This is a genomic window from Vreelandella sp. EE27 (genome assembly GCF_968206495.1).
On the sequence record NZ_OZ309109.1, the window covers coordinates 2,312,369 to 2,368,043 of the forward strand.

Annotated in this window: 52 protein-coding genes and 2 pseudogenes (1 of these 54 only partly in view); 23 read left to right on the plus strand and 31 right to left on the minus strand. The window is 58.7% G+C overall.

The features are described from left to right. Positions 1-175, minus strand: the start of a protein-coding gene (locus tag ACWHVV_RS11080) for a DUF4123 domain-containing protein (protein ID WP_447926289.1). 749 nt of this gene lie to the left of the window's left edge; the window shows 175 of its 924 coding nt (coding positions 1-175); the start codon lies at positions 173-175; its stop codon lies beyond the left edge, outside the window. Further along, positions 168-2,274 (minus strand): annotated as a pseudogene (locus ACWHVV_RS11085) (type VI secretion system Vgr family protein). The gene ACWHVV_RS11080 and the pseudogene ACWHVV_RS11085 overlap by 8 nt, the downstream one beginning before the upstream one ends. Before the next feature lie 221 nt (positions 2,275-2,495). Between ACWHVV_RS11085 and ACWHVV_RS11090 the strand changes: the two are divergent. After that, positions 2,496-2,858: pseudogene (locus tag ACWHVV_RS11090) on the plus strand (DUF1698 domain-containing protein); the annotation flags it as partial. A 165-nt stretch (positions 2,859-3,023) separates the two neighbouring features. Here the strand turns inward: ACWHVV_RS11090 and ACWHVV_RS11095 are convergent. The 10 genes from ACWHVV_RS11095 to ACWHVV_RS11140 all read right to left on the minus strand — a co-directional run bounded on the left by ACWHVV_RS11095 (position 3,024) and on the right by ACWHVV_RS11140 (position 12,048). Next, on the minus strand, positions 3,024-4,055 hold the full coding sequence (locus ACWHVV_RS11095; protein WP_447926290.1) for a hypothetical protein: 1,032 nt from the start codon (positions 4,053-4,055) through the stop codon (positions 3,024-3,026). A gap of 134 nt (positions 4,056-4,189) precedes the next feature. Next, the gene (locus tag ACWHVV_RS11100) at positions 4,190-4,864 is read right to left on the minus strand and encodes a zinc metallopeptidase (protein ID WP_447926291.1); all 675 of its coding nucleotides are present in this window, start codon (positions 4,862-4,864) and stop codon (positions 4,190-4,192) included. Positions 4,865-4,938: 74 nt separating this feature from the next. Further along, on the minus strand, positions 4,939-6,072 hold the full coding sequence (locus ACWHVV_RS11105; protein ID WP_447926292.1) for an App1 family protein: 1,134 nt from the start codon (positions 6,070-6,072) through the stop codon (positions 4,939-4,941). Beyond that, on the minus strand, positions 6,072-6,635 hold the full coding sequence (locus tag ACWHVV_RS11110) for a type 1 glutamine amidotransferase domain-containing protein (protein WP_447893629.1): 564 nt from the start codon (positions 6,633-6,635) through the stop codon (positions 6,072-6,074). Before ACWHVV_RS11110 ends, ACWHVV_RS11105 begins: the two co-directional genes overlap by 1 nt. Before the next feature lie 272 nt (positions 6,636-6,907). Then, positions 6,908-8,341 carry a sulfate adenylyltransferase subunit CysN gene (gene cysN, locus ACWHVV_RS11115; RefSeq protein WP_447926293.1) on the minus strand — a complete coding sequence of 478 codons (1,434 nt, stop codon included), beginning with the start codon at positions 8,339-8,341 and terminating at the stop codon, positions 6,908-6,910. Next, on the minus strand, positions 8,341-9,303 hold the full coding sequence (cysD, locus tag ACWHVV_RS11120; protein ID WP_447926294.1) for a sulfate adenylyltransferase subunit CysD: 963 nt from the start codon (positions 9,301-9,303) through the stop codon (positions 8,341-8,343). Before cysD ends, cysN begins: the two co-directional genes overlap by 1 nt. A 164-nt stretch (positions 9,304-9,467) precedes the next feature. Further along, positions 9,468-10,205: a metallophosphoesterase gene (locus ACWHVV_RS11125; RefSeq protein ID WP_447926295.1), complete on the minus strand. Its 738-nt coding sequence runs from the start codon at positions 10,203-10,205 to the stop codon at positions 9,468-9,470. After that, the gene (locus ACWHVV_RS11130; protein ID WP_447893632.1) at positions 10,205-10,651 is read right to left on the minus strand and encodes a DUF1249 domain-containing protein; all 447 of its coding nucleotides are present in this window, start codon (positions 10,649-10,651) and stop codon (positions 10,205-10,207) included. Before ACWHVV_RS11130 ends, ACWHVV_RS11125 begins: the two co-directional genes overlap by 1 nt. After that, the gene (locus ACWHVV_RS11135; RefSeq protein ID WP_447926296.1) at positions 10,644-11,336 is read right to left on the minus strand and encodes an NUDIX domain-containing protein; all 693 of its coding nucleotides are present in this window, start codon (positions 11,334-11,336) and stop codon (positions 10,644-10,646) included. The genes ACWHVV_RS11130 and ACWHVV_RS11135 overlap by 8 nt, the downstream gene beginning before the upstream one ends. Positions 11,337-11,406: 70 nt before the next feature. Beyond that, entirely contained in the window at positions 11,407-12,048 is a 642-nt protein-coding gene (locus ACWHVV_RS11140; RefSeq protein WP_447926297.1) for a tetratricopeptide repeat protein, read from the minus strand. 192 nt (positions 12,049-12,240) lie between these two features. Here ACWHVV_RS11140 and greB point away from each other — a divergent pair, with 192 nt between their 5' ends. Then, positions 12,241-12,771, plus strand: coding sequence for a transcription elongation factor GreB (gene greB / locus ACWHVV_RS11145; protein ID WP_447926298.1), 531 nt, complete (start codon positions 12,241-12,243; stop codon positions 12,769-12,771). Between the two features lie 30 nt (positions 12,772-12,801). Here greB and ACWHVV_RS11150 read toward each other — a convergent pair whose 3' ends face one another. Genes ACWHVV_RS11150 through ACWHVV_RS11160 form a run of 3 tightly spaced genes read right to left on the minus strand, consistent with a single transcriptional unit; the run spans position 12,802 to position 16,157 of the window. Then, a complete protein-coding gene (locus ACWHVV_RS11150; protein ID WP_447926299.1) occupies positions 12,802-13,800 on the minus strand; it encodes a methyltransferase in 999 nt (332 codons plus the stop codon). Then, complete coding sequence (locus tag ACWHVV_RS11155; protein ID WP_447926300.1) at positions 13,797-14,606, minus strand: methyltransferase domain-containing protein; 810 nt, start codon at positions 14,604-14,606, stop codon at positions 13,797-13,799. The genes ACWHVV_RS11150 and ACWHVV_RS11155 overlap by 4 nt, the downstream gene beginning before the upstream one ends. Positions 14,607-14,639: 33 nt before the next feature. Further along, complete coding sequence (locus ACWHVV_RS11160) at positions 14,640-16,157, minus strand: amidase (RefSeq protein ID WP_447926301.1); 1,518 nt, start codon at positions 16,155-16,157, stop codon at positions 14,640-14,642. A 164-nt stretch (positions 16,158-16,321) separates the two neighbouring features. On the opposite strand from ACWHVV_RS11160, the gene ACWHVV_RS11165 reads away from it, so the two are divergent. From ACWHVV_RS11165 to ACWHVV_RS11205, 9 genes are all read left to right on the plus strand, one after another. Next, positions 16,322-17,347, plus strand: a complete 1,026-nt coding sequence (locus ACWHVV_RS11165; RefSeq protein WP_447926302.1) for a substrate-binding domain-containing protein — start codon at positions 16,322-16,324, stop codon at positions 17,345-17,347. Further along, positions 17,340-18,314 carry a sugar kinase gene (locus ACWHVV_RS11170; RefSeq protein ID WP_447926303.1) on the plus strand — a complete coding sequence of 325 codons (975 nt, stop codon included), beginning with the start codon at positions 17,340-17,342 and terminating at the stop codon, positions 18,312-18,314. The genes ACWHVV_RS11165 and ACWHVV_RS11170 overlap by 8 nt, the downstream gene beginning before the upstream one ends. A 29-nt stretch (positions 18,315-18,343) precedes the next feature. Further along, on the plus strand, positions 18,344-19,324 hold the full coding sequence (locus ACWHVV_RS11175) for a 2-hydroxyacid dehydrogenase (RefSeq protein ID WP_447926304.1): 981 nt from the start codon (positions 18,344-18,346) through the stop codon (positions 19,322-19,324). 223 nt (positions 19,325-19,547) lie between these two features. After that, positions 19,548-20,546 carry a TRAP transporter substrate-binding protein gene (locus ACWHVV_RS11180; protein WP_447926305.1) on the plus strand — a complete coding sequence of 333 codons (999 nt, stop codon included), beginning with the start codon at positions 19,548-19,550 and terminating at the stop codon, positions 20,544-20,546. Continuing rightward, positions 20,546-21,088: a TRAP transporter small permease gene (locus ACWHVV_RS11185; protein ID WP_447926306.1), complete on the plus strand. Its 543-nt coding sequence runs from the start codon at positions 20,546-20,548 to the stop codon at positions 21,086-21,088. The genes ACWHVV_RS11180 and ACWHVV_RS11185 overlap by 1 nt, the downstream gene beginning before the upstream one ends. Continuing rightward, positions 21,085-22,359: a TRAP transporter large permease gene (locus ACWHVV_RS11190; RefSeq protein ID WP_447893644.1), complete on the plus strand. Its 1,275-nt coding sequence runs from the start codon at positions 21,085-21,087 to the stop codon at positions 22,357-22,359. Before ACWHVV_RS11185 ends, ACWHVV_RS11190 begins: the two co-directional genes overlap by 4 nt. Positions 22,360-22,416: 57 nt before the next feature. Further along, a complete protein-coding gene (kduI, locus tag ACWHVV_RS11195; RefSeq protein ID WP_447926307.1) occupies positions 22,417-23,247 on the plus strand; it encodes a 5-dehydro-4-deoxy-D-glucuronate isomerase in 831 nt (276 codons plus the stop codon). Between the two features lie 30 nt (positions 23,248-23,277). Then, positions 23,278-24,030 (plus strand): 2-dehydro-3-deoxy-D-gluconate 5-dehydrogenase KduD, encoded by a 753-nt coding sequence (gene kduD / locus ACWHVV_RS11200; RefSeq protein WP_447926308.1) that lies wholly within the window; start codon positions 23,278-23,280, stop codon positions 24,028-24,030. 51 nt (positions 24,031-24,081) lie between these two features. After that, positions 24,082-24,867, plus strand: coding sequence for an IclR family transcriptional regulator (locus ACWHVV_RS11205; protein ID WP_447926309.1), 786 nt, complete (start codon positions 24,082-24,084; stop codon positions 24,865-24,867). Positions 24,868-24,974: 107 nt separating this feature from the next. On the opposite strand, the gene uxuA is transcribed toward ACWHVV_RS11205, so the two are convergent. From uxuA to uxaC, 3 genes are read right to left on the minus strand one after another with little or no spacing between them, the layout of a single operon-like run. Next, on the minus strand, positions 24,975-26,156 hold the full coding sequence (uxuA, locus tag ACWHVV_RS11210) for a mannonate dehydratase (protein ID WP_447926310.1): 1,182 nt from the start codon (positions 26,154-26,156) through the stop codon (positions 24,975-24,977). Positions 26,157-26,181: 25 nt separating this feature from the next. Then, entirely contained in the window at positions 26,182-27,639 is a 1,458-nt protein-coding gene (locus tag ACWHVV_RS11215; protein WP_447926311.1) for a mannitol dehydrogenase family protein, read from the minus strand. Between the two features lie 30 nt (positions 27,640-27,669). Further along, on the minus strand, positions 27,670-29,079 hold the full coding sequence (gene uxaC, locus ACWHVV_RS11220) for a glucuronate isomerase (RefSeq protein ID WP_447926312.1): 1,410 nt from the start codon (positions 29,077-29,079) through the stop codon (positions 27,670-27,672). Positions 29,080-29,326: 247 nt separating this feature from the next. On the opposite strand from uxaC, the gene ACWHVV_RS11225 reads away from it, so the two are divergent. The 5 genes from ACWHVV_RS11225 to ACWHVV_RS11245 all read left to right on the plus strand — a co-directional run bounded on the left by ACWHVV_RS11225 (position 29,327) and on the right by ACWHVV_RS11245 (position 35,473). Beyond that, positions 29,327-30,325 (plus strand): TRAP transporter substrate-binding protein, encoded by a 999-nt coding sequence (locus ACWHVV_RS11225; RefSeq protein ID WP_447926313.1) that lies wholly within the window; start codon positions 29,327-29,329, stop codon positions 30,323-30,325. 4 nt (positions 30,326-30,329) lie between these two features. Continuing rightward, positions 30,330-30,830, plus strand: a complete 501-nt coding sequence (locus tag ACWHVV_RS11230; protein ID WP_447893654.1) for a TRAP transporter small permease — start codon at positions 30,330-30,332, stop codon at positions 30,828-30,830. Between the two features lie 22 nt (positions 30,831-30,852). Next, entirely contained in the window at positions 30,853-32,151 is a 1,299-nt protein-coding gene (locus ACWHVV_RS11235; RefSeq protein ID WP_447926314.1) for a TRAP transporter large permease, read from the plus strand. A 19-nt stretch (positions 32,152-32,170) separates the two neighbouring features. Beyond that, complete coding sequence (locus ACWHVV_RS11240) at positions 32,171-34,570, plus strand: TIM-barrel domain-containing protein (protein WP_447926315.1); 2,400 nt, start codon at positions 32,171-32,173, stop codon at positions 34,568-34,570. A 144-nt stretch (positions 34,571-34,714) separates the two neighbouring features. Further along, positions 34,715-35,473 (plus strand): GntR family transcriptional regulator, encoded by a 759-nt coding sequence (locus tag ACWHVV_RS11245; protein ID WP_447926316.1) that lies wholly within the window; start codon positions 34,715-34,717, stop codon positions 35,471-35,473. Between the two features lie 81 nt (positions 35,474-35,554). On the opposite strand, the gene ACWHVV_RS11250 is transcribed toward ACWHVV_RS11245, so the two are convergent. The 5 genes from ACWHVV_RS11250 to manD all read right to left on the minus strand — a co-directional run bounded on the left by ACWHVV_RS11250 (position 35,555) and on the right by manD (position 40,650). Then, positions 35,555-36,844, minus strand: a complete 1,290-nt coding sequence (locus ACWHVV_RS11250) for a TRAP transporter large permease (protein WP_447926317.1) — start codon at positions 36,842-36,844, stop codon at positions 35,555-35,557. Further along, on the minus strand, positions 36,841-37,335 hold the full coding sequence (locus tag ACWHVV_RS11255) for a TRAP transporter small permease (protein WP_447926318.1): 495 nt from the start codon (positions 37,333-37,335) through the stop codon (positions 36,841-36,843). Before ACWHVV_RS11255 ends, ACWHVV_RS11250 begins: the two co-directional genes overlap by 4 nt. A gap of 96 nt (positions 37,336-37,431) precedes the next feature. Then, positions 37,432-38,385, minus strand: a complete 954-nt coding sequence (locus ACWHVV_RS11260) for a C4-dicarboxylate TRAP transporter substrate-binding protein (RefSeq protein WP_447926319.1) — start codon at positions 38,383-38,385, stop codon at positions 37,432-37,434. A gap of 94 nt (positions 38,386-38,479) precedes the next feature. Continuing rightward, positions 38,480-39,220 (minus strand): GntR family transcriptional regulator, encoded by a 741-nt coding sequence (locus ACWHVV_RS11265; RefSeq protein ID WP_447926320.1) that lies wholly within the window; start codon positions 39,218-39,220, stop codon positions 38,480-38,482. A gap of 218 nt (positions 39,221-39,438) precedes the next feature. Continuing rightward, positions 39,439-40,650, minus strand: a complete 1,212-nt coding sequence (manD, locus tag ACWHVV_RS11270) for a D-mannonate dehydratase ManD (RefSeq protein WP_447926321.1) — start codon at positions 40,648-40,650, stop codon at positions 39,439-39,441. Positions 40,651-41,305: 655 nt separating this feature from the next. Here manD and ACWHVV_RS11275 point away from each other — a divergent pair. Both ACWHVV_RS11275 and ACWHVV_RS11280 read left to right on the plus strand, forming a co-directional pair. Further along, a complete protein-coding gene (locus tag ACWHVV_RS11275) occupies positions 41,306-41,830 on the plus strand; it encodes a hypothetical protein (RefSeq protein WP_447926322.1) in 525 nt (174 codons plus the stop codon). Positions 41,831-41,920: 90 nt separating this feature from the next. After that, a complete protein-coding gene (locus ACWHVV_RS11280) occupies positions 41,921-42,469 on the plus strand; it encodes a CAP domain-containing protein (RefSeq protein WP_447926323.1) in 549 nt (182 codons plus the stop codon). Positions 42,470-42,491: 22 nt separating this feature from the next. On the opposite strand, the gene ACWHVV_RS11285 is transcribed toward ACWHVV_RS11280, so the two are convergent. After that, on the minus strand, positions 42,492-42,995 hold the full coding sequence (locus ACWHVV_RS11285) for a CreA family protein (RefSeq protein WP_447529157.1): 504 nt from the start codon (positions 42,993-42,995) through the stop codon (positions 42,492-42,494). Positions 42,996-43,041: 46 nt separating this feature from the next. Next, positions 43,042-44,127, minus strand: a complete 1,086-nt coding sequence (locus ACWHVV_RS11290) for a catalase family protein (protein WP_447926324.1) — start codon at positions 44,125-44,127, stop codon at positions 43,042-43,044. Between the two features lie 228 nt (positions 44,128-44,355). Here ACWHVV_RS11290 and ACWHVV_RS11295 point away from each other — a divergent pair, with 228 nt between their 5' ends. The 4 genes from ACWHVV_RS11295 to ACWHVV_RS11310 are packed head-to-tail and all read left to right on the plus strand — an operon-like array spanning position 44,356 to position 47,543. Next, positions 44,356-45,261: a 3-keto-5-aminohexanoate cleavage protein gene (locus ACWHVV_RS11295; protein WP_447926325.1), complete on the plus strand. Its 906-nt coding sequence runs from the start codon at positions 44,356-44,358 to the stop codon at positions 45,259-45,261. Then, positions 45,258-46,262 (plus strand): L-carnitine dehydrogenase, encoded by a 1,005-nt coding sequence (locus ACWHVV_RS11300; protein WP_447926326.1) that lies wholly within the window; start codon positions 45,258-45,260, stop codon positions 46,260-46,262. Before ACWHVV_RS11295 ends, ACWHVV_RS11300 begins: the two co-directional genes overlap by 4 nt. Then, positions 46,262-46,714 (plus strand): thioesterase family protein, encoded by a 453-nt coding sequence (locus ACWHVV_RS11305; RefSeq protein WP_447926327.1) that lies wholly within the window; start codon positions 46,262-46,264, stop codon positions 46,712-46,714. Before ACWHVV_RS11300 ends, ACWHVV_RS11305 begins: the two co-directional genes overlap by 1 nt. A 1-nt stretch (position 46,715) precedes the next feature. Then, positions 46,716-47,543, plus strand: coding sequence for an alpha/beta hydrolase fold domain-containing protein (locus tag ACWHVV_RS11310; RefSeq protein WP_447926328.1), 828 nt, complete (start codon positions 46,716-46,718; stop codon positions 47,541-47,543). 53 nt (positions 47,544-47,596) lie between these two features. Here the strand turns inward: ACWHVV_RS11310 and ACWHVV_RS11315 are convergent, their stop codons facing one another. Together ACWHVV_RS11315 and ACWHVV_RS11320 are read right to left on the minus strand one after the other, a co-directional pair. Beyond that, entirely contained in the window at positions 47,597-48,508 is a 912-nt protein-coding gene (locus ACWHVV_RS11315; RefSeq protein ID WP_447929141.1) for an ABC transporter substrate-binding protein, read from the minus strand. Between the two features lie 196 nt (positions 48,509-48,704). Beyond that, complete coding sequence (locus ACWHVV_RS11320; RefSeq protein WP_447926329.1) at positions 48,705-49,673, minus strand: GlxA family transcriptional regulator; 969 nt, start codon at positions 49,671-49,673, stop codon at positions 48,705-48,707. Positions 49,674-50,245: 572 nt separating this feature from the next. On the opposite strand from ACWHVV_RS11320, the gene ACWHVV_RS11325 reads away from it, so the two are divergent. Beyond that, complete coding sequence (locus tag ACWHVV_RS11325; RefSeq protein WP_447926330.1) at positions 50,246-50,734, plus strand: pyridoxamine 5'-phosphate oxidase family protein; 489 nt, start codon at positions 50,246-50,248, stop codon at positions 50,732-50,734. A gap of 57 nt (positions 50,735-50,791) precedes the next feature. Here ACWHVV_RS11325 and ACWHVV_RS11330 read toward each other — a convergent pair whose 3' ends face one another. From ACWHVV_RS11330 to ACWHVV_RS11345, 4 genes are all read right to left on the minus strand, one after another. Further along, on the minus strand, positions 50,792-51,031 hold the full coding sequence (locus ACWHVV_RS11330; protein WP_447926331.1) for a DUF333 domain-containing protein: 240 nt from the start codon (positions 51,029-51,031) through the stop codon (positions 50,792-50,794). Positions 51,032-51,101: 70 nt separating this feature from the next. Then, the gene (locus tag ACWHVV_RS11335; RefSeq protein ID WP_447926332.1) at positions 51,102-51,443 is read right to left on the minus strand and encodes a lysozyme inhibitor LprI family protein; all 342 of its coding nucleotides are present in this window, start codon (positions 51,441-51,443) and stop codon (positions 51,102-51,104) included. A gap of 419 nt (positions 51,444-51,862) precedes the next feature. Continuing rightward, the gene (locus tag ACWHVV_RS11340; protein ID WP_447926333.1) at positions 51,863-53,020 is read right to left on the minus strand and encodes a UvrD-helicase domain-containing protein; all 1,158 of its coding nucleotides are present in this window, start codon (positions 53,018-53,020) and stop codon (positions 51,863-51,865) included. Beyond that, positions 53,013-54,671: an ATP-dependent nuclease gene (locus ACWHVV_RS11345; protein WP_447926334.1), complete on the minus strand. Its 1,659-nt coding sequence runs from the start codon at positions 54,669-54,671 to the stop codon at positions 53,013-53,015. Before ACWHVV_RS11345 ends, ACWHVV_RS11340 begins: the two co-directional genes overlap by 8 nt. Positions 54,672-55,675: the final 1,004 nt, after the last annotated feature.

Sequence of the window (55,675 nt, forward strand, 5' to 3'; positions counted from 1 at the left end):
CTGCCGAGGTCGGCGCGACAATAGGCGACACCTCGGTCAAGTGACCAAAAGGGGTATCGACGTAGAGTAGTTCCGCCTCGCTGCTGTAGGCCGAGCGCCGATACCACTGCTCGCGTAGCTCGGGCTGAGCAGTATCCAGAATGAGATGCGTGCAGGTTGGCAAGGCGCTATCCATCGATCGCTCCTTGAGAATGCTTCAACGTATCGGCACAAATATCGCATAGTGCCTTGCCACTGCTCGCGGCCCTTTTCAAAGCGATTACTTGGCCCTGCGTTTCTGCGAAGACCGTGGGCTGGTGCTGAACCGGAGAGATTCTGGAATGCTCTTCACTTTCGGCCTCGCCGGGAAGCCGAGCGCTTAGAGCCGCCTGCCCGGTTCCATTACCGGGACTGCCCCCTGAATTGATCTTGACCTGCGGGCCCACGATGGTCACACCGCTGGGGTCGATCTTGATAAAGCTGCCGCCGGCTTTGAGAGTGATCTCGGCACCGGCTTCGATCACCACCTTCATGCCCGCCTTGTGATGTACTTCCTGGCCCGCCTCAAGGAGTTGAGCTTGGCCGATCTTTTCGTGGCGGGTGTCGTCCACAGTAAGGTGGTCGTCACCGTCTACCTTCCCGTAGCGATTGCCGTGCACAGTGTGGTGATCGTCATTATCGATCTCGCTGATGCGGTCGTTGTGCACCTTGAGGTGACTGTCGTTGCGAATCTCCTCGGTCCGGTCGTTGAGCGTTAAAAGCTCCAGGTCTTTTTGGGCGTGGACCCAGATCTGTTCCTCGCCCGCCTCGTCTTCGAAGCGCAGTTCGTTGAAGCCTTCGGCCTTGTGGCTTTGCGTGCGCAGCACCGTGCGGGTCTTGTTCGCCGGTAAATCGTAGGGGGGCTGGTTGACCGCGTGGTAGGTCCTTCCGGTCACCAGCGGCTGGTCCGGGTCGCCTTCCAGAAACGAGACGATCACCTCGTGGCCGATGCGCGGCAGTGCAATGCTGCCGTAACCGCCGCCGGCCCAGCCCTGGGAGACGCGCACCCAGCAGCTGGCGGGCTCAAAAGGTTCGGCGTAGCGGTCCCAGGGGAACTGGACCTTGACCCGGCCGTGCTCGTCGCAGTGAATCTCTTCGCCTTCCGGGCCGACCACAAACGCCACCTGGGGGCCGTCGACGCTTGGCTTGGGGTTGGGCGTGGCGCGCCAGGCGGCGTCGCCGGGCATTAGCGTGACCTGGTTGACGTAGCGGGTCATGCCGCCGGTGTCGCTGGCGCTGATGCTGTCCTCTTCCAGCGCCTGGGGCTGCTCGCCGGTGTGGTGCACCGCGACCACCTGCCAGTCCCGGTTGAGGCTCTCGGTGTCGTGATCAACAAGCGTGAAGCGCGCGCCGGGGGCGAACTCGGGCAAATCGCTTTGGGCGCTGGCCGTGGTGGCGTTGCGGCGCAGGTGCTCCAGGCGGATGCGGGTGAAGGGCTTGCCGGAGGCGTCTTCCTTGTAGCGGCCTGGGTAATCAAAGTGTTCGTAGTCGGTCTGCTGGCCGTGCTCGGCGACGTCATCGCCCATGTGATCGTGAAGCTGGGCGTAGGCCGGGTTTTTAAAACTGTAGTCCTTGAGCTGGGCGCTGGCGGCGGCGACCCGGGCGGTGTGGCTCAGCTTGAGCACGTGGCGGGTAGGCGGCGTGCCGCCGGCGCGGCTGTGGTAGGTGCGCTCGCCCAGGTTGGTGAGTACCTGGGGGTCGTCGGAGAACACCAGCCGGTGGGCGCCGCCTTCGCTGTCCTCGAACTCATGAAAATAAAACAAGCCCTTCCTCGGCGGCGAGGCGCTCGATGAAGGTGAGATCCGTTTCGCGGTACTGCACGCAGTACTCCCGCTCGAGGGGTTCGCGGCTGACGGCGAAGGCGATATCGGTAATACCGCGCTCGTCCAGCAGGGTGTTGATGATGGTGAGCGGGTCGACCTTCTGGAAGATGCGCGAGTTCTGGCGCAGCGAGGTGCGCCAGAGCGCCGGGCGCAGCGTTAGTGAATAGAAGGTGCGCCGATGGCCGCGATCACCCCGGCCGAACTCGCTGATGATGCCGTGGACCCGGCGCAGCGGCTCGCCGTCCTGCCAGACGGTCAGCGTGGCTTCGCGGTCAAGAAGCTCGGAAGCCTCCAGGTCGCCTTCACGGCTGGCGACGTTCAGCGTCAGCTCGAAGGGCTCGGAGAGCGCCTCGCGGTGGGTGAAGTCGATGACCGCGACGTCATCCACGCCCGCAAGCGTGAGAGTGAATTGAAGCCCTTTTCCTTTTGCCATTACGCTGCTCCTTGCCTCTTAACCCGTCACTAGAGAATGACGAGAATAACGACCTGGGCGACAAGCGCAAACGTATCCGTCACAACGAGCGGATTACTTACACAAATGTAAGAAATCGCTTACATAATCGAAGTAAACTTGACTAAAAAAGGCGTCTCCAGAGCGAAGCGCGGTTGGTCGCGTCCTCTCTGTCCCTTTAGCGCAAAGCACTGGTTATCGACCTTCGAACCCTTGAATCGCTCAAGGCCGCGCTCGTTCCGGACGGCAAGCTGGTACTAGAAACCCGGTGGTCAAAGACGACGAGCATACGCTGCTCTTGCCCGGCGAGCGCTACTCCGCGATGCCCAACGTTTACTTCCTGCCCTCCTCCTTCCAAAGCGCTCTGTCACTGGCTAGAGCGCTGCGGCTTCACTAACGTGCGCGTGGTGGATGAAACGGTGACGACTCTTGAAGAGCAGCGCTCGACCAAGTGGATAACATATCGATCGCTTGCAGTTTTTCTGGACCCAGAGGATCGCACGTGCACTCTCGAGGGTTATCCTGGCCCACGGCGGACGGTGGTCATTGCAAACCAAGTCGAATAGAACTCATATCGCCTATTAAACGTTCAGCGCTCAACTTATATAAAAGAAAGATTGAGCGCCCACCAATCATATTATTAATTTATTTTTGGGTAGCTTTTAAAAATCACACTCACCCCTAACTTCCAAACTAATACTTTTTTCAATCGAAATATAGTTAGGAACTTTTTACTTCATTAAATTCGCCTGCCCTTTCCACTCCAGCTTATTTATCAAAGACTGATGAGCAATTCGAGCTTTCTCTAGTCCCTGCCACGTAACATGATTATAGAAATGCACCCAATATGAGTCAGGTAACGATCGACTAGCTTCTTCGTCGTAAAGTCGTGTCGTTAAATCATGAGCCCTAAAAGGTTCTAACTGTGGAATATCCGGGAGGGGCTGAGAGATGTCCATATATCGACACATCATATCCCAAAGGGCTTGATACTCTTTAATACCACCCTCTATATCCATTAAAAAACTTGAAGACTGATAGACGCTTGGAGAATAACTCTCAATGGGGTAACGATGGATCAAATTCAGAACAAACCTCTCATCTCCCATAATATTTTTCTTTCTAACAATATAAGCATCAAACTCATAAAAATGAAACTCTCCCCAAGGGACGAACACCATACCTGTCTTGCGAGACAAGTAACAGTCGTTCAGACCACTTAAAGATAATCGGTGATACTTGTTATCATTATCAAACCATTTAATAACGACGTAGCAAGTCAGAAAAATAGAAATCATCCAACCTATTGGAGAAAGCAAAACGGCTATTACTGAGAAGGAGTCTACCTTGTATGCAATATAAACACATATAGCAAAAACCATGTAGAAAAACTTACCATGTGAAGTAGTGCTATCCCAAAAGCAAAAGCAGTCATCATATATGCTTTTAAAGTAACTTTTAACAACATCAAAATCGTTGAAATTCTCATCCAACTTTATATACCATTTTGATTCATCCATTTCACATTCCCCATGCTGCTTAGGCTCGCTAAAAAATCGAGGTGAAGTTTCAGAGTATTGGTAAGCCGTAGGATTTACTCCAACATAATTAGACCATGCGAGACGCTGGACAAACTTCCTTTCATTAATTTCACCGGTGGCAAACATTGCTTTTTGATAGGGTATAGAATCTAACCGAAAAGCCGTTGGCGTATAACAGGATTCAGTATCGCTGGGCAAAAACTTTTGCAATTTTTTAGTCATATCTTCTTACGCTTATTCAACATCGGCCAGTTAATAAAGAAAAATTAACGATAAACGTTATTTCAAGTTAAACCAAGATAAGAATTAAAAAAATCAGCCAATATTAATATTTCCAATAAACATGAAAACTGATATCAGCGGCGCAGAATCACCAACCAACGCCCCAGGTTCAAAATACTGGCAAGCGAGGCCGCCACGTAGGTGAATGCGCAGGCGGTCAGTACGTGGCGGGCGCCGTTCATATCGTAGGGGGGTACGTACTCTTTCAAAAGCGGAAGCGCTCGGTTGAAGCTGGCGTCGAACTCGACCGGTAATGTCACCAGGTGCACCACGGCGGCGGTACCGAAGCTGATGACGGCAACGCCGATGACCAGGGCGAGGCCGCCGGGCAGGCGCGTTAAAATAAATAGAAACGGTGCGGCCATCATCAACAGCGCGCCGAGCTTCTCGGCTTTTTGGGCAACGCCGACCATGCGGCTGCGGGCGATGAGCGGGGCATATCCTTCGGCATGTTGCAGGGCGTGGCCTACTTCGTGGGCGGCGACGGTAACGGCGGTGAGCGAGCGGCCGTCGAAGTGCTCCGGGGTCAGGCGCACCGCGCGCTCGAGCGGGTCGTAGTGGTCGCCCTGCTCGGTTCGCTCGACGGTGACATCTTTTAGATCGAAGCGGCGCAGAAGGTGGCTGGCAAGCTCGGCGCCGGTACCGGGGTAGTCGTCGCGCCCGCGGGTATGGCGCTTGAGCACCCACTGCGCCCAGAGGTTGGGGAGTAGAAAGATGGCCAGTGCCAGCACGATGAGAAGTACGATCATGGTCTCTACCCCAGCGGATCAAAACCCCTGTTGTACCACGTCGCCGAACCGCGTGCACTGGGCATCCGACAACCCTAAACGCCGGCCTCTTCGGCCTCCTCTTTACGATGCTCCTCGACATCACGCTTGACCGCCTCCAAACCGCGCGCCGAGATACGGCCCTGCTCATAGGCGTGTTCGGCCATCAACACGCTGTCAGCGGCGAGTATCAGATCGCAGTCGGTGCCGGCCAGCTCTTCGCGAAGCCGTTCGATCGCTTGCTGGCGTTTCGGGTCTTTATCCACCCGGCGAATGTAAATCGCCTTGATACGGCCGGGGTAGGCTTTTACGACCTCGGTATAGACTTCCGGGTCGTGTTGGCCGCTGTCGCCGATCAGCACGCAGGGCATATCGTCATAAAGCCCTAGCATCCGGTCGATCAGGTCACGCTTGTGGTCTTCGGCCTTGCGTGGCCAGGGTTTGCGCCAGGAAATGCCCCATTCACGCAGAAACAAAATGGGCCCGACGGGGATACGGTTGAGCTGGAAAAAAGCTTCGAGCATTTCATAAATCGCCCAGGGCCCCCGGGAGACGTACAGAATAGGCCGCTCGGCCTTCTCGCTTTTACCACGATAAAGCGACTGATAAAGGGAGGCCACGCCGGGAAAGGCGGTACGCCGGTGGGGTTTGCGCACGAAAAGCCGGTAAAGCATTTTCAGCTTTTCGGCGACCCCGGTAAACATTACGGTATCGTCGATATCGCTGATCACCAGCAGGTCCGCCTCCGGTGGCGGTACGTAAACCTCCGCGCTGGTACGAATGGGGTTTTGCCCTTCGGCGCGAACGAGAATATCTGCTCGATGCCAGGATACGTCGATAGGGAGTGCGTGCTCGATCGGTAAGTGGGCATCGAAGTAGCCGTCGCGGTCGGTAACCAGCGAAAGTTCGTTCTCACCCACGCAAACGTCGACCTGCGCCTCTTTCAAACCACGCCGAAAAATGCGCCGGGCAACATCGGCGGTATCACGTAAAAAGCCGCGCCGGGGAATGGCGCGGCCGAGTGCCGCCTGTCGAAAGACGCGGCCCATGATGAATATTTCCTTTTGGGACCCGTAGCCACGGTAGGGATGAACCACCATCCCGCCGCGGCCACTGTCGCGCTTCATGGGCTTGGCGACAACGTGGACGAGCCGCTTGGCAAAGCTCGCCCACTGGTGGTACCACGCCATTAAGCGTGCTGGCCCGAGTGCTTCCCTTCTTGAATCTCTTCAAGCAGTTTGGAGCAGAAGGCGTCCAGGTCTTTCGGTGTGCGGCTGGATACCAGCGCTTCATCGCAAACCACGGCTTCGTCGACCCAGTTCACACCGGCGTTTTTCAAATCCTGGGCAATGCTGTGTACCGAGGTCATTTTACGACCGTCGACCACACCGGCGTTGATCAAAATCCAGGGGGCGTGGCAGATAGCGCCAACCGGCTTGCCGGCCTGGAAGAAGGCTTTAACGAAGCTCAACGCGTCTTCGTTGGTGCGCAGTTCGTCCGGGTTGAACAAGCCGCCCGGCAAGACCAACGCGTGGTAATCGGATTCGGATACGTCGCTGAGCGCTTTATCAGCTTCGTAGGTATCGCCCCAGTCGGTTTCCGCCCAAGCGCGAATGCCTTTGCCATCCGGCGTGACGATATGGACTTCGACACCGTTTTTCTGAAGCGAAGCACGCGGAACGCTGAGTTCGGACTCTTCAAAGCCGTCGGCGGCTAGAATTGCAACGCGTTTACCATTTAATGCTTGACTCATCGTGCTCTCCTTTTCGTGATGACATGCGTTCGGCCATGCCGTACAACGCCTTACAAGTGTGGCTTATCTTGTACAATCGTCAAGCGCTATTCGTTAACGAATCCGCTTGTCAGGCCACCTAAAACTTGTACAGCCCCACATCCCCCGCTACAAAGTAGCCTCCCGCTCGATACGCCGACGTGAAATGACTTACATAAAAAAAGCCGGCCCCGGGGTGACAGGGCCGACCAACGTTCAAAACACAAAGTTCAAAACACAAACTGACGTACAGCTTAAAAAAGCTTACTTATATCTTTCGCATCCCAATGCGGGAAGTGCTTGCGTACCAGGGCGTTCAAATCGCGCTCGAAAGCGACCCAATCGGTGGTTTGCGTCTGCTCACCTTGCGCGGCCAGGCCGCGAATCATCCCCGCGCCAACGGTCACGTTGGTTAGCCGGTCGATGACGATAAAGCTACCGGTACCCGGGCTTGCGCGGTAGTCGTCAAGCGGAATGGCCGCGGTGAGCTCTATCTCGCAGCGGGCGATGGTATTGAGTTCCAGCCGCTCCGCCGGGTAGGTTTCCAGGGTATTCACATCGACCTGATACTCGATGGCCCGAACCTCGCCGGAAAGATCTCGGGTGGCCAGTTTGAAATCATAAAGCTTGCCCGGCGTCAGCGCGTCTTCATGCATCCATACGATGTCGGCTATAAACGCGTTGGACAGCGGCACCTCGGCGTTCGCCTCGACCAGCCAATCGCCGCGCGAGATATCGATCTCGTCATCGAGGGTCACGGTGATCGCCTGACCCGGGTAGGCCGCGCTTAAGTCGCCGTCCTGGGTGACGATGCGCGCGACCTTCGACGTTTTGCCCGACGGCAACACCTTGACGCCCTGCCCCGGGCGCAAAATACCCGCGGCCAGGGTGCCGCAGTAGCCGCGAAAGTCCAGGTTAGGCCGGTTGACGTACTGCACCGGCAGGCGCAAATCCGTCAGGTTCTGATCATGGCTGAGCTCGACGCTTTCCAGCAGCTCGATCAGCGTGCGGCTCTCGTAGCCCGGGCCAAAGTACCAGGGGGTATGGTCGCTTTTATTGACCACGTTATCGCCGGTCAGCGCCGACAGCGGCACGAAGCGAATATCCGGGGCGTTCAAGTTGGTCGCGAACTGCTGGTACTCGCGTTTGATCTCGTTGAAGCGCTCTTCCGAGAACTCGACCAGGTCCATCTTGTTGACCGCGATCACCAAATGCTGGATGCCGAGCAGATCGGCGATGAAGCTGTGGCGTTTGGTTTGGGTCTGCACCCCATAGCGCGCATCGATCAAGATCACCGCCAGGCTCGCCGTGGAGGCACCGGTGGCCATATTACGGGTGTACTGCTCGTGGCCCGGCGTATCGGCGATGATGAACTTGCGCTTATCGGTGGAGAAAAACCGGTAGGCCACGTCGATGGTGATGCCCTGCTCGCGCTCGGACTGCAGGCCGTCGACCAGCAGCGCCAGGTCGACGGCGTCGCCGGTCGTGCCGCTGGTTTTGGAGGCCAGCGTGATCGCGGCGAGCTGGTCCTCGAAGATCATTTGCGAGTCGTGAAGCATCCGCCCGATCAGCGTGGACTTGCCGTCGTCGACGCTGCCGCAGGTGATGAACCGTAAAAGGTCCTTGTTTTCGTGCTCGTGCAGGTACTGCTCGATGTTATCGGCAATCAGGTTCGATTGGTGTGACATTAGAAGTACCCCTCACGCTTTTTCTTCTCCATCGACCCGACCTGGTCGCGGTCGATGGCCCGCCCGCTACGCTCGCTAGTGCGGGTCAGCAGCATCTCCTGAATGATTTCCGGCAGCGTGGCCGCCGTGGACTCCACCGCGCCGGTCAGCGGGTAGCAGCCAAGCGTTCTAAAGCGCACGGATTTCTGCTCGGGTACCTCACCCGGTTCCAGCGGTAGGCGATCGTCGTCGACCATGACCTGCATGCCGTCGCGCTCGACGACCGGGCGCGGGGCGGAGTAGTAAAGCGGCACGATCGGAATCGACTCGAGATAGATGTACTGCCAGATATCGAGCTCGGTCCAGTTGGAGAGCGGAAACACGCGGATCGACTCGCCCTTGTTGACCTTGGCGTTATAGATGTTCCAAAGCTCCGGGCGCTGGCTTTTCGGATCCCAGCGGTGGTATTTGTCGCGAAACGAGTAGACCCGCTCTTTGGCCCGCGATGCCTCTTCATCGCGACGCGCGCCGCCAAACGCCGCATCGAAACCGTACTTGCTGAGCGCCTGCTTGAGCGCCTGGGTTTTCATGATATCGGTGTACTTGGCACTGCCGTGATCGAAGGGGTTGATGTTCGCTGCCCGCCCCTCTTCGTTGGTATGCACCAGAAGCTCCATACCCGCATCGACCGCCATGCGATTACGAAACTCGATCATCTCGCGAAACTTCCAGGTGGTGTCCACATGCAGCAGCGGGAACGGCGGCGGCGCGGGGTAAAACGCCTTGCGCGCCAGGTGCAGCATGACCGAAGAGTCTTTACCGATGGAGTACATCATCACCGGATTGCTGAACTCGGCGGCGACTTCACGAATGATATGAATCGATTCGGCTTCGAGCTGCTTGAGGTGCGTCTGGCGCGCGCCGTCAATCGCGATGGAGGACTCGCGCCGCTGCCCGCTCGGCGGAGCTTTAAACTGGGTCATTGCCTACTCCCTCTAAAAGCACCGGGGTGCTGACTAACGGTGCCTGCAAACGGTGTTTGCCTCATTATCGTCACTGTGAGTAGGGTAACGCCCAAAAGTAATAACCTGAAAGAATTAATAACTATCTTTTTATGCTTTTAAGAACTATCTAACGAACCAAACCATTAAATTTTGACCCGCTCGATCCAGGTTTGCCATTCACCACCGCGGCGAAGCTCCAACACCCGGTAGCCCGGACGCGAGGCTTGATCGACCGCGAACTCCAGCGCCCCGGGCATGAACTGATCCGCCATGGCCGGGCAGCCGTAAACCCCCATTCGGGTTTCGCCCGGCGTAGGCTGCTGGGCAAACGCCTGGTGAGCGTGGCCAAACAGCACGATTTTGACCTGGGGGTAGGCACTCAGCGCCTGCCAGAAAGCGTCGCGGTCCTTGAGGCCGATCGCGTCCATCCACGCAGCTCCCACATCCACTGGCGGGTGGTGCAGGCCAATGATCGTCGGTGTGTCGCTCTGCTCCAGGCGCTCGACGAAGGCGCTTAACTGCTCGGCGCCCAGCTCCCCATGAGGCTGGCCCTCGACGTGGGTATCGAGCAGCAGCAAACGCCAATCATCGAGCTCTACCTCGTCGAGCAGCGGGTGACACTCGGCCATCAGCGCCGGCTGGTCGTGATTACCAGGGATCCAGAACCAGGGACACGGCAACTGCTCGAGCACCTGGCAAGCATGGGTGTAGGAGGCCAGCGTCTCGTCCTGGCTTATATCGCCGCTGAACAGCACGATGTCCGGGCGCTCACGGATCACCTGCTCGACGACGCGCTCGAACTGCCGCCAAGGGATACCCGTGCGAGAGCGGGCGTTTTTATCGGCATGAAGGTGGGCATCGGTAATCTGAATCAAGCGCATCAGGGGAGCTCGGGAATATCGTAGGCGTGACCGTGAGCCAGCCCGTGGGCCAGCCACTCCCCCAGAAAGCGGTTGAGCTGCAGCTTCTCATCGGGCTGGTGCATTTTGGCGTTGGGGTAGCGGTAACGCCCGTTGAAGTGGCGCTCGCGCTGAAAGTCGGTAACCTCGGCCATGCGCACATCGTGATAAAGATGCACGCGCATTTTGGGGCCTTCGAGGACGCTGTCCAAAGGCCCGCTCTGGGTCACTTCGACCATCGTGGTGTAAGGGGCCTGCTCCAGCACCGCAAGATGCAGAACCCCTAGGTGCTGGTCTCTGGTGTGCAGGTTGATATCGCGCTGCTGGCCGGCCTCCATGGTGCCCACCAGGCGCAGCAGACGCGCATAGTTGGCGCTGCACTCCCCTTGCAGGGATTTTAAGTCGGTGACGTAGGCGGCTCTAGCCATCTTCGCTCCTTTCGAATTCGCCAGGGGCAGGGGTTTGGGATGGCGCGGCACGCAGCGACGCGCGCTGGCCATCCAGCCAGTAAAGCGCGATCAAACACATGGCGTTGTCGAGCCGGCCCTGACCCAAAAGCTCCCAGGCGGCGCTAAAGCTGACCACGTGAACACGAATGTCCTCGTGCTCTTCGGCAAGGCCGTGAATGCCGCCCATGCCGGTGGTATCGACCAACCCACAAAACAGCGTGACCCGTTCGTTGCACGCCCCGGGGCTTGGATAGTAGGTGTGAAGTTTGGTCAACGCGCCGACCTCGCAGCCCGCCTCTTCCAGGGACTCGCGCCGGGCCACGTCTTCGAGGGATTCGCCTTTCTCGACCAAGCCGGCCACCAGTTCGAGCTTCCAGGGCGAGCGCGGATCGTCGATCGCACCGGCGCGAAACTGCTCGACCAGCACCAGCGCGTCGCGATGAGGGTCATATAACAGCACACCCACCGCGTCGAAGCGGCTATGAATTTCGCGGCGCATGCTATGGCTTTCGCCGCCTTCGAAGAGACGATGGCGAAGGGTGAGCTCCTCCAGACGGAAAAAGCCCTGATAAAGCGTCTCGCGCTTGTCGAGCGTCACGTCCGAACGGGTTAGCTCGGGTGTGGCAAGCGCGGGGGCAAGCGATGTAGTGAGGCTGGACGCCATGGGGCACTCCCGGTTAGCACAATCGATCCATTATCAATGCTAGATGCCGGGAATGCCAATTTGCGCGCTATTAAAGCGACTGCAGGAAGGTCTGCGCTTCGCGGCGAAGGGCTTCGTCGGAAAGCTGGCGGTTTTCCCGCGGCGTGCCGTCCACCGCGCGTTGGGCGTGCTCTCGCGCCGCCTGGGTGTTGCCCTCTTCACTCAGAAAAGTGGCGTAGTAATAGTTTACGTCGATGCCATCCGGGCGGATCTCCAGGGCGCGCTGGAACATGCGCTCAGCGGTGTCGCTATTGCCAAAGCCCAGTGGCCGGCCCGGGGCGCGGTCATAAAGCGCGCCAAGGGTGACGTAGGCCGAGCCGTTGCCACCCCGGGGGTCGAGTTCGATGGCGCGCTCGAGCACGCTACGTGCGTCCTTGGCGGTGCCAAGCGCCCCCAGGCCACTGCGCTCACGGGCGTAGGAAGCGAGTATGATGCCCTCCCATATCAGCACGTCGGCTTCGTTGGGGTTTTGCTCGGCCAACGCTTCGGCCTCGCCGCTCAGCGCCTGTAGCGTGCTTTGGCGCTGGTTGGCCGGAAGCTCCGTAACGGTATGTTCCCAGCGGTTGGTTAACGAGAAAAGCTCGTCCTGGTAGGCGCTAACGGCCAACGGCGAAAGGGCCAGCGCCCCGCCCAGGGTCAAAGCCAACAGCCAGCGAGAAGAGTGTGTGCGCATGAAAAGCTCCTTGGTTATTTTTGTCGCGTACTCGAAATCGTCGATGAGCGGTTGGGATACAACCGCCCTGCCAAATAATGTAACGAACGTTTGAATGACTCGCCAGAACTTCTATCAGCTCATAACAGCGCTTTGAGCCAGCCCCACGCTTTCGCTTAAGCTTTGGCGCACAAACGCAAGGAGAGAACCGTCATGAAAGGCCGCAACATGACCCGCTGGCGCGACCCGGCCAAGGACCCGCGCCAGGAGCCCAAAAGCAACCTGATCACCGCCCAGGGCGCCGAGCGCCTGCGCGGCATTCTCGATCACCTTTCAAGGGTGAAGCGCCCCGCCATCTCCGCCAAGGTAGGCGAAGCCGCCGCCCAGGGCGACCGCTCGGAAAACGCCGACTACACCTACAACAAGAAAGAGCTACACCGGGTGATCGCGCGGATTCGCTATCTCACCAAGCGCCTGGACGAGCTGCAGGTGGTCGATCGTTTACCGGCCAACACCGACAAGGTCTTTTTCGGCGCGTTTGTCAGCCTGGAAGACGAAGACGGTGAGCCGCTGGACATTCGCATCGTCGGCCACGACGAAATCGATACCCAGAAACGCTGGATCAGCGTGGACTCGCCCATGGCCAAGGCGCTGCTTGGCAAGGAAGTCGATGACGAGATCACGGTGCAAACGCCCAGTGGCGAGACGTTCTACCTCGTCTCGGCGATTCACTACGTGACATGAAACCATTGCGCCGTGAAACCCCGCCGGGGTTTAGCGCCTTGCCAAACCGGCGCGGTATACCTTGAAGCGCCGGTTATTCGCCAGGGTTTCGACATCACTCAGGGCGCGCTGTAAAAGCGGCGGATAGGGTAAAAACGCATTGGCGACCAACATGAGCTGCCCCTGGGGGCTCAAATGCTCGCGGGCCTGCTCGATCAGCCGGGCGCTGGGCCCGTAGCTAATATCGCGCTCCTGATGAAACGGCGGGTTGCTGACGATGACGTCGAACTGCTCGTCCTCGAGCGCCTCGAACACATCGCTTTCGAGCACCCGGGCGCTCAATTCGTTGGCCGCGAGTGTTCGCTGACACGCCTTCACCGCGAAGGCGCTCACGTCCACGGCGGTCACATCAAAACCGCGCTTGGCGAGCCAGGCGGTGATGATGCCGTCGCCGCAGCCCATATCGAGCACGCGAAGCGATTTTTGCGGCAGGTGCTTTTCAAGCTGTTCCAGCAATAGCCGGGTGCCGTCGTCGACCTTGCCGTGGCCGAACACGCCGGGGTGACTGACAAGCGCCAGATCTTGCGCTTCGAACGTGGTCCAGGCATTTTCCGGGTCGCTCGCCCCCCGGGTGCGCGTGGTGAACAGCGAACAGCGCCGGGCGTTGTCCAGCTTGTCGCAGGCCATGCCCTGCTCGTCCAGGAATTGGGGCACGCGCTTGATGCCGCCCTGGTGCTCACCGACGATAGCCACCGCCGTACCTTCCGGCAGCGTGTGACAAAGCCACTGTAGCCACCAAAGCCCCAGCTGGTGCGCCTTCGGCCAGAAAAGCACCACTTGGCCGGCGGCCAGGTCGATCTCGGCGTCAAAAGGGCTTTTGGCGCTTTTTTGCTGGGCCTGCCAGGCAGTGCGCAGCGCGACGTTATCGCTGACCATGGCCGCCGAACGGTGGATCAGCCAGGTGTCCTCGGGTGGGGCGACGGGGCAAAGCGCGGCCGCGTCGCCATAGTAGCGCTCGAGAAGTTGGCAGGCGGGAAGTTGGGCACTCATGAATCGGCCTCAGGTTTGGTTAATGTATAAAGCAAATAGCGCCCCAGTCGCCAATGCGGGTCCTGGCGGCAGTACTGTTTTTCCAGCGCCAGCAGCGTGGCTTGTTCGGTTTCATCCACCGGGGGCGTGCGTAGATAGTCCTGGAAGATGCGAATGCCGGCCACCGCCTGCACCGCGAGCCCGCACTCCTCGGCCCACTGGCTGATATCGGCGTGGGTCACCGGGGAGATCGGCGTCAGCCGCTGGCGCTTGCCCTTGCCTTCCAGCTCGTCGCTCAAGGCCTTTTTTAGATTACCCTTCACGGCGTTGGAGAAGCGCAGCGCATCGCGGTTGAAGACCATCAGACTCAGTTGGCCGCCGGGGGCCAGCAAAGCGGCCAGCACGCTCAGTGCCTCGCGGGGCTGGCCCAGCCACTCGAGCACCGCGTGGCAGGTGATCAGCGGCCAAGGGCCAGGGGCCTCGCCGGGTAGCGCTTGAAGCGGCGCCTGCAGGTAACGAATGGCCTGCTCGGGCACCGTTTCCCGCGCCTGATGCCACTGACGGGCGTAGTCGAGCATATCGCCGGAGGGCTCGGCCAGCGTCACGCCGTGGCCGCGCTCGGCGAACCAGGCCGCCTGCTGGCCAAGCCCGCCGCCGATGTCCAGCACCGGCTGGCCTTTTAGGGCGAGCATGTGCGGCAACAAGTAGTCCAACATGGCCAGGCGCAGCTCGCCGCGCGGCGCGTAGTAGAGCGAGCGGGAGAACTTGTCGACCATACCGTCGAAGTAGCGATCCCCCGCCGGGGTCAGTTCATAGATGGAGTGCATGCCTTTCGCCAGATGGCTCTCAAAACGGGCAGTTTACCTTGCATCCATCGCGAACGCTTGTGATGGTGGCCGCTGCGGCCAGGGGGCGAACTGCTCGAGCGCCCCGGCAAGCTGCATCAGCGTTTTATCCTCGCCCATGCGCCCCACCACCTGCACGCCCACCGGCAGGCCGTTGGCCGACACGTGCAGCGGCACCGACATTGCCGGCTGGCCGGTCAAATTGGCAAGCTGAGTATAGGGTGTACGGCTTAACGCATCGACGGCCAAACGCTTCAGCATCCCCGCCTTCAAGGCAATCGAGGGAAGGCCGGGAAGCGCCAATAGCGCCATGAGGCGCTCCCGCGCTCGGCTTGGGTAAAGCTCGCCGCGCCTGGGCGCGGTGTCCGCCGTTACCGGCATCACCAGCCCATCAAAGCGTTCGTGAAACGCGCTCATTTGTGCCGCCGCGGCGTACCACTCGCGCTTGGCCAGTTCATACTCCCGGGCGCGCAGCTTTGCCCCCAGGCGGCCAATAGCGCGGGTCGCGGGCTCGATGGCCAGCCGGCCAAGCGGCGTGTTCGTCGCCTGGCCCAGCCAGACAAGATCCGCCGCCAGATGGCCCAGATAAAGCGTCAGGTAGCTTTCGGCCAGCGCCTCGCCGTCGACCGGCGGGTCCGCCCACTCCACCTCGTGGCCCATGTCCGCTAGGGCTTTGCCCGCCTTCTCGATGGCGGTTTTGACCTCTGGCGAGAGCGTCGTTTCAAGGCCTTTCGAGAACGGCTCGCCCAACGAGAGCGCAATACGCAGCGGTTTGCAGGGCTCAGAAAGCGCTGCCAGGTAACCGGTTTCACGGGCCACCGGGTAGGGGCTTCCCGGCAGCATGCCGTTGATGTGCTCTAAAAGCGCGGCGCTGTCCCGCACGCTGCGGGTCAGCGCGTGTTCGATCACCGCGCCCTGCCACACTTCACCCTGGCCTTGCGCGAGCGGCACCCGCCCGCGGGAGGGTTTGAAGCCGAACAGCCCGCAGTAGCTTGCCGGGATACGCAACGAGCCGCCGCCGTCGCCCCCCAGCGCCAGCGGCACCATACCGCCCGCCACCGCCGCGGCGGCGCCCCCGCTCGAGCCCCCCGGCGAATAACCCGCGCGCCAGGGGTTTTCCGGGTGCGCAAACGCCCTGGGCTCGGTAATGCCCATCAGGCCAAGCTCCGGCGTGGCGGTTTGGCCAGCAATCACCAGCCCCGCCTGGCGCGCCCGGGTGATGATCGGCGCGTCCTGCGTCGCGCGCCAATCCATAAGCGCCGCACTGCCACTGGCCAGCGGCTCGCCGGCCATGCCCATCAAGAGGTCCTTGCTCAACGTGGGCACGCCGGCAAACACACCGTCATCGTTTAGCGAGGCGCTTTCGCGCCGAGCCTGGTCGGCGCGGGTTCGCACCACGGCGTGCAGCGCCGGGTTCAACTGTTCGATGGCGCGTAGTGCGGTATCCAACAGCTCTTCACGGCTTACTTCGCGACGGCGAACCAGCTCGGCCAGCCCCAGTGCATCAAAACGCTGATACTCATCCAGGCGCATGCGGTCTCCCTTTTTTGTTCGGTAATGCCGGCTTTCGAAAGGCTCTAATGCTCACTCTACCACTTTAGGCGATCTTGTCTTCGCCTCTCAAAACCACTAGTTTGAAACGTCAATGGGAACGTTCCCATCGCAGTCATGAATACAGTCATGAATAGAGCCAGCGCATGTCCCAAACGCCACCGCGCGCCACCCTGATCGAAGTGGCCAAGCGCGCCCACACCTCGAAAACCAGCGTGTCGCGCTATTTCGGCCCGGAGCGTGGCAAGCTCTCGGCCGAGCTTTGCGCGCGCATCGAGGCGGCGGCGGGCTCGCTTGGCTACCAGCCCAACCAGATGGCGCGGGGCTTGAAAGGTGGCGGCTCGAAGCTTCTGGGCCTGCTGGTGGCGGATATCCGCAACCCGTTTTCGGTGGCGATAGCCCACGGCGTGGAGCAGGCCGCGGGGGCGCACGGCTACTCGCTGCTCGTCTGCAACACCGATAATGACCCGGTTCAGGAGCAGCGCCACCTCGAACTGTTGGCCGGCTACCAGGCCGAGGGCATCATCATCAACGCCACCGGCCAGCCCCAGACGCAGCTTCTAACGCTCGAGCGTCGCGGCGTGCCGGTGGTGCTGCTCGATCGCGAAATTCCCGAGCTGGGGGAGCAGGCGATCGGTCTGGATAACGCGCTGGCCATCGATATGGCGCTGGAGCACCTCATCGCCCAAGGGTATCGCTCGCTTTTATACGCAAGCAACGCCCCGGAGGGGGCCAGCGCCCGCCAACAGCGCCTGGCCCACTTTCAAACCCGGTGCGCGGCGCTTGGCATCAATTCGCGCACCCTTACCCTTCTCGAGCCGGATGCGATCTCCCAAGCGCTGACCGAGCTGAACGCGACCGCACAAACGCCTTGCGCGGTGCTCTGTGCCAACGGGACCGCCACGCTTGCCGTGGTCGAAACCGTTCAGCGGTTGCGTTTAACCCTCGGGCCGCTGGGGCTGATGGGCATCGACGAGCTCGACTGGTGCGCGCTGATGACCCCGAGCATCACCACCCTTGCCCAACCGTGCGATGCGATCAGCCGCGCCGCGGTGGCCCGGCTGTTAACGCCCGATGCCCCCATCGACTATCGTCATCCGCCGCGTTTGATCCCCCGCGGCAGCACCGTTTTAACCCACCCTTTACCGACCGCTGGAGCACTACATGGCTAACACCGCCTCAACCGATTCATCGCTGAGCGTACTGACCTTTGGCGAAGCCATGGGCATGCTGGTCGCCGACACACCGGGGCCGCTTTCGTCCATCGAGCACTTTCACCGCCGCCTGGCCGGCGCGGACAACAACGTCGCCATCGGTCTTTCACGGCTGGGCTACTCGGTGGGCTGGCTAAGCCGGGTCGGCCAGGACAGCTTCGGTGACTTCATTCGCCAAACGCTTAAAGCCGAAGGCATCGACGCACGCTACATTCATACCGACACCCAACACCCGACTGGCCTCATGTTCAAGGAGCGCGCCGAAGGCGGCGCCGACCCGCGGGTGGAGTATTTTCGCCGGGGCAGCGCCGCCAGCCACCTGGCAGTAGAAGATGCGCAAAGCGTCGACTTCGCCGCGCTCACTCACCTGCACGCCACCGGTATTACCCCGGCGCTTTCGCAAAGCGCCCAGGACTTGACGCGTCACCTGATGCAAAAGGCCCGCGCTGGCGGGGCGAGCGTTTCGTTCGACCCGAACCTGCGCCCCTCGCTTTGGCAAAGCGAAGACGTCATGCGAGACACCTTGAATGAACTCGCTCGCCATGCAGACTGGGTACTACCGGGGCTCTCGGAAGGCCAACGGCTGACCGGCGAGCAGGAGCCCGCGGCAATAGCCGATTTCTATCTCGAGCGCGGCGCCAAAGCGGTCATCATCAAGCTCGGCCCCGAGGGCAGCTACTACCGGGGCCATTTGGGCGGCCAGCTTGAAAGCCTGCACGTAGCGGGGCAACCGGTGGCCAACGTGGTGGACACCGTCGGCGCGGGGGATGGCTTCGCGGTGGGTACGATCAGCGCACTGCTCGATGGCTTATCGCCCCAACAGGCGCTTGCCCGTGGTAATTTGGTTGGGGCCCAGGCGGTGCAGGTCGTCGGCGATATGGAAGGCCTGCCCACCCGTGAACAGCTTCAGGCGCTGGAGCGCTGAACCGACAACAACGCACGCAAGGAAACCGCATGAGTAAAACCGTTATCGTGATGGGTACGCTGAGCGACAGCCAATGGGCCGAACTCGAACAGCACTTCGAGTTGATCGAACTGGCCAAGCCGCTGGATTTCCAGGCACCCAAAACCCTTGATGCCCTCTCCCGCGCCCACGCCCTGATCGGCTCGGGCCTGCCCATTACCACCGAGCTACTCGACGCCGCACCGAAGCTCGAGGTGGTCGCGACCATTTCCGTGGGCTACGACAATATCCCGGTGGACGAGCTCACAAGGCGCAACATCCTGCTTTGCAACACGCCGGACGTGCTGACGGAAACCACCGCGGATACCGGCTTTACGCTTCTGATGGCCACCGCCCGGCGCGTGGTGGAACTGGCCACCTGGGTGAAAGCGGGCGCCTGGGAGGCGAGCATCGGCCCGGACCTTTACGGCAGCGACGTGCACGGCAAGACCCTGGGCATGGTAGGGTTTGGCCGCATCGGCCAGGCGATCGGCCGGCGCGGGGCGCTTGGCTTTGGCATGAAGGTGCTCTACTCCAACGCCTCCCCCAAGCCCGATGTAGAAAGTGAATTAGGCGCCGAGCGGCGCGAACTCGAACAGTTGCTCGCCGAGTCGGATTTCGTCTGCCTGACCGTACCCTTGACCGAACAAACCGAAAAGCTCATCGGCGAGAAAGAGCTTTCGCAAATGAAGCGCACCGGCATTCTGATCAACATCGCCCGCGGCAAGGTGGTCGACGAAGGGGCGTTGATCCAGGCGCTGGAAAGCGGCGTGATCCACGCCGCGGGGCTGGACGTTTTCGAGCAGGAGCCGCTTTCCGACACCTCACCGCTGCCCGGCATGGCCAACGTGGTTGCCCTCCCCCACATCGGCTCCGCCACCCTCGAAACCCGCGCCGCCATGGCCCAGCGGGCGGTGGACAACGTGCGCCTGGCGCTCACCGGCGAGCGGCCGATTAGCCTGGTCAACGAAGAGGCGTGGAAAACGGCGTAGCCGGTCTGTACTCATCACCAGCCCTCACCCTGATACTCACCACCAGACAAGCGCCTTCGGGCGCTTTTTTTATGCCCACTCCAGGGGTCAACCCTCGACCAATGTCTCAATTGACCTGGCGATCAATCCCGCTAAGCTAACCAACAATCAAATATAAAAATAACTTTTATATTTGAACAGCGCTTCACAACAACATCACAATAACGCTATTGGAGAGTTCGTTATGCGCCCTTACCTGTCAGTCATTGCCACCCTTGCCCTGGGAGCCAGCTTCCCTCTTCTCGCCGCGGACTACACCTTCAAGTACGCGCACTCACAAACCGACGATGCGCCGCGCTCGGAGTCCATGCGCTTCTTCAAGGAGACCCTCGAAGAGCGCAGTGACGGGCGCATCGCGGTGGAGCTCTACTTCAATGGCACCCTTGGCAAGGAAGAAGACGTTCTCCAGCAGGTGCAGATGGGCCTCATCCAGGGCTATCGCGGCGGGCTCTTCGCCCAAGCCAACCCGGCCTACCTGATCTACGCCATGCCGTTTCTCTTCGAGACGCCGGAAGAAGCCATCGAGGTGATGCAAAGCGAGCTGGGCCAGGCCATCGATGCCGATGCGCGCGCCAGCCAGCTGCATATTCCGGTGACCGGCGTGGCCGGGGGCATGCGTCAGCTCACCAATAACGTGCGCGCCGTCAATGAGGTCGCCGACCTGCGGGGCATGAAGATCCGTACGCCGCCGCTGGCGCCTACCCTGCGGGCTTTCGAGGCGCTGGGCGCATCGCCCCAGCAGGTACCCTATACCGAAACCTATATGGCGCTGCGTACGGGCGTGGTCGACGGCCAGGAAAACCCGCCATCGAACATCGCCGATATGAAGTTCAACGAGGCGCAGGAGTACCTGACACTGCTGAACTGGCAGATCCATCCCGACCCGTTTTTCATCAGCGCTCAGTGGTACGACCAGCTCCCCGAAGAGATGCAGACGCTGGTCGACGAAGTGGCGGTGGAAACCATGACGCGCTCCAACGAACTCTGGCTCGCCTCCGAGGCGAACTACCTCGAGACCCTGGGTGAGTCCATGGAGATCAACGAACTCAGCGATACCTCGCGCCAGAGCTTCGTCGAGGCGGTAGTAACGGTTTGGGAGTTCTTCGTCGAACGGGGTGATTTCAGCCGTGAACAGCTCGATGCGGTGCTGGCCCAAACCGGTCATGGCGAAGGGCAGGAGTAATGAGCCAGCCGTCGTCGCTTCAAGACGTGGCAAGCGATACGCCAGGCATGCGTATCGTTAGGCGCGCCGCTGCCCTGCTCGAGAATCTGATCGCCGCGCTGGTGGCGGCGATCTTTCTGCTTTGCTTCACGCTGGTAGTGCTTCGTTATCTGTTCGGTATCGGCTTTGCCGGTGCCGAGGAGTTGATGCGTTTTCTGTTCGTCTACTCCACTGCGCTGGGCGCCTCCGTCGCCATATTGCGCGGCGAACACATTCGCATCAGTGTCTTCGTCGAGCGCCTGCCGCCGGTCTATCTGAAAGCGGTCGATAGCCTACGCCACCTGCTGGTCGTGCTCTTCAATGGGTACCTTGCCTGGCTTAGCCTTGGCTGGATCGGCCAGGTGGGCCGTTTTCGCTCCGCAGTGCTCGACGTGCCCAACTGGGTCGTGCAGATCAGCGTCCCCATCGGGGCGGTTCTGGTCATTTTGTTCTCGCTGGCCGTACTGGTCGGAGGAGAACGCCCCGCTACCCGTCGCGACGGCGCTCAGGAGACCCAGGCATGACGCTGCTACTGATCGCGCTCTTCGCGCTCTTGCTAATCGGCGTTCCCATCGCCTACTCCCTGGGGCTATCGGGGCTGCTCTACTTCATCGTGCTACAGCCCAACCTGATCGGCGTACTGCCCCAGCGGGTGCTGTCGGGTATGGATACCTACACCATGATCGCCCTGCCGCTTTTCATCCTCATGGGGCTGATCATGAACGCCTCGGGGATCACGACGCGGTTGATCGACTTTTGTTTGATGCTCGTGGGCCGCTTCCCTGGCGGGCTTGGCCACGTCAACATCTCGACCTCGATGATCTTCGGGGGTATTTCGGGCTCGTCGGTGTCGGATACCGCCTCGGTGGGCTCGGCCATGATTCCCGAGATGACGCGCAAGGGCTATTCGACCGAGACGGCGAGCGGCATCACCGTGGCCTCCTCCACCATGGGCATGATCATTCCGCCGAGCGTGCCCATGGTCATCTATGCGGTCACCGCCCAGCAGTCCATCGGCACGATGTTTTTGGCAAGCCTACTGCCGGGACTCATGATCGGACTTTTCATGATGGGCGTGATCGCGCTGATGGCGGGTCGTCACGGCTATCCGCGCGCCCACGCAGGCTTGAGCGCCACCGAGAAGCGCCTGGTCATCCAGCGTTCGGTACTCGCGCTGCTGATTCCGGTCTTCGTGGTGGGCGCGGTGGTCGGCGGAGTGGCGACGGCCACAGAGTCCGCGGCCATCGGCGTTGGCTACGCTTTGTTTCTGGGGCTGGTGGTCTTTCGCAGTCTGACGCTTCGCGAGCTACCGGCGCTTTTGCGCTCGGCGGTCATGACCAGCGCGACGGTCATGATCATCATCGCCATGAGCCAGCTTTACGTCTGGATCCTGACCATGGAGCAGGTTCCGCAACTGCTCGCGGGCTACCTGGGCGGGCTCGAACTTTCGCCCTTCATGCTGCTGCTGGTCGTGGCCCTGGCGGTGCTGTTCATCGGTACCTTCGTCGACGTGACCCCGGCCATCCTGCTCATCACGCCGGTGGTGCTGCCGATTCTGGTCGCCGCCGGCATCTCGCCGGTGCAGTTCGGGGTGCTCTTGATCAGCGGTTTGGCCATAGGACTCGTGACGCCGCCCGTCGGCATGTGCCTAAACGTTTGTTCATCGATCACCGGGCTCTCCATCGGCCGTATTTTCCGGGGCGCCCTGCCGTTTCTGCTGGCCAACGTGCTGGTCATGCTACTCGTCATGAGCATACCCGCGCTTACCCTGTGGCCCCTCATGTTCTTCTCTTGAGGCGTTTGTTTAGCCGTTTTTTATCGATACCCGCCCATCGAGGCCAAAGGAGCTTACATGGACATTCTTCAAGCCGTTCACGAAGACCACTTCAAGACCCTGGATACCCAGGGCCTGCGCGACAAAATGCTGGTGACGCAGATCATGTGCCCGGGGGAGCTCAAGCTGACCTACAGCCACGTCGATCGGATCATCATCGGCGGCGCGGTCCCCACGCAAGGCTCGCTCACCCTTGGCGATGGCAAGGAACTCGGCGTTGCTTACTTCCTCGAGCGCCGTGAAATGGGCGTCATCAACATCGGCGCCCCGGGGCGGATCGTGGTCGATGGCGAAAGCGTCGCGCTCGGGCGCCATCACGGCCTCTACATCCCCAAGGAGAGCCGGGACGTGCGTTTCGAAAGCGATGACCCAGCCGATCCGGCGCGCTTTTACATCAACTCGGCTCCAGCCCACGTGCGCTTGGCCCTTCGCCACATCCGCCCCGAGGATGCCTCGCCCATGACCCTGGGCGACCCGGCCACGGGCAACGTGCGCACCATCAACAAGTACCTGCACGCCGACGTGCTCGAGACCTGCCAGCTCTCCATGGGGCTGACCGAACTCGACGCGGGCAGCATGTGGAATACCATGCCCTGCCACACCCACGAGCGCCGCATGGAGGTTTATTTCTACTTCAACCTGGCCGAAGAGGACGTGGTCTTCCACCTGTGCGGTAAACCCGAGGAAAGCCGCCACATCGTGGTTGCCAACGAGCAGGCGGTGATTCACCCCAGCTGGTCGATTCACTGCGGTTTCGGCACGCGTCGCTACACGTTCATCTGGGGTATGTGCGGCGAGAACCTTACCTACGACGACATGGACTTCGTTGCCACTCGCGACCTGCGTTAAGCCAGGCCGCTTATCCACCAAGGAGACGACATGGAGCTTTTTTCTCTCGAAGGCCGTACCGCCATGGTGACCGGCTGCAACAAGGGTCTGGGACAAGGGATCGCCATTGCCCTGGCCCAGGCGGGGGCCGACATCGTCGGCGTCAACCGTAGCCCCGCCACCGAGACCGCCCAGCGCGTCACGGCACTGGGCCGGCGCTTTCATGGCGTCGAGGCGGAGCTTGGCCGGTCCCGCCCCGAAGACATCGTCGGCCAGGCGCTCGAGCAGGCAAGCCAGGTCGATATCCTGGTCAACAACGCCGGGATGATCCGCCGGGCGAACGCGTTGGACTTCACCGAGCAGGACTGGGACGAGGTAATCGACGTCAACCTGAAGTCAGTGTTCTTTTTGAGCCAGTGCATCGCCCGGCATCTGCGCGAGCGCGAAAGCGGCGGTAAGATCGTCAATATCGCCTCGTTGCTGTCGTTTCAGGGCGGCGTGCGCGTGCCTTCCTATACGGCCAGCAAAAGCGGCCTCATGGGGCTCACTCGTCTGCTGGCCAACGAGTGGGCCGCCCACGATATCAACGTCAACGCGATCGCCCCGGGCTACATGGCAACGGACAACACCCAGGCGCTGCGCGACGACCCGAAACGCCATGACGAAATTCTCGGTCGTATTCCCGCCGGGCGCTGGGGCACGCCGGAAGACCTGGCCGGCGCTGTGGTATTCTTGTGCTCCGACGCGGCGCGCTACGTACACGGCCATACCCTGGCGGTGGACGGTGGCTGGCTTGCCCGCTAAGACGAACATCCAAAGGCCCCCGCCGATAAAACGACGATGAAAGGAAGCGGTATGAAGGACAAGGCGGAGACCCATTATCACGCGCCTGCACTGGAGAAGGGGCTGGATATTCTGGAGCTGCTCGCCCAGTCGTCCCAACCGTTGAGTACCCAGGTGATTGCCGAGCAGATCGGGCGCAAGACCAACGAGATGTATCGTATGCTGATGGTGCTGCGCGATCGCGGCTACGTGGCCATGGATGAAAGCGGCAGCCGCTACCAGCTATCGCTCAAGATGTTCGAGATGGCGCACCGCTTCCCGCCGACCAAGCGCCTGGTACAAGCGGCCATACCGCGCATGGAGGCGCTTTGCTACGAAATCTCGCAATCCTGCCACCTGAGCGTGCTACGCCCCGGGCACCTGTTGGTCGTCGCCCAGTACGAGAACCCGGACAAGATGGGGTTCAGCCTGCGCCTGGGTGCCCAGATCGACATTTGGGGATCGGGCTCCGGCGCGGTGATGCTCAGCTTTCTCGACGAAGCGCGACGCGAACGCATGCTCGAGGCCAGCGGGGCCACGGATGAGGAAGCCGAGCGCACCCGCGCGCTTTTCTCCACTATTCGCCACCAGGGCTACTTCGTCGGACCGAGCCCCCAGGTGCAAGGCCTGACCAACATTAGCTTCCCGATATTCGGCGTGCACGAGTCCATCGAAGCGGTCATCACCATTCCCTACCTGACCCTGATTCCCGAGGCCATGCACCGCGACGTCCCGGACATCGAGCGCTGCCGGGCACTGCTCGGGGAGCTCGCCGCGGCCCTCTCGGCGGACATCGGTGGGGCAGTAAGTAACATCTGAGACTTAGCGGTATTGGCTGACGTTAAGCGCGTCGATTCTGGCACCGAAACGCCAAAGCCCCGCCTGACATTAATTCAGACGGGGCTTTTTTCGCCGTGGCAGCGCGGCTACCTGGCAGTCAACTGCCGCACGGCGACCTCGACCCCACGTAGCTCGGAAAGGCCGCGTAGGCGCCCGTAAAGCGGGTACCCCGGGGCGGTGGCGCGCGCCTGGTCATCCAGAATATGGTGGCCGTGGTCCGGGCGAAGGGGAAGGCGTGCCCCGCCTTCGCGTTCGCGCCGGCGCTCCTCCTCTACCAGCGCCTGGATCACCCCGACCATATCCACGTCGCCTGCCAGGTGCGGCGCCTCATGGAAGCTTCGCGCATCCTGGTCTTCGCGTTTCGTCGCGCGCAGGTGAGCAAAGTGAATGTGCGGGCCGAAGTGGCGCGCCATCGCCACCAGGGCGTTATCCTCGCGCACCCCGTAAGAGCCGGTGCAGAAGGTAATGCCGTTGGCGGGGCTGGGTACGCAGTTCACCACCCACTGGGCGTCGTCCTGGGTCGATACCACCCGAGGAAGGCCCAAAAGCGGCCGGGGCGGGTCGTCCGGGTGAATCGCCATGCGAATACCAACCTCTTCGGCGACCGGAATCACCGCGCGCAGAAAGTAGCCCAGGTTCTCGCGCAGTGTTTCTGCGTCAATGGCCGCGTAGCCCGCCAGGGCCTCGCGAAACTGCGCCAGGGTATAGTGCTCCTCGGCGCCGGGAAGCCCCGCAATGAGCGTATCGATCAGCTTGTCGCGGCCCGCCTGGTCCAGCGATTCCAGATACGCCTGAGCATCACGTTGCTCTTGCTCGCTGTATTCGCTCTCGGCACCGGGGCGCTCGAGCAGGTAAAGGTCGAACGCCGCAAACGCGGTTTGATCGAAACGCAGCGCCCGTGCTCCATCGGCCAGCGCGTAGGTCAGGTCGGTGCGGGTCCAGTCGAGAATCGGCATGAAGTTATAGCAGACGACATCGATTCCGCAGGCGGCCAGGTTTTTGAGCGTTTGGCAGTAGGTCTCGATGAGTTCATCACGCGCGGGCAGGCCCTTCTTCACGGCCTCGGGGACCGGCACGCTTTCGACCACCGACCAGGAAAGCCCCTCCGCCTCGATCATCGCCTTGCGTTCGCTGATCGCCTCGACCGACCAAACCTGGTCGTTGGGAATGCCGTGCAGGGCGGTGACAATGCCACTCGCGCCGGTCTGACGAATCTCGCTGAGTTGGATCGGGTCGTTTGGTCCGAACCAGCGCCAGGTATGTTCCATGCTGTGTCCTTATAGTGAGCGCTAGTTAGTGCTCAAGATGTGCAAGCGCGTGTTCGACGCCGTGTTCGGTCAATGTACGGTAGGCCTCGACGACCTGGCGTTTGAACGCCTCATGGTGCGCGAGGGCCTTGGGCATCACCGCCTCCAGTGCGAAGAAAGCGTCGACCAGCGCGGCGGCGTCCGCGTTGCGTTCATGAAGCGATGCCAGCTTCTCGGCCATCGGGTCTTCGACACTGAATGTTTGACCAGAGAGCGTGGTGCCTTGGGTATAGCGAATCCAGGCGGCCAGGCCCAGTGCGACGCACGCGGTGCTGCGACCGGCGGCCAGGTTGGCCTCGACCACCTGCAGCCAACGCTGGGGCAGTTTCTGGCTGCCGTCCATGGCGATCTGCTGCAGGCGGTGGCGCAGGCTGTCGTTGGCAAAGCGCGCCAGTAGCGAATCCGCGTAGGCGTTCAGGTCGATCTCGTCGGGCATATCCAACGTCGGGGCGGCCTCCTCGCGCATATAGCGGCTCAAAAGCGCCTTGAACGCCTCGATTTGCACGGCATCGAACACGGTTTCGATATCACCCAGAGCACCCAGATACGCTAAAAGCGAGTGGCTGCCGTTGAGCATGCGCAGCTTCATGGTTTCGAACGGCGCAACGTTCGACACCATGGTCACGCCCTCCTCTTCCCAGCTCGGGCGGCCGACGGGGAAGTGATCCTCGACGACCCACTGGGAGAACGCCTCGCACACCACGGCGTTGCCATCGTCAACGCCCAGCGCCTTGAGCGCGGTGAAGTCCTGCTCGGTCATGGCCGGCACGATACGGTCGACCATGCTGCAGGGAAACGCCACGCTATCCAGAATCCACTCGGCCAGGGCAGCGTCGTTTGTCCGGGCAAGCTGCGCCACGGCCTGACGGGTGCGCTGGCCGTTATCCGGCATGTTGTCGCAGGAGAGCACGGTAAACGGTGCAACCCCCGCCGCACGACGGCGCTTTAGCGCCTCGACCAAAATACCCGGCGCGGTGCGTGGCGCCCCGGGCGTGGCGATATCCGCCTGGATCATCGGGTCGTCTGTCAAAAGCTCGCCGCTTGCCGGGTTGAGAAAGTAGCCCTTCTCGGTCACGGTGAGTGTGACGATGCGCGTATCCACCTGGCTCAAGCGCTCGAGCAGCGAATCCAGGTCGCGCCCCCACTCGCCCTGTTTGGCCTGGCCTGTGAACAGCGCCTCTTCGATAACCCCCACTTCACGCAGCGTTACGCTGTCGCTGTCCTGGTACTCGGCCACGTGGTAGCGAAAATCCGCCTTGCGCAGCGCATCGACCAGATCGACGCTTTTGCGCAGGTTCGCTGCACTTACGCCCCACTGGGTGTCACCGGTGCGGTGTCGATAGCGCTCGAGATAAACGGCCTGGTGGGCGCGATGAAACGCACCCAGGCCGAGATGGACGATGCCGATTTGGCCCGCGGCCTGAACCGCTTTAATGGTTTGCATGCTCAATGCCGTCCCCTCTCTGGCGAGTGCTTATACATCGATACCGAAATAGTCACGCGCGTTATTGAAGCAGATGTTGGTCACGAGCTGGCCAAGCCAGGCTTCGTCATTGGGTAGCTGCCCCTCTTCGGCCCAGCGCCCCAGCATACGGCACAGAAGGCGCCGGAAGTATTCGTGGCGCGTGTAGGAAAGAAAGCTGCGCGAATCGGTCAGCATCCCCACGAAACGGCTCAACAGCCCGAGCTGGGAGAGCTGGGTCATCTGCCGCTCCATACCATCGAGCTGGTCGTTGAACCACCAGCCGGAGCCGAACTGCACCTTACCGACAATGCCGTTGCCCTGGAAATTACCGGCGGTCGTGGCCAGCACTTCGTTGAAGATGGGGTTGACGCAGTAAAGGATGGTACGCGGCAGCCGGTCGTCGCTATCCAGCGCGTTCAAGAGCTGATTGAGCGGCGCGGCAATGGGCCGGTCGTCCATGGAGTCGAAGCCGGCATCGGCGCCTACTTCACGCCAACCGCGGCTGCTGTTGTTGCGCAGTGGCCCCATATGATACTGCTGCGCCCAGCCCCGGCGGTGATATTCGCGCCCCAAAAAGATCAGCACGGCGGTCATGAACTGCGCCTGCTCCTGCTCATCGGGAAGCGTGCCTTCCAGGCGGCGCTTGAGGATGGCGTTTAGCTCGGCCTCCGTGGCGGTGGCATACGCCACGCGCTCCAGGCCGTGGTCGGAAATCTTGCAGCCGTGCTCGGCGAAATGGTCCATACGCTTTTCGAGCGCGCTATAGAGCGAAGCCATATCGCGTATCTCGATGTCCGCGGCGCGACCCAGCTTTTCCAGGTACGCCGGGTAGTCGTCGGCGGCGGGCTTGAACGCCCGGTCGGGCCGGAAGCTTGGCAATACCTTGATGCCAAAGCTCGAATCGGCGGCAATTTGCGCGTGATGTGTCAGATCATCGGCCGGGTCGTCGGTGGTGCCGACCATCCGCACGTTCATCTGTTCGAGGATACCGCGGGCGGAAAATTCAGGCTTGGCTAAAAGCGCATTGCTCTCGTTCCAGATCGCATCGGCGGTCGACGGGGACAAGAGCTTATCGGTGATGCCAAAGGGGCGCTTGAGTTCCAGATGCGTCCAGTGGAAAAGCGGATTGCCCAGGGTATAGGGAACCGTGTCGGCCCAGGCCTGGAATTTCTCGTAATCGCTGGCATCGCCTGTGCAAAAACGCTCATCCACGCCGTTCCAGCGCATGGCGCGCCACTTGTAGTGGTCCCCTTTCAGCCAGATCTCGGTCAGGTTCTCGAAGCGGCGGTCCTGAGCGATATCCTGGGGGGAAAGATGGCAGTGGTAATCGAATATGGGTTGTGCGCTTGCGTAGCCGTGATACAGACGCTTTGCCATCTCACTATCGAGAAGAAAATCCTCACCGAGAAATGCTGCCATGAAGGCCTCCGTTGCAATCGTTGCGCCCGGGGGTAGAAAAACCACGAAACGGGCCACCCATAAAAATTGGTTAGGCCAAAGAGTCGGCGCGAGCGCTTGGAATGTCAACCTTTGCCCCACCAACTGCGACCAAAGGCTTATTTAACAAAACTATTGGTTAGTCCAATTTAGCAACCTGCTTTTATTGGCCCAATGACCAACACCTACAAGCACTCTTTCAAGCCGGCTTTTCAGGAGATAGGGCAACATGCACAAAGGCGTTTTTACAGTCTTGTCGAGCGCGCTGATCGCGCTGTCGGGCTGCTCGATGCCCTCAGAGGTTTCGTCGGACGTTACCCAACTGAGGCTCGCCCACAACATGAGCGAGACCCACCCTGTTCACCAGTCGCTTGCCTATTTTGCCGAGCGAGTGCGTGAGAAAAGCGGCGGAGAGCTTGTATTCCAGCTCTATCCCAATGGTCAGCTGGGCTCCGAGCGCGAGGTCATCGAGCTGGTACAAACCGGCGCCGTCGATGTTACGAAAGTGAGCGCCACCGCGCTCGAAAGCTTCTCTGACGTCTATTCGCTGTTTAGCGTGCCCTACCTCTTCGCCGATCCGGATCATTACTACCGCACCATGGATAGCGAGATCGCCACCGATATCTACCAGCAAACCTCGGACAACGGCTTCTTCGGCCTGACCTATTACGACTCCGGCGTCCGCAACGTCTATACCATCGACACGCCAGTGCGTACCCCGGCGGACATGCGTGGTTTGAAACTGCGGGTTCAACCCAGCCAAACCGCGCTGGAAATGACCCGACTAATGGGCGGCGCGCCCACGCCCATGGCTTACGGCGAAGTGTATACCGCCCTTCAGCAAGGCGTGATCGATGGCACCGAGAACAACGAAACGGCGCTGACCTCTTCCAATCACGGTGAGGTGGCCAAGGAGTACTCGTACACCGCCCACGCCATCGTTCCGGATCTGCTGATTTTCAGCCAGCACCGCTGGCAGAGCTTTACACCGCAGCAACAAGAGTGGCTGAGAGACGCCGCGATCGAATCCACCGCCTTTCATAAAGAGCTTTGGGCCAGAGAGATCGAGCAGGCCGTCACAAAGGCGCAGGAGATGGGCGTGAACTTCCACCACGACGTGGATGTAGAGGCGTTTCGCGAGTCGGTAGCGCCCATGCACGAAAGAGTGCTGGAAAACCCCGTGCTGGCGCCACTTTACGAGCGCATACAAGAACTAACGGAGTCTTGAGGCCATGATAAACACGATCAATCGCGGGCTTTGTAAGCTCATCACGGTGCTTACGTCGGTCATGCTAGCGGTCATGGTGCTGGTGGCATTATGGCAGGTAGTGAGCCGCTATTTGCTCAACGACCCCAGCACGTTCTCCCAGGAATTTCTGCGCTACTCGCTCATCTGGATCACCATGATCGGCGGCGCGCTCGCCTTTCATACCAAAAAGCACATCGCGGTGGAGATGGTGGTCAACCGCTTCTCTGCGCAGCGCCAGAAAATGATTCGTTACCTCGTACTCGTACTACTGATCCTGTTCTCTACCCTCGTCATGATTTATGGCGGTATCTGGCTCGTTTCCTTGACCATGTCTCAGCAGACCGTCTCGCTGGGTATACCGATGGGCTATATCTACCTTTCGCTACCTATTTCGGGTGTGCTGATCCTGTGGTTTTGCATTGTAGAACTCATCAATGGAAGCCCCGGTACCCCCGCCGATTTCGATCAAACCCTGGACGTTTAATAAACAATAAGGCATTCGCGCCATGACGATCATCGCAGGTTTTAGTCTACTTATATCTTTCTTCGTTTTTCTATTCATCGGCGTGCCGATTGCCATCAGCATGGCCGGTGCCTCTATCGTGACGATGCTACTGATCGCCCCGTTCGATGTCGCCGTGTTCACCTCGGCGCAGAAGATGGTGACCGGTATCGACAGCTTCACGCTGCTGGCGGTCCCGTTCTTTTTGCTGACGGGCATCATCATGAACCAGGGCGGTATTGCGCTGCGCCTGGTCAACGTGGCGAAACTCTTTACCGGACGCTTACCGGGTTCGCTTGCGCACACCAACATCGTGGGTAACATGCTGTTTGGCTCGCTCGCCGGTTCCTCGGTGGCGTCGGCCGCGGCGATCGGCAAGGTCATGCATCCGCTGCAGGAAAAGGAAGGCTACGACCGTAAGTTCTCTGCCGCCGTGAATATCGCCTCGGCACCGACCGGGTTGATCATTCCGCCCACGGGACTTTTCATCATTTACTCGCTGGTCAGCGGCGGGACCTCGGTCGCCGCGCTGTTTTTGGCGGGCTATATTCCGGGCATCCTCTGGGGGCTGGCGACCATGGCGGTGGCGTTTATCATCGCCCGGCAAAAAGGCTACACCTCGCCCTCCAACGTGCCCTTTAGCGCGGCGCTAAAAGTGGTGTGGGATGCGATCCCGAGCCTCTTTTTAATCGTCATCATCATTGGCGGTATCATCGGCGGCATATTTACCGCAACCGAGGCCTCGGCGGTGGCCGTACTGTATGCGTTGCTGCTCTCGTTTGCCTATCGCAGCTTATCGATCAAGCAACTGCCCGGCATTTTCAAAGAGACGGCCGAGCTTACCGTCGTCATCATGTTTTTGATCGGCACGTCTGCCATGCTGGCGCTGGTCATGGCGTTTACCGGTATACCCGCGGCCATCAGTGCCGGCATCCTGGCGCTCACCGACAACCCCATTCTGATTCTCATCCTGATCAACATCATTTTGCTGTTGATCGGTACCTTCATGGACGTCACGCCGGCCGTTTTGATCTTCACGCCCATCTTCTTGCCGGTGGTGTCGGAGTTCGGCATGAGCCCCGTACACTTTGGTGTCGTGCTCATCGTCAACCTGTGTATCGGTAATATCACCCCGCCCGGCGGCAGTGCGCTGTACGTGGGTAGTACGGTAGCCAAAGTCAAAATGGAAGAAGTCATCAAGCCGCTTCTGCCTTTCTATGCGGCGGTCATCGCGGTTCTCATGCTGATTACGTTCCTGCCGTTCATCAGCGAATGGCTTCCGCGCCTGGCCGGCCTAATGTAATTTTCAAGGATTGACCTGGATGAATATTCAAGAGCGCTATCGTTTTCACCTGGCGAAGACCGAGCAAAACCACCTCACGTTTGCATCCAAGGACGAAGACGTGAAAGCTCACCTCTTCGTTCTCGAGGAGGGCATCTTTCGCGTGCTCTTTGAAAAACGCGAAGGGCTCCAGGTCGATAAGACCTGGAGCATCGCGCCCGGTCAGGATGACCTTCCTCACCAGGGGCGAGACCGCTTCAGCACCGAGCACTTTAGCCTGCCCAATTTTGATTTTTCCGAAGACGCGCAATGCTTTACCGTCCAGACTGGCCAGCTCAAAGCGGTCATTCAAAAGGAAGGTTTTCGGATCGACTGGCACCATGGCGCCCAAGGGCAGTGGTCGCTCTTTGCCCAAGACCGGCAAACCCAGGCGTATAACTTCGCCGGGGAACTTGGCACGCAAATCAAGCACTACCTGAAACGCGACATTCAGGAGCAGTATTTCGGCCTGGGCGAGCGCACCGGCCAGCTCGACCACCATCATCGTCGCTATCGTAATATCACCATCGACGCGATGGGTTACGATGCCGAGCACTCCGACCCGCTATACAAACACATCCCGTTTTACATCACGCGCCAACCGAATCAAGGCTTCGCCTACGGGCTCTTTTACGACAACCTGGCGCCGGGTTATTTCGACATGGGCCGGGAGCTGGATAACTATCACGGCCTGTACCGCTACTTCGAGGCCGACGCCGGCGACCTGGATTACTACATGATTGCCGGCCCCCAGGTACGCGACGTCGTGACCGCCTACACCTGGATGACCGGCAATACGGCTCTGCCGCCCAAATGGAGCATCGGCTATTCGGGCTCGACCATGAGCTACACCGATGCCCCCAACGCCCAGGAGCGGGTGTGGGAGTTCATCGAGCAGTGTGAACGACACGATATTCTTTGCGATTCGTTCCAGCTCTCGTCGGGCTATACGTCGATCGATAGCAAGCGCTACGTTTTCAACTGGAACACGCAGAAATTCCCGGATGCCAAAAAGCTTTCCGCCGACTTCAAGCGCAAAGGCATTCGTCTGGCCGCCAATATCAAACCGGCGCTCCTCACAGACCACCCGCAGTACGAAAAACTCGAATCGCTGGGTTATTTTCTAAAAAATGATCACGGCAAAACCGAGCTTGCCCAGTTTTGGGACGGCGGCGGCGCGCATATCGATTTCACCCATGAGGGCGCCTTTGGCTGGTGGAAGGATGAAGTGACCCGGCAGTTACTCGAGTACGGTATCGAGACGACCTGGAACGATAACAACGAGTACGAGATCTGGAACAGCACCGCTCGGGCGGATGGTTTCGGTGCCGGGTTGGCTTTTACGAGTATCCGTGCGCTCTTTCCGCTGTTGATGATGAAGGCATCCTTCGAGGCGCAGGCGGATTACGCCCCTCAAAAACGTCCTTTTCTGATTTCACGCTCCGGTGCGCCGGGTATGCACCGTTACGTGCAGACCTGGACCGGCGACAACCGTACCGAGTGGAAGACCATCAAGTTCAATAACAAAACCGGTATCGGCTTGAGCCTTTCCGGCGTTTATAATTTCGGCCACGATGTCGGCGGCTTCGCCGGCCCCAAACCGGATCAGGAACTGTTTATCCGCTGGGTGCAAAACGGCATTTTCCACCCCCGCTTTACCATTCACTCCTGGAACGAAGACGCTACCGTTAATGAACCGTGGATGTATGAAGAGGCCATCGCCCCGATTCGTGAGCTCATCAAGCTCCGTTCGCGCCTGACGCCTTACTGGTACAGCGCGTTTTATAAAGCCCACGTGCATCATGAGCCCATTCTCAAGCCGACCTTTTTCGATTTCGAAGCGGACACGCGCACTTGGCAGGAGAACGACGACTTCTTAGTGGGTGAGTCGCTGCTCGTGGCGAGCGTCGTTGAGCCCGGCATTTCTACTCGTGATGTCTACGCCCCGCAGCATACGGGCGGCTGGTTCGATTTTTATACCGGCAAGCCGGTCGCTGGCGGCGCCCACGCCACCCTCGATGCGCCTTACCACCAAACGCCGCTGCTCGTTAAAGCGGGTGCAATTATTCCCACCAACGAAGCGCCCCGCACCTTTGCCAACAAGGACGAGGATCAGCGCGGCTTCCTGCTCTTTCCGGCGCAAGAAGCGAATTTATCGTCGCACTACACCCTTTTCGAGGACGATGGCGAAAGTGGCGAATGGCGCACCGCTCATGCCCTGGTCGAGCTTCAAATGACGACCAGCGAAGACGCCATCCACGTGACCACGAAGGTCATCTCAAACGGCTATACCCTGCCCTATGAGACGGCGACCTTCATAATGGCTACAAAGGATACCCGCACGCTTTATATCAACGGCGACGAGCAGCCCGCCGGGCAAAAGGTGGTCGTTTCGCTTTAAGGCGTAACGCTCGCTTGAAAAGAGAGGCGAGGAAGCTACCCTCGCTTCTCTTCTCGCGTTTGCGCCTGAGCGCGTAGAGACGAGCACGACGAACCGCCCAAGGCCCCCTAACCCGAAACGCCTGTTTCGCTCTGGAACGCTAAAATGCAACTGCCTACTGCACAACGCCTCTATCAGAAAACGGGCTTACAGCTAAAAGAGCGCATTTTCTCCGGCCGCTACGTTGCAGGCGAGCGCCTCCCCGCCGAGCGCGACCTCGCCGAGGAACTGGGCGTTAGCCGCACGGTCGTGCGCGAAGCACTGATCATGCTCGAGCTTCAAGCGCTGGTGGAAGTGCGTAAGGGCTCGGGTATCTACGTGCTCGACCCGCCCAAAGAGCCCGTGCCCAACGGCGCCGATGACGAAGAGGATGCGCTGAGCGCCGGCCCCTTCGAAATGCTCCAGGCCCGCCAGCTCATCGAAAGCCAGATTGCGGCGTTTGCGGCCACGCTCATCACCAAAAGCGATACCCAAAAGCTGATGGAGATCAGCAAGCAAGCGCGGGGCGAGGACCGCTATCAGGATTCCGAATGGGACAAGCGCTTCCACCTGCAAATTGCCGAATCGACCCAGAATGCCGTGTTGGTCTATCTGGTCGAAAAGCTTTGGTATCAGCGCGATAAAAACCTGCTGTGGCAAAAGCTTCACGACAGAATCGATAACCGGCAGTCGTTGGATAGCTGGTGCGATGACCACGATGTCATCTTGAAAGCGCTTATTCGCCGGGATGCGGATGCGGCGCATCAGGCCATGTGGCAGCATCTCGAAAACACCAAGGAGATGCTTTTCAAGGCCAGCACACTGGAAGAAGAGGACGAACTCGACTACTACCTGTTTGCCGGCAAGCTGACGCTCAAGGGGTAGCGCCCAGAAGACCGGGTGCTTCCCCGTCAGGTTCGTTTCCTCCCCTTTTTAATGACCACGGCCCGCTTGAACGGCGCGCTGCTAGTCGAGCAACATATCGGGCAAGAACAGCACGATGTCCGGGAAGAAGATGATCCCCGTCACGACCGCGAACACGGCCAGCACATAGGGCAGTAGCTCTCGGCTATAGTCGTAAAAAGAGCACCGCAAAATACCGCAAACGGTATACATCGAGATGCCGACCGGCGGCGTCATACCCCCAAAGGTCACCAGCGTCATCATCAAAAGCCCGAAATGAACCGGGTCTACCCCCGCCGCCTTGATCACGGGCACCAGAATCGGCGTCAGCAGCATTACGACGACGGTGGCTTCCAGCAGCATCCCCATGAATACCAACAGCAGTGCCAGCACGAACAGCAACGCCGTTTGGCTTGTGAACACGCCCAGCGTCAGTTCCGCGATCGTCTGAGGAACGCGCTCGAAGGAAACCACGTAGCCAATAATGCCGGCGAACATGATGATCAGCATGACCATACCGATGTCTCTAACGCTTGCGCGCATGGCAGCGATCAGTTCCTTGACGCCCATTTGCCGATGAATCACGAAGCCGATGAACAGCGCATAGGCGACGGCGAAAGCGCCCGCCTCGGAAGGCGTGAACAACCCATAGCGAATGCCCACCAATAGCCAAACGGGAAACAAAATGGCCCAGATACTCTCGCGGATCGCTTTCAGCACTTCTCTGCCTGTCGGCAGGCTATCTCTCACCGGCTGGTAGCCACGATGCTTGGCCATGATGTAAGTGGTCACCATGAAGGCCACCATCAATAGAAACCCCGGCACCAGACCGGCGATGAACAGCCGCCCGATGGAGACCTCGCCCAGATAGCCATAAAGGATCAGGCCGATGCTGGGCGGGATCGTCGCGGTAATGAGGCCACCTATCGAGAGCACCGCGCCGGAAAAGCCGGGGGAGTACCCGTTTTTGATCATGCTTTTACCCAGAACCCGCGACTGCATGGCGGCATCCGCCACGGCGGAGCCCGAAACACCGCCCATCAGGGTACTCAGCACGATACTGGCCTGGGCCAAACCGCCGCTCATCCACCCTGCCAAAAGCGTCGAAAGATGAACCAGCCGAGGCGTAATACCGCTGGCATTCATCAAATGGCCGATAAAGATGAACAGCGGAACCGCCAGCAGCGGAAACGACTGGGTCGATGAGACGATCCGCTGCACGGCGATACTGGTCGGCAAGAACGTATCCGGCAACAAAAAATACGAAAAGCCGGCGATACCAATCGCAAAGGCGACCGGCATGCCAATCGCCATGAGCAGTAGCCCAAGGCCCAACAGTAGACCGGCCGTCATAGTGTCTCCTCCACCGCGTCTTCGTCGTCGGGCATTAGGCTTTGAATGACCCCCGTCGTCTTTATACGTCGAAGCAGCGTTATCACCATCAATACAGCGCCAACGGGCAAGGCCAGGGTGATATAGCCATAGCTAAGCCCGGCAACGCCCATGGGCCGTTGCCAGTTCGAAGCAGCCAAAAAGAAGCCGTACCAGGCAAGCAGCATGAGAAAACCCAGCATCATGGCCAGACATAAGCTGGTAATGAGAAGCTGGAGTTTGGCGGGCAGGCGAACGATCAGAGCATCTATGCGTACCTGGCCTCCGTGGCGCAGCGTGATATCCGCACCGAGTACCGCGGTCCAAATGAACAGAAACTGGGCGAGTTCGGCCCCACCGGCGAAGGGCTGGCCGATCGCTCGGGCGCTCGAACTCACCAGCATCGTAAGCGACGTGCCGCCAAGTAGCGCCATCGCCAGCCACTCTTCGCTCTTATCGTACCAGTGCCACATACAGTATCCTTCCCACCCGGGGCATGCAAAAAAACCCGATCCAGCCTTCGACAAAACAAGGCGCCCTTGCCTTAACGCGACAAGGGCCCGGGGCGGTTATTGACCGAGTAGCTGGTCGCGATACTCGTCGTAGCCCAACTCCTCGTAAACACTGCTCACCTTTTCACGAAACAGTTCTCGGTCGATTTCGGTGAACGTGACGCCTTCGGCCTCCATACGCTCTTGTACCGCAGCCTGCGCTTCGGCAATGGCGGTACTGGCCTCATCGCCCGCTTTCAAAAGCTCTTCATCGAGGATCGTGCGCAGCTCTTCGGGCAGGGATTGATACCACTGGTCGGACGTAGCGATACCGGTCATCAAATGGATATGGTTGGTCATCGCGATATGGGTGATGACTTCGTGCAGGTTTTGCCCTTCCGCCGCAGTAAGCTGCGCCTCGGCACCGTCGATCGACCCTAGTTGCAAAGCGGAATAGACCTCCGACCAGGGAAGCGGCGTCGCCGTCGCCCCCATTGCCTCCATCGTCTTGACCCAGACCGGCGAGTTGATCGTGCGTACACGCACCCCGCTCAAGTCTTCCGGCGTGTTGACCTCGTTTTGCGTCAACATTTGGCGCGAGCCTTGAAACCAGTTGTAGTTGAGAAGACGAAGACCGCTCTGATCGGCAAGCCCTTCTACCCAGTCGTTATAAAGCGGCGACGACGTGATTTGGGCGTAATCCTCCGGGTTCTCGACCAGATAAGGAGCGCTCAATATCCCAAGCTCGGGCTGGTATTCAGACAAGCGCCCGGCATCGATCAAAATCGCGATATTGGCACCGCTTCGAATCTGCTCGACGACGTCTTCGTCCGAGCCAAGCTGGCTGTTGGGGAAAATCTGGATCGTAAGCTCCCCATCGGAGCGCTCTTCGATGGCATCTTTCGCTTCATCCAGCGCTTGAGCAATGGGGTCTTGCGGGCTTAGCGCAATCGAGAGATTGAGCTGGTAATCGGCATAGGCCGAGCTACTGGCTAATACCAGCGCGACAGGAAGTACGTTTTTCAGTTTCATTATTAGCTCCTTAACACGTTACTTATTGTTGATGTTGTATTATTTAGCCCTAGAGATGAACTCTAAGGCTCTGCTGGCTCCGTCACGCAAGGGTTCAGGCCAAACTTCGCGTCACCGGAGTAATTGCCTCTTCGAACATTTCAGGAAAGCGGTATTCGAGTTCGGGTAACGACTGGAGTATTTCACGCTGATGACGCCCCATGGCTTCGACCGCGCTCGACTCATCGGCGTCCGCGATGGCATCCACGATGGCTTGATGCTGCTCGGCGAGCTTTTCGATCGGCGTGGTGTCCGCAATGCTCAGATACCGCACGCGATCCAACTGCGCTTTCGCGTTTTCGATGACGTTCCAGGCCATGGCCTGTCCGGTGGCAAGCGCCAGCGTGCGATGAAACACCTCATCCAAAATAAAAAAGCGGTCGTGATCTTGCCTTTCGATACAGCTTTTTTGCCGCGCGATCAGCTCATTGAGCTCCATCAAACTGGCCGAAGAGAGCCCTTTTTGGGCCGCTTCGACAGCAACGGCCACCTCTACCGCTTCGCGAATGAAGCGCGCCTCCAGCACCGCGCGCCGGGAAATCCTGACGACGAAGGTGCCCCGCTGCGGGCGAACCTCGACCAGCCCCGCTTCCGAAAGGCGGATAAACGCCTCGCGCACCGGCTGGCGACTCACCGAAAAAGCGTCGGCGACCTCTTTCTCCGATAGCGCCTTACCCGGCGCCAGCACCATTTGAATGATGGAGTGGCGCAAAACATGGTAAAGGCGCTGGCGGACCGATTCGGTCTCCGATGTGTCCCGCCACAAGGTTTGTAGCGTGGTACTCATATCGCTCATTGAAAGCTGCCTGATGGAAGTAGTGAAGCGCTTAACTGATATAACTAGTATGGTAGGATGGCAAAAAACGGCCTTCCTGCCTTCTATACTTTGGTAGCGTTTTTAGATTAAGCCGCTCTGATGCTTGCCTCGACCACAGCGGCGGAAGGTACATCCACGTCCCCGACCTGGTCGTCGTGCGGCGCATTGACCTGAAATGCTTTCATGAGCAGAACGCCTTACCAGTGCCAAAGGGTGCCGTCTTCAAGGCGGTTGACCGGAAGGCTGGCACGCTTGTAGGGATACTGTTTGGCAAGTTCCTCGTCGATATCGACGCCGTGCCCCGGTTTTTCACCCACGATGAAATGGCCATCCTCGAAGCGATAATCATGGGGGAAGACCTCGTCGGTGGTCTGGGTGTGCGGCATGTACTCCTGAATACCGAAGTTGGGCACCCAGGTATCGAAGTGGATCGCCGCGCCCAAGCACACCGGCGAGAGATCCGTTGGCCCGTGGAACCCGGTACGCACGTGGTAAAGCCCCGCAAGGTCCGCCAGCCGGCGCATGTGGGTGATACCGCCGGCGTGGGTGAGCGTGGCGCGAATGTAGTCGATCCACTGGTTCTCGATCAGCGCCTTGGCATCGAACAGGCTATTGAATACCTCCCCCACGGCAAGCGGGGTGGTGGTGTGTTGGCGAACCAGACCGAAACTCTCCTGATTTTCCGCCGGTACGCAGTCCTCGAGCCAGAACAAATGATAAGGCTCCACTTCCTTGCCAAGCCGGGCCGCTTCGATGGGCGTCAGGCGGTGGTGAACATCGTGCAGGATATGCAGGTCATCACCAAAGCGCTCGCGCACGGCGGCAAACAGCTTGGGCACGTGGTTCAAATATTTGGAGGTATTCCAAACGTGCTCCGCCGGCAGGTCGGCGTCGGCGGGCTCGTAGGGCTCGCCATTCTTTTTCGCCACGCCGTAGATGCTCGCAATACCCGGCACGCCGGCCTGAACGCGCACCGCCTTGTAGCCCTGGTCCACGTGGCGGGCGACCTCTTTTAAACACGCATCGATATCGCGCCCGGTCGCATGGCCATAGACCATCACCCGCTCGCGGCTTTTACCGCCCAGCATCTGATAAAGCGGCATACCGGCAAGCTTTGATTTGATATCCCAAAGCGCCATATCCACCGCGCCGATCGCGCTCATGGTGACCGGCCCACGCCGCCAGTAGGCGCCGCGATACAGGTAGTGCCAGATATCCTCGATGCGCTGTGGGTCCCGGCCAATCAGTGCCGGTATCACGTGCTCGTCAAGGTAGGCAACCACCGCCATTTCGCGGCCATTGAGCGTGGCGTCCCCGATACCGTAGGTCCCTTCATCGGTAACGATTTTCAGGGTAACGAAGTTACGCCCCGGCGAGGTGACAATGGTGTAAGCGTGTTCGATTTTCATGAAGTTGCCTCCTCAAAGAGGGATACCGTTTCCCGAGTACCGAACATCTCGGAAAATCGCTTTGTTATATGGTGCAGATTAGCCAAGGGCCTTGATCCAATGATGGCTGAACGCGGGAAAGCGAGAGACGAAAGTGCCTTACACGGCCCCAGGCCTTTTGGCATTGTGTGTGTAGCGCGGTCATCATCTCGCTCATTGATCGCTGCCTTGGAGGGGCGTGGAAGCCCTTAACTGATAGATCTAGTATGGTAGTATGGCGATATAAACAAAAGCCCTCTCACGCTATACTTTGGTTGAAGGCGAACAATCATGAAACGCCAGCTTTACAAGGGCGCGGATTATAAAAAAGCCTTGAATATCGAAGATATGGTGCGCATTTCGACTTCGTCAAATCGATGGTCAAACGCTGCAAAAAGGCGGGGTTCGAGGCCAGCGTGGTGACGACTGTCAGCGCCGCAATCGGGAGTGGGACGTGCGCAATTTTCGCTGGCCCTTTTGGGATATAACCGCTTGAATGAGCTGGATACGCACTGCCTGCGACGCCCGGCTTAATCATCGTGCAAGCGCCTTCGGGCGCCACGTATTTGTTTGCCCAACGCCCAGCAACGTCAGATACTGGGTGTGCTCCAGGCCACCCTCTACTGCGAGAATGCCCATGCCCCGCTGTTATACCGCCCTTCTGCTCTCGTTTTTTCTGGCATCGTCCGCCCAAGCGGCCTGCCAGCGTGACCCCGTCAGTTTTGATTTTCCCGCCCAGCGGATGGACGAAGCGCTGCAGCAATTAGCCCACCGCACGGGCTGCTTTATTCACACGCCCCCCGCCGCTATGGGCGACACCCAAGTACCGGCCGTAAGCGGCACCTACCGCCCGGAAGAGGCGCTTTGGGCGATTTTGAAAGGGTCGGGCTGGGAGGGGTATCTCACCGATGAAGGCTTGGCGGTCAACCGGCACTGGCAAATATGGGTCAAGCGACACACCCAAACCCTGCGCGCCCGGTTAGAAGCGCTCGAAACGCTAAACGCCGCCGAGCGCCAGGCCTACCTCGATGAACTTCAAGCGCTTGAAAATAGCGTGCGCGCGCTCGCCCGCGAGCAAGGGTTTATCAGCGCGGCGGAACACGCAAGCTACCAGCGCAGTATCGAGGCGCTGGAAAGCACGCTGCGGGCTCACGGGTCATAGCGGTAACGGCTTGCCTGCCCCTCGATGCCGGGCCAGGCTTGCGCGATGGGTAAAGCATTCGAGCACGGCATACTTTTAGGCAGGGCATTCATGAAAAATCCATCTTCACGCCAGCAACTCAAACGAACTTCCGGCATGGCGGTGGTGGGCATTTGCCTGCTGGCCGCCTCGTTGAGCGCCAAAGCGCAGGAGACGCCGTCATCCAGCGAGTGCGAGATGACCGAGCGCCAGCAGGAAATGCTTTCGCGGGTCAACGAGGCTCGGAGCAGCGCCCGGGAGTGCGGTGGGGAGTCTTTTCCGGCGGTAGAGCCGCTTGGCTGGAGCTGCCAGCTCGAAGCCGCCGCCAGGCGGCACTCACAAGACATGGCCGAGAACGCCTTCTTTAGCCATACCGGCTCCGAAGGTTCCAGCATCGAAGAACGGGTGAATGAACAGGACTACGCCTGGCGAGCGGTTGGTGAAAATATCGCCGCGGGCCACCGGTCGGTCGAAGCGGCGATTGAAGGCTGGATCGAAAGCCCCGGCCACTGTCGCAACCTGATGAGCGAGCAGTTCAGCGAAATGGGGATGGCGAAGGCCGACAACGACGACACCCGCTATTCGACTTACTGGACGCAGACCTTCGCCGACCCGCGCTAGGCGCTCAGAGCCGGGTAAAGCCTTACTGGGCGGCCGGGGTTAAATCACCGTAGTGCACCGCGGTAATCGCATTTTTCGGCGAGCCATCGACCAGCTTGGTGCTGTAGGTCAGGTAGACGAAGGTTTGGGTTTCGGCGTCGTGCATGCGTACGACGCGCATGTTTTTGAATAGCACCGAGCGGCGCTGAGTGAAAATGACCTCCTGCTCGGTGACCTCATCCGGGTCAAAGATGATCGGCCCGGTTTGGCGACACGCCACGCTCGCTTCGCTCGCCTCCTCGGCCAGGCCTATCGCGCCGGAAATACCGCCAATCTGAGAGTAGGAGATATAGCACGAAATGCCCTGCACCTTCGGGTCGTCGAAGCGCTCCACCTCGATGGTGTTGTTCGGCCCGAGCATTCTGAACTCGGTGCGTACGCTGCCGATATGAGCGTCCTGGGCCAGCAGCGCGGCCGGCAGCAGGGCCGCCGCCACGGCCAGTGATCCAACCACGGCGCGATTCAAACGAAACAAGGGCTTGGCCATCGGTGTGAGGTCCTGAACGGGGGAGAAAAATCGATACCGCTTCAACTCAATGAGAGCCGGCTGACGGCTCATGGTACGGGCAGCCGTTGAAGCGTGCACGGAAATCCGCGGAGTGACGGTAGGTCTCCTTGCGCACGCGGTTGATATTACCCAGCGGCTGGTGGTCGATAATACCGGTCCAGACGCTAAAGCGCATTTCATCCTCGACCCGCTTGACCTTCTCTTCTTGCCAGCTATCTTGGGCGGGCACACGCAGGGTGGCCACGCGCTGAAACGGCGTGCGCGTCTCTTCCCACTCGACCGTTGCATCTTCGATCGGCTGCTTTTCGAGATCGCGGCAAAGCTGAACGCAAAACTCCCACTCGCCCGCGCGGTGGTGCATCTCGCCGCGTACATCTTCACGGATCGCATCTTGGCGCCCGTCGATATCGACCGTGCGCCCGGTAAGCGCCTTGAGCGAGTCGCTGACCGGTCTGAGCATGAACTTGGCCATGTAATCGCCGTAGCGAAAGGCCGTCGCGCTGTAATAGGTTTCCCCCAGCGGGTCGATATTGGGCGCTCCGCCCAACGCGTCCAGCGTGGTGCTACTACTACTCACGGCCTCGAGCGCCTTGTTCACGCCCTGCAGGGTTTTGGAGGCGACCACCTTGGTGCCCTCCAAACGGTCCGTGGTACTGGCCAGCATCTTGAGATTGGTCAGAAACTTGCTCGCCGTGGGCGCTTGAAAGACCGGCGCATTGAGCAAAATGAAATCCTGATTATGCCCTTCCGAGCCCGGCAGCCGCTCGCCTTCGACATCCACTACTTTTAGCGCAAGCCCCCGGGGCAGCGAAACGGCATCGGGAAGAATGTCGCCGGCGTTGGTCGAAAGGCGCAAGAACACATCGAACTCGCCGGGCCTGGCAAAAAGCCCCTGGGCCAACTCATCGGGCAGCCCCTGCTCGACGCTCAACGTACCGCTCAAAATACCGTGGGCCTTGGCATGCACGGCGCGCACGGCGTGGCCGTAATCCTCAGAAGTGCGCTCTAAAATGGTATCGAAGGTATCGTTGAGCGAATCGATGACGTCCTGCTCGTCCTCAAGGGGTTTCTCGACATCCGGGGTATAGCGCAGGGGAGTAGACAGCTCCATAGGGCCTCCATGCTTTGCTTTATTCGTTATCTCTACTAGCGTCACGGGTCACTACGGACGCTACCTGTCGCGCAGTGCTCCAAGCTTAGCCTGGCCAAGCGGTCGGCGCCTGGGAGAAAGCGCCCGGACGAATGTCCGCCCAGGTATATCAAGCGTCGTCTTATAACAAACTCACAACCTGGCATCGCGCCATACTGATTCGTATCGATATCAAGCGTGGAGCGAGTAATGAATCGCCATGTCATCCTGACCTGCGCCGTGACCGGCGCGGGTGACACCACCGGTAAGAACCCCAACGTGCCGGTCACCCCGGAACAGATCGCCAACGACTGCATCGCCGCCGCCAAGGCCGGCGCCAGCGTGGCCCATATTCACGTGCGCGACCCGAACACCGGCGGCGTCAGCCACGACCCGGCGCATTTTCGCGAAGTGATGGCCCGGGTGCGCGATTCCGGCCAGGACATCGTGATGAACATTACCGCCGGCGGCGGCGGCGACTGGATTCCCGACGCCCAGGACCCTTCCCGGGGCGGGCCAGGTACCGATATTCAAACGCCCGCCGAGCGCCACGCCCCGGTGGGGGAACTCTTGCCCGAACTGTGCACGCTGGACTGCGGCAGCCTCAATTTCGGCGACATGGTCTATGTCAACCCGGCGGACTGGCTGCGCGAGCACGCCCGCCTGGTGCAGGCCGCCGGCGTCAAGCCGGAGCTGGAGTGTTTCGACCTGGGCCACGTCTGGTTCGCCCGCCAGCTCCAGCAAGAAGGCTTGATCGACGGCGACCCGCTCTACCAGCTCTGCCTGGGTATTCCCTGGGGCGCCGAAGCCGACACCGAAACCATGGTGGCCATGCGCAACAAGTTGCCCGCCAACGCCCAGTGGGCGGCCTTCGGTATCGGCCGCGCGCAGATGCCGATGGTCGCGCAGTCCGCGCTGCTCGGCGGCCACGCCCGGGTGGGGCTGGAGGATAACCTTTACTTGAAAAAGGGCGTAATGGCGACCAATGCCCAACTGGTCGAAAAAGCCGCCACCCTGCTCGAGAACCTGGGCGGCCGAGTCATGACCCCGGCCGAGACCCGCACGCATCTCTCGCTCAGCGGCGCGAAAGCCTCTGACAAAGGAGCCAACGCATGAGCCAGCAGCCGTCTCAGCAACGATCTCAACAACCGTCTCAACAACGATCCCAAAAGCTGTCCGTCATCGGCACCGGCGTGATCGGCAACGGCTGGATCGCTCGGGCGCTGGCCCAGGGCTTTGATGTGGTCGCGTTCGACCCGGACCCGGCCGCTGCCGAGCGCACCCGCGCGTTCATCGACAATGCCTGGGCCTCGCTTGAAGGCCTGGGCTTGGCGCCGGGGGCCAGCAAGGAACGGCTACGTTTTGCCGACACCATCGACGCGGCGGTCGAAGGCGCGGACCTCATTCAGGAGAACGTGCCCGAGCGCCTGGAACTCAAGCGCGACGTGCTGGCCAGGATCGACCAGGCCGCCGATGAAACCGTGCTGATCGGCTCCTCGACCTCGGGCTACAAGCCCAGTGAGCTGCAAGCTGGCTGCTTCAAAGCGCCGGGGCGGGTGATCGTCGCCCACCCGTTCAACCCGGTGTACTTGCTGCCGCTGGTCGAGCTGGTGGGGGGCGAGGCTACTACGCCGGCGCACATCGAACGCGCGCAGCGCCTTTATGAAGACCTGGCCATGCGCCCGCTGGTAGTGCGCAAGGAGATCGAGGGCCACCTGGCGGATCGTTTGATGGAGGCGCTCTGGCGCGAGGCGCTGCACCTGGTCAACGACGGCGTAGCCACCACCGAAGAAGTGGACGCCGCGGTGGTCTACGGCTGTGGGCTGCGCTGGTCGTTGATGGGCACCTTCCTGACCTTCCACCTGGCCGGTGGCGACCAGGGCATGCGCCATATGCTCGAGCAGTTCGGCCCGGCCTTGAAACAGCCCTGGACCAAACTCGAAGCCCCTGAGCTCACCGACGAGCTGATCGACCGCGTGGTGGAGGGCTGCGAGCACCAGGCCGCCGGGCGCAGCGTGGCCGAGCTCGACCGGCGCCGCGACGACTTCCTGGTCGAACTCCTCGGCTCGGTGCAAAAATACTGGCCCGAGGCCGAAGGCTTGAAAGGACGGCTCTGATGCAGATACTCACCACGGAAGTGGCAAGCGAGTGGGTCGACTACAACGGCCACATGAACGACGCCGAGTACGCCCGGGTCTTCTCGCTGGCCGTCGATGCGTTAATGGATCACATCGGCTTGGACGTCGCAGGCCGAGCACAGCATCACTACACGCTCTACACCCTGGAGACGCACCTTTGCTACCGGCAAGAAGCCCATGAAGGCCAGGTCCTGGTTGTTACCGCGCGGGTGTTGAACCGGGACGCCAAGCGCCTACACGTGTTTTTCGAAATGCAAAATAGCGAGGGGGCGCTGCTTGCCACCAGCGAGCAGATGCTGATGGGCATCGACGAGCAAAGCGGGCGCCCGGCGCCCTTTCCCGCGCCGGTGAACGAGGCCATCGCATCGCTCCCCGCCTGCGACCAACACGCTTGGCCCGCGCTTGCCGGGCGTACCATCGGGATCCCCTGACATGGACATCACAACCTTCATTCGCCGCTTTGAAAAAGGCCTGGCGACGCTTGAGTCACTGCCGCTGCCCCAGGCGCGAAAGCACTACGATGCGCTGTGCCAGTCGTTCACGCCTTCGGACCCGGCGGGCATGCAGGTAACCGACGACGTGCTGGCCCACGTACCCATACGGCGCTTCAAACCCGCCCACGCAGGCACTGGGCCTGTGATCTTTCTACACGGCGGCGGTTTCACCATCGGGTCGGTGGTGAGCCATCACGGCGTCGCGGCAAGCCTGGCCGAGCAGCTCGAGCGTGAGGTGATCAGCGTCGACTACCCCCTCGCTTATGAAGCGAATTACTCCAGCATGCTCAAACGCTGTTGCGAGGTGATCGACGCCGCTAAGCCTGCTTGCCTGGTGGGTGACAGCGCCGGCGCGCGGCTGGCGATGGACGCCGCGATAAGGCTTAATTCAAAAGCGGTACTGGGGCTTATCTACCCACCGGTGAACGGTTTGCGCCATGAAACGCTGGGGCCGGACGCCCCACTATTGAGCCGCCAAGACGTGCTGTTCATCTCGCCGCTTTGCCCGGCGCTTGCTTCGAGCGCGCCGACGCCGCTTCCCAAGTGCCTCATTGAAGTTCTCGCAGTGGAGCACGACCCGCTGACCGCACCGCTCGAGCGGGTGGTCGAGCTGTGGCGCCATCAAGGCGCAGAGGTAGGTTACCGCTGCGCGCCCAACATGGTGCACGGCGCCCTTCACGCCCAGGCACACCTTCCAGACATGCAAAACGCCTGGCAGGATTTCTGTCAGGCGCTCGAACGTCGTTTAGCCTCAAAGGCCGGTTAGCAGCGAAGGCCGTTTAGCAACGCAGGTCAGTTAGAAAAGAAGCAAGGCAAGGGTTATTCGTAGGCGGCTCTGACCGCTTCGATGGCGGGTTCGCCGTCCTTATCGTCGACGCCGTCCAGCCAGGTTTCGACGGTCTCCAGGTTGGCGGCGATCCACTCGGAGGCGACTTCATCCGCCGGGCGGTCGTCGAAGCTGTAGCCGTGGACCCACTCGTTCTGGTCTTCGATATCCACCACGAACTGGGAAAGAAAGCGGTGCAGCGCCGGGTCGTCCTCGGCCAGGCTCGCCGGTACCACGGTCCACACGGTACTTTCGATTTCGGCCACACCCGCGTCATCCGAGTCTTTTAGATACGCCAGGTCGAAGCTTACGTTCATCCAGTGGGGCTCCCAACCCACGAAGGTTACCCACTCTTCGTCGCGCATGCGCTGCTCGGCCTGGGCCAGCATGGCCGAGGTAGAGCTTTCCCGCAGGCGCCAACCGCCCAAACCGGCCAGGTCGTTGTCGATGGCGTTCAGCACGGCGGTATTGATACCGGTACCCGCCTCGATGCCCTGAATCTCGCCCTCGAAACGCTCACGGTGCTCGTTCAGGTCGGCCACCGTGGTCACGCCCGCGTCATACACGTAGCGCGGCACCACCAGCCCCGAGTTCGCCCCTTCGATGTTGGAGACGAGCTTCTCGACCTGGCCGTTATCCACCAAGGGCTCGACCATATCCGTTTGCACCGGATACCAGCCGCCCAGGTAAACGTCGATATCGCCGCGGGTCAGGCCTTCGAGAATCACGCTGACGGCCAGGTCGCTTTGGCGGGTCTCGTAGCCCATGGCTTCCATCAACTGCGCGGCCACTTCGGACTTCACCGTCACCCCCGGCCAAGGCGGCACGCCAAAACGCACTTCATCGAGCGCGGCCTGGGCGGCGGTGGCGCAGGCCAGGCCGCTCAGGCTCAACGCGCCGACCATCAACGCCCTGGGCAGGCGAGCGCTGGTTGAGCTGGCTTTAGTTGAACGGACATCGTGCAGAACGCTTGCAGACAGTGTTTTCAGGGCCGTGCTCATTCGCGTCTCCTCTGTTGACGTTAGGCCACCAGTTTGACCGCTTCCCCCCAACGCAAACGACACCAAGCGACCCTAAAGCCACACTTTACGACATGTCGTTTCAAAGCCGGGCGTGGCGGCGCGCCTGAATGGGCGAATGCCCGAACCGGGCACGAAACGCCCGGGCGAAGCTGGAACTGGAGCCGAACCCGCAGGCGACGGCGATGGCGAGCACGCCCATGTCGGTTTCGATCAAGAGCCGCTCGGCGCGCGCCAGGCGCAGGTTCTGGTACCACTGGCGTGGCGAGGCCCCTAGCTGGTCCTCGAACAGGCGCTGTAATTGGCGCGCCGAGACGCCGCTTTGCCGAGCGATCTCGCCCAGTGTGAGCGGCTCTTCCAGATGGCGCTCCATCAGCGCGACCGCCTCGACCAGGCGGCGGTTGTGGCTGCCCAGGCGCCGCGCCAGGGACATACGCTGCTGGTCGTGGTGGCTGCGCAGGCGCTCGTGAATCAGCTGCTCCGAGACCGCCACCGCCAGCGCCGCCCCGTGGCGCCGGGCAATGACCTCCAGCGCCATGTCCATCGCCGCCGCCCCGCCGGCGCAGGAGAAACGCCGCTCGCCAAGTTCGAACAGCTCATCCGAGGTTTCGATGCCGGGAAAGCGCTCGCGAAACACCGGCAGGCTCTCCCAGTGAAGCGTGACCCGCTCGCCCTTCAAGAGCTCGGCTTTTGCCAGCAGGAACCCGCCGGTATCCAGCCCGCCGAGCGCGCATCCGGCCTGGTCCAGCCGGTGCAGCCAACCCGTGAGCGCCCGGTTTAGGTGCGCCTCGGGCTCGAAGCCGCTACAAAGCGCCAACGACGATACATCGAGGGTGCCGATGGGCTGGTCCACCATCAGCGTCATTTCGTTGCTGGCGGTGACCGGCTCGCCGTTTTCGCTCAACAGCACCCACTCGAAAAGCGCCTTGCCGCTAATGCGGTTGGCGATACGCAACGGCTCCACGGCGGAGAAAAACGCCATCATCGAAAAACGCGGCAGGAGGAGAAACCCGATACGCTCCGGTAACGGCCCAACATAGTGCAGGCGCAATGTCGCCCCCGATGAATAGAGTGTTTTAAAACCGGCCCTAGGCGCTAATGCCGATCAGCTAAGTTTGGCTATCACCTGTGGGACGGAGCTTTAGCTCGCGACGGGTGGCTTGGCCAGGGCGCCTGACGGCGCCATTCGCCGAATTGTCGGACCACCGCTGAAGCGGGCTCCACAACAACGAAATCTTGCATCCATCCCTTGTAGGAGCAGGCTTCAGCCAGCGATGCAGCGCAACGCGCTGCTGGGGTTGGTGATGATGGCAACCAAAAGTGCCGTCGCCACCGAAGGGCGGCTATCGCCGCCATCGCCCAATGGAATTGGGCTCCTACAATGGAGTCGTGCCCCATCTCTGGTAAGAGCAGGCTTTAGCCAGCGACGCAGCGCAACGCGCTGCTACAATAGATTTACCGCTCGTTGTGGGTAGGCAAAAGCCTTAACTGATCGGCATTAGCCCCACGCGCCGGCTAATTTAAAGGCAAGCCGGCGCGCTCTCTTCTACACTGAAACGGGTAACGAAGCACAGGCCTCTGTGCGCGTTAGCATAGAAAGCCGATTCATAAGGAGAGTGAACGATGTCGAGCCCCGAGCATAAGCAAAAAATCTGGTCGATGATTAAGGATATCAAAGTAGGCATGTTGGTCACCAATGACCACGACATGCCCCGCGCCCGCCCCATGCACCTGGTGCAGGAAGAGTACGACGGCACGCTTTGGTTCTACACCCGCCGCAGCGCCGAAAAAGTGTTCGAGGCGGAAAAAGATCACGACGTTTGCCTGAGCTTCTCGGATCAGGAGCACGGTATCTACGTCTCCATGTCCGGCAAGGCCAACCTGACCGACAACCGCGACCTGATCCACAAGTACTGGAACCCCTTCATCGCCGCCTGGTTCCCGGAAGGCAAGGACGACCCGGATATCGCCCTGCTCGAAATCAAGATCGAGATGGGTGAGCACTGGAAAGCCAACGAGAGCAAAGTCTACCAGCTCTACGAAATCGCCAAGGCCAACATCAAAAAAGACGAAACCCCGGATATGGGCGAGAACGAGAAGTTCGGCCACTGATTATAAAACGCCTATCTACCCCCACGGCGTCGGCTTGCCCGGCGCCGTGGGCCAATTTCACTCGTGTAAGCGCAACCCTTCCGAACGGTACAGCTGGTTCACCTCGATGACGCGGCCCTCCATTAAATGACAGTACTGGCGGCCGTCATCATTACCATCGCGGGTTCTCACCTCGCCCCCTTCCCGCTCGCAGTAATTCACGGCCATTTCTTGCGCCTGTTCTGCCCCGTTGGAGCCTGGTGCCGCGCACCCTGCCAGGGCCACAAGCAACACCGCGCCTACGCTATAACGAATCATATTGGTCTCCTTGTATAAAACCCATTGACTCACTATAGCCACTCCCCGCCCCGGTGGCGAAATACCCGGCTCAGGGCTGCTGCATATTCTCAAGCTCCGTGGCCCGCTTGGCGGTGGCGCTTAAAAAGCAGTCGTTGCTGATCAAACGAGCTATCGTGCCTTCCCCTGTCGCGTAGAAGTAGCAGTTGGCATCCCGGTACGAGATCCAAAGCCGCTGGGCATCCCGCAGGGCTATTTGCCGCTTCTCGGGTAACTCGCTACGAATAGCGCGGTAAGCGTCGTTGAGACGCTGGTCTTGAATCTCGAGCTCGTCGCTCATGCACTCGACCATGGATTGCGTAACGCCGCCGGAGGCTTCCATGCAGGTGCTGTATTGGTTGGTGTAGGGATTTTCGTCGTTAGCATGGGCCATGAAAGATAACGGTATAAAAAATAATGCTGTGGCTATTATAGCTAAACTATTTTTGTTCATTGAGGGCTCTATAGGGCTGGTTAAGTTAAAGTGTGAAGGTTAACTGATATTTGAGAGCTGGATGAAGGTTCTATGGAGTATGGATATTTGAGTATTGCTGAAGATGAAGGTTTTTTAAAAGCTAGCTTTGGGTTCCTGGCAGGAGGCATACGTGCCGCATAAGCTTTTGATTTTAAAAACATTAAAACTGATAAATAAAAATCAATATACCAATCAGTATACCACCAATACCATCTGGTCTCCGCTAATGGAATCCTATTTGCTACTGCCTCAAATAATAATCGCTATTTGTAAACTATGTGACAGTTAATGAGTAGGAGCAGCCCTCTTTCATATCAATACTGTACGTGTGTTAATAGTCAAGCTAGGTCGGGCCTCCATAATGGAAAACGTAATTGCTCTGCTTTGTTGTCGGGCACTATGAAACCTAGGCTGTATCTAGCCCGCGTGATAGCTACATACAGCTTATTTTGCGCCATTTCATCACTCGCAGGGAATGAATATGCGCTATCCATTATAAAAGGCATCTGTTTATTTACGGGCAAAATCAGCACGCGATTAAATCCCAAGCCTTTACTATTACCAAAGTTGTAGCAACGAGCAGAAGTTGGAAGAATTTTTTTACCTGAAGCAATGCCATAACGCAACACTATAGGGTCATATGTTTTAACGTATCCAGCAACGTCAGAATGTTTAACTATAAAAACTCCTACATGATGAAAAAAATCATGAGGAACTTCTTCAACTGCCGATTCGCTCGCCTCATAATTTCCTTTGTGTACTTCATCGGAAATAAGACAAATATCTTGGATACTTCGATAATTTTTCGTAAGTTTCTCCGTTGTAAACCCCATGGATTTAAACGCGGAAACTTTCTCAGTGGCAGTCTTGGGAGTTTTTTGGCCAAAATTAGTTTCATAAACAGTTTGGCGAAAATCTCCCACGCAAGTGATAGGTGACTTCATTGATTTATTTAGGGACTTAAGCACCTCATAATCCCACCCAACTAAATCTTGAACTTCATCGAAATAAATTTTGCTATAGATATCACCAAGTCTTACCGCTGAGGCATTCTTGGAGGCCTTGGCAATGCGTGCCGCCAGCTTCGCAAGGAACCCTGTATGGGCCTTAGTATGGCACTTGGTAAGAAAGTGATCTGGGTTATAACTCTTGTCTTCAAGCTTTTCCGCGCGGCCAGATAAAGTGTATTTTTTTCCGGGCACCATATGAGGATTACTTTCATTGAAATATATATCATTAATTCTTTTGGAAAATAAAGCTTGCTGATAAGGCCTCACCATATCTTCCAGATAAAACGAGAATAGCCCTTTTACTACAAACTGATCACTGTAACTACCAAAAGAAGCTAAAAATCGTCGCCTTAGCTCCTGCTGATTACTAATTGTATAGGTCACTACTAGAACCTTACCACCACGCTCGATTTCAGCTATAGATTCGGTGATGATTTTATGAGTTTTACCTGACCCCGCTCCAGCCATACATAATATATTAGTCAAAGCTCAGTACCTCAAGAAGGAAATCGGGGTATTTAAAGTGCTCTGTAGTATCAAATAACCTAATGGCAGAATCGACCTTTATCTTCCCCTTGCCATCGCCATCCTTACTCCTAAACCATTCGATCAGAAACTTCCGCTTATCCTCAAGCGTTATCTCTTTATCTAACTTGTTATAAGTCTGAGTTGACAGTATAATTTTCGCAAAGCTCATCAACTCATTTATTGATGCTGCATTTGCTAAAATCATTGCTGGCTCAAGAGAAAACTCATCGTTATTCTTAGATGAAATCAGTTTAACATTTGGATATTCAGTATACTCTTTTTGCGCTTGAACTACGTTTTGAACATAGTTGCCGTCATTATCACGTAAAACATTTATTCTTGTACCTATCTCTTTTCCTATCTCGATAAAAGTTTTAAAACCTACACCACGCACTACGATAATATCGACCCCATCCTGCTCAGGCAGCCGCCCATTATTATCTTTGTATATTCTCTTTAGCACTAGCTCATCAGACGGCCCCTCTACTAGTATTACTTTTTTAGATAGCGCAACACGAAGTGTGTCGTACCCCGGCAAACGCTTCAGCATAGTTACCACTTGATTATCTAAAAGATGCAATCGTTTATACGCCTCATTGATTAAGCATATTTTATTTATACTCAGCTTATTTAACACGTACGAACTGTGAGTACTTATAAACAACTGCTTTTTATCTCTTTGGGTTTCTATATCCTGCACCAGCTTAATAAGCTCAATATGAGAAAGATGGTTCTCCGGCTCCTCCATCATTATCAAATCAATATCTTTTGCCTTATTATGAAGTGCTAATTTTATTTGAACTTTACTTTGTTCACCTTTCCCTATCATATGAAAAGGGACAGTATCCACTTCAAGCTGCAAACCATTCTGAATGGCACCTGCGGGCATGGTATTAGCAGCAATAGTTAATTTTTTATCAGTAATGCTATTATCTTTATCCAGATCATGGTTGACCGACACTACCTCATTTGTATCATTAAAAGATTGCAGTGTTTCACGGTAATTAAGATTCAAACGGAACGCTTCATCTTTTTTAAGCGCAGTACTTAAGACATTTGATATGTACTGATTTTTGCCAAAGGTGGGGTGTATACGAGCAGGGTCAATATATAGCGCACGAAACTTTTTTGCGATTGGCTTAATAATATTCCATGAAAAATCCATCCACTCGATTTTATAAAATTCCACAGGAATACTAGTTATTTTAGCTCCAGTGGAAATGTAGTCTTCGTAGGCGTCCAAGAAATCCGTATCAAAGCTGGCTTTTACCTGCACACCCATTGCATCCTCATGCAGGCTGTTATTTGTTCCTCGGTAATCAGGAACTTCCTTCATGTAAGCTTCAATCACAAGCTCAGGTAAATCTGAAGGTTTTTTATCTGACGCTAAAAATTTTGCAACTGCCTCAGTATTAAACAAATCAGGAGAAAACTCATTATTAAAAGGTCGACTTCGATGTTGAAAATTAAGCACCACCTCCAATGCCTCTAATAAAGTGCTTTTTCCAGCATTATTATCACCAACAAAAGTGTTGACATCTGAATTAAATTCAAAATAATCGTCTTTAAATTTTTTAAAATTATGTAAATAAAGTTTTTCTACGAGCATTTATAACCCCCTTTTTTTAATAATCAATCTTCAACTAAATAATTATTTACTCTTCAACACCGACTATAATTTCTCAGCGTAAGAGACCTCTCCGACAAAAATAAAAGAATAATATTAACAGTTAGCCAATGCCTCTAAATTGCATTTTTGTGTTATTAATAATGCTAGCAATGAGCAAACCTGCAATTAAAAATAATCACTATACAAATTTAATGCACCCAACAAAACTAATAATTATTAGTATTGTCTATTCATCTATACTTTTACAACCTTGCCTCCTACGACTTTAGACCACTATGCTATGATTTTTTAAAGTATCAGCATTACTGGAACTTATGAGGAGTGCTGGTTTTAACTATCGGCAGCCCAAAGCTTAGCTTTAAGCTCCGGCTCCTCACCTTATCCATACTAGATGCAAAAATCCGCATGATTTCGCATGACTTCCATGCACCCAAAACCCGCCTACAACACAGCAATAGCGGGCTGTAGCTCATTTGACGGGGTGCATGAAGAGTTACCCCACAAGCGAACACCGCAGGCGGGCGGGGGATAACGCGCCCCAGGGTGCGGCGATCTGGGTGGGCCTTCCCATGGCAGCCACCCTATATAGGCGCTGTGTGCCCTACCCCATAACAAAAAATCAAAGTCCCACACAGGTAAAAATTTCACGCTAAATTACTAGCTTCTCTTATGGTATGTACACTGAGGCCTTACTGGGACTACTCAAGAACGCTCTTTTTCGCTGCCAGCAAGGTAGGAGCGAGCTTTCAAGCCTGATTAGTCACGCGTACCGTGCTGAAGTGCATAACCCCGCATGAATTCGCATGATTTTCATGCACCCATTTTCCACCAGCCAGCCCAGCAGTGGCGCGGCTTGGCGGCGGGCGCAGGGGTGCATAAAAACCACACCATTTAGCGCGCAGGCGGGGCGGGGTGTCGATAGCGCGCCGTGGGGCGCGGCCGGTACGCGAATATGAGGTTGGCAACATCCTTGCCAGACGGTC

What these genes read in the sequence shown, in the direction of transcription:
- ACWHVV_RS11110 (WP_447893629.1), bottom strand. Translation starts at nt 6,635, where the DNA reads ATGAGTCAAGCATTAAATGGTAAACGCGTTGCAATTCTAGCCGCCGAC.
- ACWHVV_RS11300 (WP_447926326.1), top strand. Translation starts at nt 45,258, where the DNA reads ATGAGCCAGCAGCCGTCTCAGCAACGATCTCAACAACCGTCTCAACAA.
- ACWHVV_RS11315 (WP_447929141.1), bottom strand. Translation starts at nt 48,508, where the DNA reads ATGGTCGGCGCGTTGAGCCTGAGCGGCCTGGCCTGCGCCACCGCCGCC.
- ACWHVV_RS11245 (WP_447926316.1), top strand. Translation starts at nt 34,715, where the DNA reads ATGCAACTGCCTACTGCACAACGCCTCTATCAGAAAACGGGCTTACAG.
- ACWHVV_RS11135 (WP_447926296.1), bottom strand. Translation starts at nt 11,336, where the DNA reads ATGGCGTCCAGCCTCACTACATCGCTTGCCCCCGCGCTTGCCACACCC.
- ACWHVV_RS11215 (WP_447926311.1), bottom strand. Translation starts at nt 27,639, where the DNA reads ATGCAAACCATTAAAGCGGTTCAGGCCGCGGGCCAAATCGGCATCGTC.
- ACWHVV_RS11235 (WP_447926314.1), top strand. Translation starts at nt 30,853, where the DNA reads ATGACGATCATCGCAGGTTTTAGTCTACTTATATCTTTCTTCGTTTTT.
- cysD (WP_447926294.1), bottom strand. Translation starts at nt 9,303, where the DNA reads ATGACCCAGTTTAAAGCTCCGCCGAGCGGGCAGCGGCGCGAGTCCTCC.
- ACWHVV_RS11225 (WP_447926313.1), top strand. Translation starts at nt 29,327, where the DNA reads ATGCACAAAGGCGTTTTTACAGTCTTGTCGAGCGCGCTGATCGCGCTG.
- ACWHVV_RS11255 (WP_447926318.1), bottom strand. Translation starts at nt 37,335, where the DNA reads ATGTGGCACTGGTACGATAAGAGCGAAGAGTGGCTGGCGATGGCGCTA.
- ACWHVV_RS11165 (WP_447926302.1), top strand. Translation starts at nt 16,322, where the DNA reads ATGTCCCAAACGCCACCGCGCGCCACCCTGATCGAAGTGGCCAAGCGC.
- ACWHVV_RS11095 (WP_447926290.1), bottom strand. Translation starts at nt 4,055, where the DNA reads ATGACTAAAAAATTGCAAAAGTTTTTGCCCAGCGATACTGAATCCTGT.
- ACWHVV_RS11100 (WP_447926291.1), bottom strand. Translation starts at nt 4,864, where the DNA reads ATGATCGTACTTCTCATCGTGCTGGCACTGGCCATCTTTCTACTCCCC.
- ACWHVV_RS11335 (WP_447926332.1), bottom strand. Translation starts at nt 51,443, where the DNA reads ATGGCCCATGCTAACGACGAAAATCCCTACACCAACCAATACAGCACC.
- ACWHVV_RS11180 (WP_447926305.1), top strand. Translation starts at nt 19,548, where the DNA reads ATGCGCCCTTACCTGTCAGTCATTGCCACCCTTGCCCTGGGAGCCAGC.
- ACWHVV_RS11150 (WP_447926299.1), bottom strand. Translation starts at nt 13,800, where the DNA reads ATGAGTGCCCAACTTCCCGCCTGCCAACTTCTCGAGCGCTACTATGGC.
- ACWHVV_RS11190 (WP_447893644.1), top strand. Translation starts at nt 21,085, where the DNA reads ATGACGCTGCTACTGATCGCGCTCTTCGCGCTCTTGCTAATCGGCGTT.
- ACWHVV_RS11250 (WP_447926317.1), bottom strand. Translation starts at nt 36,844, where the DNA reads ATGACGGCCGGTCTACTGTTGGGCCTTGGGCTACTGCTCATGGCGATT.
- ACWHVV_RS11230 (WP_447893654.1), top strand. Translation starts at nt 30,330, where the DNA reads ATGATAAACACGATCAATCGCGGGCTTTGTAAGCTCATCACGGTGCTT.
- cysN (WP_447926293.1), bottom strand. Translation starts at nt 8,341, where the DNA reads ATGTCACACCAATCGAACCTGATTGCCGATAACATCGAGCAGTACCTG.
- ACWHVV_RS11285 (WP_447529157.1), bottom strand. Translation starts at nt 42,995, where the DNA reads ATGGCCAAGCCCTTGTTTCGTTTGAATCGCGCCGTGGTTGGATCACTG.
- ACWHVV_RS11185 (WP_447926306.1), top strand. Translation starts at nt 20,546, where the DNA reads ATGAGCCAGCCGTCGTCGCTTCAAGACGTGGCAAGCGATACGCCAGGC.
- ACWHVV_RS11175 (WP_447926304.1), top strand. Translation starts at nt 18,344, where the DNA reads ATGAGTAAAACCGTTATCGTGATGGGTACGCTGAGCGACAGCCAATGG.
- ACWHVV_RS11240 (WP_447926315.1), top strand. Translation starts at nt 32,171, where the DNA reads ATGAATATTCAAGAGCGCTATCGTTTTCACCTGGCGAAGACCGAGCAA.
- kduI (WP_447926307.1), top strand. Translation starts at nt 22,417, where the DNA reads ATGGACATTCTTCAAGCCGTTCACGAAGACCACTTCAAGACCCTGGAT.
- kduD (WP_447926308.1), top strand. Translation starts at nt 23,278, where the DNA reads ATGGAGCTTTTTTCTCTCGAAGGCCGTACCGCCATGGTGACCGGCTGC.
- ACWHVV_RS11130 (WP_447893632.1), bottom strand. Translation starts at nt 10,651, where the DNA reads ATGGCTAGAGCCGCCTACGTCACCGACTTAAAATCCCTGCAAGGGGAG.
- ACWHVV_RS11155 (WP_447926300.1), bottom strand. Translation starts at nt 14,606, where the DNA reads ATGCACTCCATCTATGAACTGACCCCGGCGGGGGATCGCTACTTCGAC.
- ACWHVV_RS11280 (WP_447926323.1), top strand. Translation starts at nt 41,921, where the DNA reads ATGAAAAATCCATCTTCACGCCAGCAACTCAAACGAACTTCCGGCATG.
- ACWHVV_RS11170 (WP_447926303.1), top strand. Translation starts at nt 17,340, where the DNA reads ATGGCTAACACCGCCTCAACCGATTCATCGCTGAGCGTACTGACCTTT.
- ACWHVV_RS11325 (WP_447926330.1), top strand. Translation starts at nt 50,246, where the DNA reads ATGTCGAGCCCCGAGCATAAGCAAAAAATCTGGTCGATGATTAAGGAT.
- ACWHVV_RS11140 (WP_447926297.1), bottom strand. Translation starts at nt 12,048, where the DNA reads ATGCGCACACACTCTTCTCGCTGGCTGTTGGCTTTGACCCTGGGCGGG.
- ACWHVV_RS11330 (WP_447926331.1), bottom strand. Translation starts at nt 51,031, where the DNA reads ATGATTCGTTATAGCGTAGGCGCGGTGTTGCTTGTGGCCCTGGCAGGG.
- ACWHVV_RS11345 (WP_447926334.1), bottom strand. Translation starts at nt 54,671, where the DNA reads ATGCTCGTAGAAAAACTTTATTTACATAATTTTAAAAAATTTAAAGAC.
- ACWHVV_RS11295 (WP_447926325.1), top strand. Translation starts at nt 44,356, where the DNA reads ATGAATCGCCATGTCATCCTGACCTGCGCCGTGACCGGCGCGGGTGAC.
- ACWHVV_RS11260 (WP_447926319.1), bottom strand. Translation starts at nt 38,385, where the DNA reads ATGAAACTGAAAAACGTACTTCCTGTCGCGCTGGTATTAGCCAGTAGC.
- uxaC (WP_447926312.1), bottom strand. Translation starts at nt 29,079, where the DNA reads ATGGCAGCATTTCTCGGTGAGGATTTTCTTCTCGATAGTGAGATGGCA.
- ACWHVV_RS11265 (WP_447926320.1), bottom strand. Translation starts at nt 39,220, where the DNA reads ATGAGCGATATGAGTACCACGCTACAAACCTTGTGGCGGGACACATCG.
- uxuA (WP_447926310.1), bottom strand. Translation starts at nt 26,156, where the DNA reads ATGGAACATACCTGGCGCTGGTTCGGACCAAACGACCCGATCCAACTC.
- ACWHVV_RS11305 (WP_447926327.1), top strand. Translation starts at nt 46,262, where the DNA reads ATGCAGATACTCACCACGGAAGTGGCAAGCGAGTGGGTCGACTACAAC.
- ACWHVV_RS11310 (WP_447926328.1), top strand. Translation starts at nt 46,716, where the DNA reads ATGGACATCACAACCTTCATTCGCCGCTTTGAAAAAGGCCTGGCGACG.
- manD (WP_447926321.1), bottom strand. Translation starts at nt 40,650, where the DNA reads ATGAAAATCGAACACGCTTACACCATTGTCACCTCGCCGGGGCGTAAC.
- greB (WP_447926298.1), top strand. Translation starts at nt 12,241, where the DNA reads ATGAAAGGCCGCAACATGACCCGCTGGCGCGACCCGGCCAAGGACCCG.
- ACWHVV_RS11125 (WP_447926295.1), bottom strand. Translation starts at nt 10,205, where the DNA reads ATGCGCTTGATTCAGATTACCGATGCCCACCTTCATGCCGATAAAAAC.
- ACWHVV_RS11275 (WP_447926322.1), top strand. Translation starts at nt 41,306, where the DNA reads ATGCCCCGCTGTTATACCGCCCTTCTGCTCTCGTTTTTTCTGGCATCG.
- ACWHVV_RS11290 (WP_447926324.1), bottom strand. Translation starts at nt 44,127, where the DNA reads ATGGAGCTGTCTACTCCCCTGCGCTATACCCCGGATGTCGAGAAACCC.
- ACWHVV_RS11205 (WP_447926309.1), top strand. Translation starts at nt 24,082, where the DNA reads ATGAAGGACAAGGCGGAGACCCATTATCACGCGCCTGCACTGGAGAAG.
- ACWHVV_RS11105 (WP_447926292.1), bottom strand. Translation starts at nt 6,072, where the DNA reads ATGGCGTGGTACCACCAGTGGGCGAGCTTTGCCAAGCGGCTCGTCCAC.
- ACWHVV_RS11160 (WP_447926301.1), bottom strand. Translation starts at nt 16,157, where the DNA reads ATGCGCCTGGATGAGTATCAGCGTTTTGATGCACTGGGGCTGGCCGAG.